The organism is Curtobacterium sp. MCBD17_008 (assembly GCF_003234475.1).
Lineage (GTDB): Bacteria > Actinomycetota > Actinomycetes > Actinomycetales > Microbacteriaceae > Curtobacterium.
The window spans coordinates 1-57671 of record NZ_QKTK01000003.1 but is presented as its reverse complement, the minus strand read 5'-3'; the positions used below and the strand labels follow the sequence as shown (position 1 = coordinate 57671).

At 72.8% G+C, this 57671-nt stretch carries 51 protein-coding genes and 1 riboswitch (1 of these 52 running past the window's edge); of the genes, 30 read left to right on the top strand and 21 right to left on the bottom strand.

Going from position 1 to position 57671, the window contains the following annotated elements:
- Positions 1–91, bottom strand: the 5' portion of a protein-coding gene (locus DEI95_RS03715) for a Bax inhibitor-1/YccA family protein (protein ID WP_110910498.1). The gene continues 824 nt to the left of window position 1, outside the view; only the first 91 of its 915 coding nucleotides appear in the window; it begins with the start codon at positions 89–91; its stop codon lies beyond the left edge, outside the window.
- 275 nt (positions 92–366) lie between these two features.
- Between DEI95_RS03715 and DEI95_RS03710 the strand changes: the two genes are divergently transcribed.
- Together DEI95_RS03710 and DEI95_RS03705 are read left to right on the top strand one after the other, a co-directional pair.
- Positions 367–1389, top strand: coding sequence for a glycerophosphodiester phosphodiesterase family protein (locus DEI95_RS03710; protein ID WP_111059432.1), 1023 nt, complete (start codon positions 367–369; stop codon positions 1387–1389).
- Between the two features lie 35 nt (positions 1390–1424).
- Positions 1425–3884 (top strand): ATP-dependent helicase, encoded by a 2460-nt coding sequence (locus DEI95_RS03705; protein ID WP_111059431.1) that lies wholly within the window; start codon positions 1425–1427, stop codon positions 3882–3884.
- Positions 3885–3892: 8 nt separating this feature from the next.
- On the opposite strand, the gene DEI95_RS03700 is transcribed toward DEI95_RS03705, so the two are convergent.
- Entirely contained in the window at positions 3893–4396 is a 504-nt protein-coding gene (locus tag DEI95_RS03700) for a GNAT family N-acetyltransferase (RefSeq protein WP_111059430.1), read from the bottom strand.
- A 115-nt stretch (positions 4397–4511) separates the two neighbouring features.
- On the opposite strand from DEI95_RS03700, the gene DEI95_RS03695 reads away from it, so the two are divergent.
- The 3 genes from DEI95_RS03695 to DEI95_RS03685 are packed head-to-tail and all read left to right on the top strand — an operon-like array spanning position 4512 to position 9759.
- A complete protein-coding gene (locus DEI95_RS03695) occupies positions 4512–6056 on the top strand; it encodes a pyridoxal-dependent decarboxylase (RefSeq protein WP_111059429.1) in 1545 nt (514 codons plus the stop codon).
- Entirely contained in the window at positions 6053–7408 is a 1356-nt protein-coding gene (locus DEI95_RS03690) for a lysine N(6)-hydroxylase/L-ornithine N(5)-oxygenase family protein (RefSeq protein ID WP_111059428.1), read from the top strand. The genes DEI95_RS03695 and DEI95_RS03690 overlap by 4 nt, the downstream gene beginning before the upstream one ends.
- Positions 7405–9759: a GNAT family N-acetyltransferase gene (locus DEI95_RS03685; protein WP_111059427.1), complete on the top strand. Its 2355-nt coding sequence runs from the start codon at positions 7405–7407 to the stop codon at positions 9757–9759. The genes DEI95_RS03690 and DEI95_RS03685 overlap by 4 nt, the downstream gene beginning before the upstream one ends.
- Before the next feature lie 70 nt (positions 9760–9829).
- Here the strand turns inward: DEI95_RS03685 and DEI95_RS03680 are convergent, their stop codons facing one another.
- The 4 genes from DEI95_RS03680 to DEI95_RS03665 form a co-directional block, all read right to left on the bottom strand.
- Complete coding sequence (locus DEI95_RS03680; protein WP_110889239.1) at positions 9830–10465, bottom strand: pyridoxal 5'-phosphate synthase; 636 nt, start codon at positions 10463–10465, stop codon at positions 9830–9832.
- A 64-nt stretch (positions 10466–10529) separates the two neighbouring features.
- Positions 10530–11396 (bottom strand): oxygenase MpaB family protein, encoded by an 867-nt coding sequence (locus tag DEI95_RS03675; protein WP_181436189.1) that lies wholly within the window; start codon positions 11394–11396, stop codon positions 10530–10532.
- A gap of 1 nt (position 11397) precedes the next feature.
- A complete protein-coding gene (locus DEI95_RS03670) occupies positions 11398–11703 on the bottom strand; it encodes a hypothetical protein (RefSeq protein WP_111059425.1) in 306 nt (101 codons plus the stop codon).
- Positions 11704–12001: 298 nt separating this feature from the next.
- Positions 12002–13633 carry a RecQ family ATP-dependent DNA helicase gene (locus tag DEI95_RS03665; protein WP_111059424.1) on the bottom strand — a complete coding sequence of 544 codons (1632 nt, stop codon included), beginning with the start codon at positions 13631–13633 and terminating at the stop codon, positions 12002–12004.
- Between the two features lie 230 nt (positions 13634–13863).
- On the opposite strand from DEI95_RS03665, the gene sucC reads away from it, so the two are divergent.
- The 5 genes from sucC to purH all read left to right on the top strand — a co-directional run bounded on the left by sucC (position 13864) and on the right by purH (position 20479).
- Positions 13864–15033, top strand: coding sequence for an ADP-forming succinate--CoA ligase subunit beta (gene sucC, locus DEI95_RS03660; RefSeq protein WP_111059423.1), 1170 nt, complete (start codon positions 13864–13866; stop codon positions 15031–15033).
- 14 nt (positions 15034–15047) lie between these two features.
- A complete protein-coding gene (gene sucD / locus DEI95_RS03655; protein ID WP_110824176.1) occupies positions 15048–15935 on the top strand; it encodes a succinate--CoA ligase subunit alpha in 888 nt (295 codons plus the stop codon).
- Positions 15936–16023: 88 nt separating this feature from the next.
- Positions 16024–18135, top strand: a complete 2112-nt coding sequence (locus DEI95_RS03650; RefSeq protein WP_111059422.1) for a DUF6350 family protein — start codon at positions 16024–16026, stop codon at positions 18133–18135.
- Between the two features lie 122 nt (positions 18136–18257).
- Positions 18258–18851 carry a phosphoribosylglycinamide formyltransferase gene (gene purN / locus DEI95_RS03645; RefSeq protein ID WP_110889233.1) on the top strand — a complete coding sequence of 198 codons (594 nt, stop codon included), beginning with the start codon at positions 18258–18260 and terminating at the stop codon, positions 18849–18851.
- A complete protein-coding gene (gene purH / locus DEI95_RS03640) occupies positions 18848–20479 on the top strand; it encodes a bifunctional phosphoribosylaminoimidazolecarboxamide formyltransferase/IMP cyclohydrolase (protein ID WP_110824173.1) in 1632 nt (543 codons plus the stop codon). The genes purN and purH overlap by 4 nt, the downstream gene beginning before the upstream one ends.
- A gap of 99 nt (positions 20480–20578) precedes the next feature.
- Here purH and DEI95_RS16895 read toward each other — a convergent pair whose 3' ends face one another.
- A complete protein-coding gene (locus tag DEI95_RS16895; protein WP_258365820.1) occupies positions 20579–20707 on the bottom strand; it encodes a hypothetical protein in 129 nt (42 codons plus the stop codon).
- A gap of 345 nt (positions 20708–21052) precedes the next feature.
- Here DEI95_RS16895 and DEI95_RS03635 point away from each other — a divergent pair, with 345 nt between their 5' ends.
- The 3 genes from DEI95_RS03635 (at position 21053) to DEI95_RS03625 (ending at position 25378) form a co-directional block, all read left to right on the top strand.
- On the top strand, positions 21053–22879 hold the full coding sequence (locus tag DEI95_RS03635; protein ID WP_110900450.1) for an ABC transporter ATP-binding protein: 1827 nt from the start codon (positions 21053–21055) through the stop codon (positions 22877–22879).
- A 125-nt stretch (positions 22880–23004) separates the two neighbouring features.
- Positions 23005–24813, top strand: a complete 1809-nt coding sequence (locus DEI95_RS03630) for an ABC transporter ATP-binding protein (RefSeq protein ID WP_111059585.1) — start codon at positions 23005–23007, stop codon at positions 24811–24813.
- Between the two features lie 64 nt (positions 24814–24877).
- Positions 24878–25378, top strand: coding sequence for a DUF805 domain-containing protein (locus DEI95_RS03625; protein ID WP_111059421.1), 501 nt, complete (start codon positions 24878–24880; stop codon positions 25376–25378).
- Here the strand turns inward: DEI95_RS03625 and DEI95_RS03620 are convergent.
- Complete coding sequence (locus DEI95_RS03620) at positions 25375–25734, bottom strand: MGMT family protein (protein ID WP_111059420.1); 360 nt, start codon at positions 25732–25734, stop codon at positions 25375–25377. The two genes, DEI95_RS03625 and DEI95_RS03620, sit on opposite strands and share 4 nt — an antisense overlap.
- A gap of 8 nt (positions 25735–25742) precedes the next feature.
- A complete protein-coding gene (locus DEI95_RS03615) occupies positions 25743–26195 on the bottom strand; it encodes a GNAT family N-acetyltransferase (protein WP_110824170.1) in 453 nt (150 codons plus the stop codon).
- 81 nt (positions 26196–26276) lie between these two features.
- Here DEI95_RS03615 and DEI95_RS03610 point away from each other — a divergent pair, with 81 nt between their 5' ends.
- The 9 genes from DEI95_RS03610 (at position 26277) to DEI95_RS03570 (ending at position 38409) form a co-directional block, all read left to right on the top strand.
- The gene (locus DEI95_RS03610) at positions 26277–27551 is read left to right on the top strand and encodes an ROK family transcriptional regulator (protein ID WP_111059419.1); all 1275 of its coding nucleotides are present in this window, start codon (positions 26277–26279) and stop codon (positions 27549–27551) included.
- 29 nt (positions 27552–27580) lie between these two features.
- Positions 27581–28432 (top strand): PhzF family phenazine biosynthesis protein, encoded by an 852-nt coding sequence (locus DEI95_RS03605; RefSeq protein WP_111059418.1) that lies wholly within the window; start codon positions 27581–27583, stop codon positions 28430–28432.
- 273 nt (positions 28433–28705) lie between these two features.
- Entirely contained in the window at positions 28706–30061 is a 1356-nt protein-coding gene (locus DEI95_RS03600) for an extracellular solute-binding protein (protein ID WP_111059417.1), read from the top strand.
- A 102-nt stretch (positions 30062–30163) separates the two neighbouring features.
- On the top strand, positions 30164–31114 hold the full coding sequence (locus DEI95_RS03595) for a carbohydrate ABC transporter permease (RefSeq protein ID WP_111059416.1): 951 nt from the start codon (positions 30164–30166) through the stop codon (positions 31112–31114).
- A 2-nt stretch (positions 31115–31116) separates the two neighbouring features.
- Entirely contained in the window at positions 31117–32016 is a 900-nt protein-coding gene (locus tag DEI95_RS03590; RefSeq protein WP_110900456.1) for a carbohydrate ABC transporter permease, read from the top strand.
- A 46-nt stretch (positions 32017–32062) separates the two neighbouring features.
- Entirely contained in the window at positions 32063–35107 is a 3045-nt protein-coding gene (locus DEI95_RS03585) for a glycoside hydrolase family 38 C-terminal domain-containing protein (protein WP_111059415.1), read from the top strand.
- A 265-nt stretch (positions 35108–35372) separates the two neighbouring features.
- Complete coding sequence (locus DEI95_RS03580) at positions 35373–36674, top strand: ice-binding family protein (protein WP_111059414.1); 1302 nt, start codon at positions 35373–35375, stop codon at positions 36672–36674.
- A 132-nt stretch (positions 36675–36806) separates the two neighbouring features.
- Complete coding sequence (locus tag DEI95_RS03575; RefSeq protein WP_111059413.1) at positions 36807–37553, top strand: histidine phosphatase family protein; 747 nt, start codon at positions 36807–36809, stop codon at positions 37551–37553.
- The gene (locus DEI95_RS03570) at positions 37546–38409 is read left to right on the top strand and encodes an NAD(P)H-hydrate dehydratase (protein ID WP_110891113.1); all 864 of its coding nucleotides are present in this window, start codon (positions 37546–37548) and stop codon (positions 38407–38409) included. The genes DEI95_RS03575 and DEI95_RS03570 overlap by 8 nt, the downstream gene beginning before the upstream one ends.
- 5 nt (positions 38410–38414) lie before the next feature.
- Here DEI95_RS03570 and DEI95_RS03565 read toward each other — a convergent pair whose 3' ends face one another.
- Both DEI95_RS03565 and DEI95_RS03560 read right to left on the bottom strand, forming a co-directional pair.
- Positions 38415–38852 carry a YdeI/OmpD-associated family protein gene (locus DEI95_RS03565; RefSeq protein WP_111059412.1) on the bottom strand — a complete coding sequence of 146 codons (438 nt, stop codon included), beginning with the start codon at positions 38850–38852 and terminating at the stop codon, positions 38415–38417.
- A 119-nt stretch (positions 38853–38971) separates the two neighbouring features.
- On the bottom strand, positions 38972–39451 hold the full coding sequence (locus DEI95_RS03560) for an NUDIX domain-containing protein (RefSeq protein WP_110824159.1): 480 nt from the start codon (positions 39449–39451) through the stop codon (positions 38972–38974).
- A gap of 84 nt (positions 39452–39535) precedes the next feature.
- Between DEI95_RS03560 and nagB the strand changes: the two genes are divergently transcribed.
- Complete coding sequence (gene nagB, locus DEI95_RS03555; RefSeq protein WP_111059411.1) at positions 39536–40321, top strand: glucosamine-6-phosphate deaminase; 786 nt, start codon at positions 39536–39538, stop codon at positions 40319–40321.
- A gap of 11 nt (positions 40322–40332) precedes the next feature.
- Here nagB and DEI95_RS03550 read toward each other — a convergent pair whose 3' ends face one another.
- Positions 40333–41502 carry a MalY/PatB family protein gene (locus DEI95_RS03550; RefSeq protein WP_111059410.1) on the bottom strand — a complete coding sequence of 390 codons (1170 nt, stop codon included), beginning with the start codon at positions 41500–41502 and terminating at the stop codon, positions 40333–40335.
- Positions 41503–41648: 146 nt separating this feature from the next.
- On the opposite strand from DEI95_RS03550, the gene DEI95_RS03545 reads away from it, so the two are divergent.
- Positions 41649–44120 (top strand): GH92 family glycosyl hydrolase, encoded by a 2472-nt coding sequence (locus tag DEI95_RS03545; protein ID WP_220036616.1) that lies wholly within the window; start codon positions 41649–41651, stop codon positions 44118–44120.
- Complete coding sequence (locus DEI95_RS03540) at positions 44117–44986, top strand: alpha/beta hydrolase (protein WP_181436186.1); 870 nt, start codon at positions 44117–44119, stop codon at positions 44984–44986. Before DEI95_RS03545 ends, DEI95_RS03540 begins: the two co-directional genes overlap by 4 nt.
- A gap of 28 nt (positions 44987–45014) precedes the next feature.
- On the opposite strand, the gene DEI95_RS03535 is transcribed toward DEI95_RS03540, so the two are convergent.
- The 5 genes from DEI95_RS03535 to DEI95_RS03515 form a co-directional block, all read right to left on the bottom strand.
- Positions 45015–45677, bottom strand: a complete 663-nt coding sequence (locus tag DEI95_RS03535) for a peroxiredoxin-like family protein (protein ID WP_111059408.1) — start codon at positions 45675–45677, stop codon at positions 45015–45017.
- A 123-nt stretch (positions 45678–45800) separates the two neighbouring features.
- The gene (gene nagA, locus DEI95_RS03530) at positions 45801–46919 is read right to left on the bottom strand and encodes an N-acetylglucosamine-6-phosphate deacetylase (protein WP_111059583.1); all 1119 of its coding nucleotides are present in this window, start codon (positions 46917–46919) and stop codon (positions 45801–45803) included.
- A gap of 41 nt (positions 46920–46960) precedes the next feature.
- Positions 46961–47368 carry a YrdB family protein gene (locus tag DEI95_RS03525; protein ID WP_111059407.1) on the bottom strand — a complete coding sequence of 136 codons (408 nt, stop codon included), beginning with the start codon at positions 47366–47368 and terminating at the stop codon, positions 46961–46963.
- An 8-nt stretch (positions 47369–47376) separates the two neighbouring features.
- Complete coding sequence (purU, locus tag DEI95_RS03520) at positions 47377–48246, bottom strand: formyltetrahydrofolate deformylase (protein WP_110891102.1); 870 nt, start codon at positions 48244–48246, stop codon at positions 47377–47379.
- Positions 48247–48374: 128 nt separating this feature from the next.
- On the bottom strand, positions 48375–48836 hold the full coding sequence (locus DEI95_RS03515; RefSeq protein ID WP_181436185.1) for a MarR family winged helix-turn-helix transcriptional regulator: 462 nt from the start codon (positions 48834–48836) through the stop codon (positions 48375–48377).
- A 77-nt stretch (positions 48837–48913) separates the two neighbouring features.
- Here DEI95_RS03515 and DEI95_RS03510 point away from each other — a divergent pair, with 77 nt between their 5' ends.
- Complete coding sequence (locus DEI95_RS03510) at positions 48914–49789, top strand: NmrA family NAD(P)-binding protein (protein ID WP_111059405.1); 876 nt, start codon at positions 48914–48916, stop codon at positions 49787–49789.
- A gap of 117 nt (positions 49790–49906) precedes the next feature.
- On the opposite strand, the gene DEI95_RS03505 is transcribed toward DEI95_RS03510, so the two are convergent.
- Together DEI95_RS03505 and clpS are read right to left on the bottom strand one after the other, a co-directional pair.
- Positions 49907–50383: a DUF2017 domain-containing protein gene (locus DEI95_RS03505; protein WP_111059404.1), complete on the bottom strand. Its 477-nt coding sequence runs from the start codon at positions 50381–50383 to the stop codon at positions 49907–49909.
- The gene (gene clpS / locus DEI95_RS03500; RefSeq protein WP_110824150.1) at positions 50380–50667 is read right to left on the bottom strand and encodes an ATP-dependent Clp protease adapter ClpS; all 288 of its coding nucleotides are present in this window, start codon (positions 50665–50667) and stop codon (positions 50380–50382) included. The genes DEI95_RS03505 and clpS overlap by 4 nt, the downstream gene beginning before the upstream one ends.
- A gap of 38 nt (positions 50668–50705) precedes the next feature.
- Positions 50706–50791, top strand: a riboswitch (ZMP/ZTP riboswitch).
- A 54-nt stretch (positions 50792–50845) separates the two neighbouring features.
- Here clpS and glyA point away from each other — a divergent pair.
- Positions 50846–52150 carry a serine hydroxymethyltransferase gene (glyA, locus tag DEI95_RS03495; protein ID WP_309146517.1) on the top strand — a complete coding sequence of 435 codons (1305 nt, stop codon included), beginning with the start codon at positions 50846–50848 and terminating at the stop codon, positions 52148–52150.
- Positions 52147–53070 (top strand): tetrahydrofolate dehydrogenase/cyclohydrolase catalytic domain-containing protein, encoded by a 924-nt coding sequence (locus DEI95_RS03490; protein WP_111059403.1) that lies wholly within the window; start codon positions 52147–52149, stop codon positions 53068–53070. Before glyA ends, DEI95_RS03490 begins: the two co-directional genes overlap by 4 nt.
- Positions 53071–53508: 438 nt before the next feature.
- Here the strand turns inward: DEI95_RS03490 and galK are convergent, their stop codons facing one another.
- Together galK and galT are read right to left on the bottom strand one after the other, a co-directional pair.
- The gene (galK, locus tag DEI95_RS03485; protein ID WP_111059402.1) at positions 53509–54648 is read right to left on the bottom strand and encodes a galactokinase; all 1140 of its coding nucleotides are present in this window, start codon (positions 54646–54648) and stop codon (positions 53509–53511) included.
- Positions 54645–55742: a galactose-1-phosphate uridylyltransferase gene (gene galT / locus DEI95_RS03480; RefSeq protein WP_181436184.1), complete on the bottom strand. Its 1098-nt coding sequence runs from the start codon at positions 55740–55742 to the stop codon at positions 54645–54647. The genes galK and galT overlap by 4 nt, the downstream gene beginning before the upstream one ends.
- A 63-nt stretch (positions 55743–55805) precedes the next feature.
- Between galT and DEI95_RS03475 the strand changes: the two genes are divergently transcribed.
- Together DEI95_RS03475 and DEI95_RS03470 are read left to right on the top strand one after the other, a co-directional pair.
- Complete coding sequence (locus DEI95_RS03475; protein WP_110891098.1) at positions 55806–56651, top strand: DeoR/GlpR family DNA-binding transcription regulator; 846 nt, start codon at positions 55806–55808, stop codon at positions 56649–56651.
- Positions 56648–57583 (top strand): aldose 1-epimerase family protein, encoded by a 936-nt coding sequence (locus tag DEI95_RS03470; protein ID WP_110911833.1) that lies wholly within the window; start codon positions 56648–56650, stop codon positions 57581–57583. The genes DEI95_RS03475 and DEI95_RS03470 overlap by 4 nt, the downstream gene beginning before the upstream one ends.
- The last annotated feature ends 88 nt before the right edge of the window (positions 57584–57671 follow it).

Here is a 57671-nt window from a genome sequence, read left to right as displayed (position 1 = left end):
ACCCCTGCTGCGTGTTCGAGCCGGCGCCCCATGCGTTCCGGCCCGCGTCGTTGAAGGCGGGGGACTGGTCGAAACCGGGCTTGAAGGCCATGGTGTCCTCTGATTTCCTCTGGTGTGGAGTCGTGGAGCCGGTACCCGGATGGCATCGGCTCGTGGGCTCGGGAAGGAGTGCGGCGGAGCCGTTCCTTCGTGTCCTCACAGCCTACGGGCCAGGTGTGCTCGATGGCTGTGGATTCGCGGGAAGCGGAACGTCCCCGGGCCCTCCTGGTGACGAGCCTATGGACCGCTGCTGTCGGTCCACCGAACGGTGTCCCCACGCTGGCTGAACGTCGGCGACGTCCTCGCGCAGTCCGTATCGTCGCGTGCATGCAGCCGCTCGTCATCGCCCACCGCGGTGCCTCCGGGTACCGGCCGGAGCACTCCCGCAGCGCCTACGAGCTCGCGGTCGAGCTCGGTGCGGACGCGATCGAGCCGGACCTCGTGCCGACGAAGGACGGCGTCCTGGTGCTCCGGCACGAGAACGAGATGTCCGGCACGACCGACGTCGCCGACCGCCCGGAGTTCCGGGACCGGCGGACGACGAAGACGATCGACGGGCACCGGGTCACGGGCTGGTTCACCGAGGACTTCACGTGGGAGGAACTGCGCACCCTGCGGACCCGTGAGCGCCTGCCGGAGCTGCGCCGGGCCTCCCGGCAGCACGACGGCGAGGACACGGTCCTGCGCCTGGAGGACCTGCTCGCGATCCTGGACGCCGCCCCGCGGCGGGTCGGGCTCGTCGCCGAGGTGAAGCACGCCAGCGCGTTCGCCGCCGCGGGGTTCCCGATGGCCTCGTTGCTGGACGGCGTCCTCGGCTCGGCCGGCTGGCGTGGCGACGACCGGCTGACGGTCGAGTCCTTCGAGAAGCGCGTGCTGCGCGAGGTGGCCGCGCTCGGCACCGGTGCGCGCTTGGTGTACCTCCAGGAGGCCCGGGGCGCGGCCGCGGACGAGGTCGCCACAGCCGGCGCCGCGGCCCCCACGTACGCCACCGAGCGGACCGACGCGGCACTGGCCCGGCTCGCGACGGAGTTCGACGGGATCAGCGTGGACCTGCCGACCCTGATGGCAGGTGTGGACACCCGCGCCGTCGACGACCCGGGACCGGTGCGGAGCGACGTCGTCGAGCGGGCGCACGCCGTCGGGCTCGCGGTGTACACGTGGACGCTCCGACCGGAGAACCGGTTCCTGCCCGCGGCGCTCCGGCGCGGGGGCGACCTGGCGGCGCACGGCGACTGGGAGCGGTGGTTCACCTCGGTCGTCCGGACGGGCGTGGACGGGGTGTTCGCGGACCACGCGGACCTCGCCGTCCGTGCCCGATCGCTCGTCGCGGACGGCGCTGCGCGGGCCTGATGGGTGTCGCAGGTCGCGCCTAGACTGTCCCGGACATGACGATCGTGCTCGACCCCTCCGACTCGACGCCCGGCCGTACGCACGGTCCCGGCGCGGGTGACCGTGCGTACGAGGACCCGTTCACCGCGGGCCTGAACCCCCAGCAGAAGGAAGCCGTCGAGTACCGCGGCGAGTCCCTGCTCATCGTGGCCGGTGCCGGTTCGGGCAAGACGAGCGTGCTCACCCGACGCATCGCGCTCCTGCTGGCCAACCGCGAGGCCTGGCCGTCCCAGATCCTCGCGATCACGTTCACGAACAAGGCCGCGGCCGAGATGCGCGAGCGGGTGCAGGCCCTGGTCGGGCAGGCCGCCGAGGGCATGTGGATCTCGACCTTCCACTCGGCATGCGTGCGGATCCTCCGGCGCGAGGCCGAGCGGTTCGGGTTCCCGCAGTCGTTCACCATCTACGACTCGGCCGACTCCCGGGCGCTGCTCAAGCGGATCATCAAGGACCTCGAAGCGGACACGCTCGGGCTGACCGTCGGGGCGGCGGCGTCGAAGATCTCGAAGCTCAAGAACGAGCTGCAGGACATCGACACCTACGCGCGCAACATCAACACGGACGACCCGCAAGAGGTCATGTTCACCGAGGTGTTCCGGCGGTACACGAGCGAGCTCCGCCGGGCGAACGCGTTCGACTTCGACGACCTCATCGGGCAGACCGTGTTCCTGTTCCGCGCGTTCCCCGAGATCGCCGCGCTCTACCAGCGCCGCTTCCGGTACGTCCTGGTCGACGAGTACCAGGACACGAACCACGCGCAGTACGCGCTCATCCGCGAACTCACCCGTCCCGTGCCCGTGGAGCAGGTCGACAAGCTCGAGGACGCCGGGCAGCACGTCGAGCGGATGCGGGAGACCGACGGGTCGATCGCGCCGGCGTCGCTCACGGTCGTGGGTGACTCCGACCAGTCGATCTACGCCTTCCGCGGCGCGGACATCCGCAACATCGTCGAGTTCGAGCGGGACTTCCCGAACTCGAAGGTGATCCTGCTCGAGCAGAACTACCGATCGACGCAGAACATCCTCGACGCCGCGAACGCGGTCATCGCGAACAACTTCGACCGGCAGGCGAAGAACCTGTTCACGGACGTGGGTGCCGGCGAGAAGATCGTCGGCTTCACCGGGTACACCGGGCACGACGAGGCGCAGTTCGTCGCGGACGAGATCCAGCGTCTGCACGAGGACGGCATGGACTACCGCGACATGGCGGTGTTCTACCGGACGAACTCGCAGACGCGTGCGCTCGAGGAGATCTTCATCCGCGCCGCGATCCCGTACCGGGTGCTCGGCGGCACGAAGTTCTACGAGCGCGCCGAGATCAAGGACGCGATGGCGTACCTGATCACGGTCGCCAACCCGGCGGACCCGCTGTCGCTCCGACGCATCCTCAACGTGCCGAAGCGCGGCATCGGCGCCGTCACCGAGACCGCCCTGCAGCGGTACGCCGACGAGCACGAGGTCTCGATGCGCGAGGCCCTGCGGCACGCGGACGAGCTCGGGTTCGGACCGAAGGTGCGCACCGCGATCACCTCGTTCGCCGGGCTCCTCGACGAGGTCGCCGCCAAGGCCGCGGACCAGCCGGTGGTCGACACCCTCACCCAGCTGCTCGACGGCTCGGGGCTGCTCGAACAGCTCCGGAAGTCGCCGGACGCGCAGGACGCCGCCCGTGCCGACAACATCGACGAACTCGTCGCCGTGACCCGGGAGTTCCAGAAGAACAACCCCGAGGGCACGCTCGCCGACTTCCTCACCGAGGTCTCCCTGGTGGCCGCGGCCGACGAACTCGACGACTCCTCCGGCACGGTGTCGCTCATGACGCTGCACACCGCGAAGGGCCTGGAATACGACGCCGTGTTCCTGACCGGTGTCGAGGAAGACCTGCTCCCGCACCGGATGTCGGCGAACGAGCCCGGTGGTCCGTCCGAGGAGCGACGCCTGTTCTACGTGGGCATCACCCGGGCGAAGAAGGTCCTGTTCCTGTCGCTCGCGATGACCCGGGCGCAGTTCGGCGACGTCAACGTGGCGATGCCCTCACGCTTCCTGCAGGAGATCCCCGAGGGGCTCGTCGAGTGGAAGCAGTCACCGGGCATGGCGAACAGTCGCGGCGGCACACAACCCCGCGCGCTCAACGCCAAGCGCGAAGGCGGCTTCGGCGGCGGCACCGGTGGCGGTGGCTACCGCGGCGGTGGCGGCTGGAGCGGTGGGTCCTACGACCGTGCGGCCGCCGCGGCGAAGACGAAGCCGAAGACGGAGTGGGCGAACCGGGTGTCCGGGCAGGTCCGGGACAACGGCGACATGGAGCTGGCTCCGGGGGACCGGATCTCGCACGTCGACTTCGGGCAGGGGACCGTCTCGGCGGTGACCGGTCAGGGCGCCAAGCGGATCGCGGAGATCGCGTTCGACAGCGCGGGGCGGAAGAAGCTGCTCATCAAGATCGCGCCGATCGAGAAGCTCTAGCCGACGGCTCAGCGCACCATCCGGGCGGCGAGGACCGCGTTGTCGCCCAGCCGTTCGGTCTTCGTCGTGCCGTCGCGTCGGAACCCGTTCCGCCGGTAGAAGGCCTGCGCCCGGGGGTTGTCGTCGGCGACCCACAGGAACGCCGGTGCGTTGCCGAGGACGGCGTCGAGGAGCAGCTGACCGGCGCCCGACCCGTGCGCCGATGCCAGGACGTAGATGCCGGTGAGCTCGACGTCCCGGATGGCGGGGTCGTTGCGAGCCGGACCCGCGGTGGCCCACCCGACGACGGCGCCGCCGTGCTCGGCGACCGCCACGCTCGTGCCGGCTGCGCTCGCGCCCGCGATCGTCCGCCGCCACCGTGTGGTGCGCGCGACGGGGTCGAGTGACGCGAGGAACGCCGCCGGCAGCAGGTGGGCGTACGCCTCGCGCCATGCCTGCACGTGCACGTCGGCGATGCCCGGCGCATCCGTGTCGACGGCTGCTCGGACGGTGAGCTGCTGGACGTGCCCCATGCCCCGACCGTACCGGGAGCCCCGGCCCGGACGCACTCGAGGGTCACTCGCGTCCGCCACGCCCGGTGCCCCGGACGGGTGACAGGGGGAGCAGGTGAGGTCAGCCTCACCTAACATGACCCCGCTCGACACGACTCCGCTCGACACGACTCCGCTCGACCTGATCAGTCCCGAGACGGCGCAGCGCTACCGGCAGGCCGTGGGCGCGACCGTCGACCGACTCGCCGACCGCATCGCCGTCGCCGAGGTCCCGACGACCGACACCCCCGCGGTGGACCTCCACCAGCGCGTCGCCACGGTCGACCTCGACGGAGCGGCACTCGGCACGGAGCGTGCGCTCGCCGAACTCGACGACCTGTTCGTCCGCGAGGCCGTCTGGTTCCACACGCCCGGGTACCTCGCGCACCTCAACTGCCCGGTCGCCCTGCCCGCGGTCGCCGCGGAGGCCGTGCTCGCCGCCGTCAACCCCTCGGTCGACACGTGGGACCAGTCGCGCATCGGGACCGACATCGAGCGGCACGTGGTCGACTGGCTGGCCCGACGGATCGGCTTCCCGGCGGGTGATGGGATCTTCACGTCGGGCGGGTCGCAGTCCAACCTGCAGGCCCTCCTCCTGGCGCGGGAGGCCGCGACGGCCGCGTCGGCGACGGTCGCCGCCCCCGCCGCGTCCGCGACGGCTGCCTCCGTGATGGCCGCCCCCGCCCCCGCGCTCGCCGACCTCGCCGTGTTCGCCACCGCGGAGACGCACTTCAGCGTGCGCAAGTCCGCCCGCCTGCTCGGCCTGCCCGACGCCGCGGTCGTCGACGTCGAGACCGACACGTCCGGCCGGATGCTCCCGTCCGCACTGGCCCTCGCGATCGCCGACGCCCGTGCCGACGGTCGCACCCCGATGGCCGTCGTCGCCACGGCCGGCACCACCGACCGCGGGGTCATCGACCCGCTCGCGCCGATCGCGGACGTGTGCGACCTCGAGGGCGTGTGGCTGCACGTCGACGCCGCCTACGGGTGCGGCCTGCTCGTGTCCCCGACGCGACGGCACCTGCTCGACGGCATCGAGCGTGCCCGCAGCGTCACGACCGACCTGCACAAGTCCTTCTTCCAGCCGGTGTCGTCGAGCGTGCTCGTGGTGCGCGACCCGGCGGACCTGCGCCGGGCCTCCTGGCACGCGGACTACCTCAACCCGGAGGACGCGACCGAACCGAACCAGGTCGACAAGTCACTGCAGACCACCCGCCGGTTCGACGCGCTGAAGCTCTGGGCGACGCTCCGCGCCTCCGGAGCGGAGGCGATCGGGCGGGCCTTCGACGCCGTCGTCGACCTGGCCGCCGACACGCACACGCTCGTGCAGGCCGACCCGGACCTCGTCCTCGTGGCGCCGACGCAGCTGAGCACGGTCCTGTTCCGCTGGCAGCCGGCGGGGGTCACCGACGAGGAGTCGGACGCGATGGTGGCACCGCTCCGCGCGGCGCTCCTGGCCGAGGGACGGGTGCTCATCGCGAAGACCGTGGTCGACGGGCGGCCGTGCAACAAGCTGACCCTGCTCAACCCGGCGACGACGACCGAGCAGATGCGGGCCTCCCTCGACCACGTGGTGGCCACGGCGGAGCGCCTGCGCGCGGCGTCGACCCGGCCGACCGTGACCGGCGGAGCCGCACGATGACCGCCGTCGACGCGACCGCCACCGCCACGACCCGGGTGCACGACGTCGTCGGCATCGGCATCGGCCCGTTCAACCTCGGGCTCGCCTGCCTGACCGACCCGATCGACGACCTCGACGCCGTGTTCCTCGACGCGCGTGACGGCTTCGCCTGGCACCACGGCATGATGCTCGACGACGCGACGATCCAGGTGCCGTTCCTCGCCGACCTCGTCACGATGGCCGACCCGACCTCGTCGTTCTCGTTCCTGGCCTGGCTCAAGGAGACCGGTCGGCTCTACCCCTTCTTCATCCGCGAGGACTTCCACCCCCTCCGCAGCGAGTACGACGCCTACTGCCGCTGGGCCGCCGACCGGCTCGACACCCTCCGCTGGGGACGCCGGGTGGTCGCGGTCGAGCACGACGCCGCGCAGGACCTGTTCACCGTGCACGCCGAGACGGCGGACGGTGCCGAGACGTACCGGGCCCGGCACGTCGTGGTCGGCGTCGGGACCGAGCCGTCGGTGCCCGCCGCGCTCCGCGACCTGGACGGCCCGGTGCTGCACTCGGCTGACTACCTGCCGAACCGGGACGCCCTCCGTGGCGCCGGGTCCGTCGCGGTGATCGGCAGCGGCCAGTCCGCCGCCGAGGTCTACCGCGACCTCCTCGAGGGCATCCGCGACGGCGGGTACCGCCTGGACTGGATCACCCGGTCGCCGCGGTTCTTCCCGATGGAGGACACGAAGCTCACCCTCGAGATGACGAGTCCGGAGTACACCGACCACTTCCACGCGCTGCCCGAGCACGTCCGGGACCGCCTCGGCCGCGAGCAACGCGGGCTGTACAAGGGCATCAGCGCGGACCTGGTCGGCGAGGTCTACGACGCGCTGTACCGGATCAGCGCCAGGGGTCCGGTCCCGACGACGCTGCGCACCGAGACGAGCGTCACCGCCGCCGACTGGGACGCCGACCGGGGCGTGTACCGGCTGACACTCCGGCACGAGCAGCTCGGCGAGACGTACGAGCACGAGGTCGAGCGCCTGGTCCTCGCCACCGGGTACGCGCCGCGGCCGCCGCGGTTCCTCGACCCGGTCGCGCACCTCGTGGCGCGCGACGCCCGGGGTCGGCTCGCCGTCGCCCGCGACCACCACGTGGACACCCTCGGCGGTCGGATCTGGGTGCAGAACGCCGAGGAGCACACGCACGGCCTGACCGCACCGGACCTCGGCATGGGGGCGTGGCGGAACGCGTCGATCATCCGGTCCGTCACGGGGCGCGAGGTCTACGGCCTGGAGGCCCGGATCGCCTTCCAGGAGTTCGGTCTGCCCGCCTCGGTCCGCGCCGAGCGCGCCGAGCGCGCGGAGGTGCGCGCATGAGCGCGGTCCAGCACGACCGGACCGGTCTGGCGGAGGTGCCGCCGGGCCTCCTGTCCGTGGTGCCGGTGGACCCGGAGCGGGACGCGATCCGCGTGCAGTCGTGGCTCGCGGCTCCGCCGTCGTCGTGGTGGGGCATGCAGCACGCCGACGTCGACGGCGTGCGGACGTACCTGACCGCGGTGCAGGCCGACCCGGCGCAGGACGGCTGGCTCGTGCTGCGCGACGGGGTGCCGTGCGCGTACGCCGAGACCTACGACCCGGCGACGGTCCTGCTCGTCGACGTCTGGGACGCACGTCCCGGAGACATCGGCATGCACCTGCTCGTCGCCCCGCCTCCCGTGGCAGGCCGGGTGCACGGACTCACCAGTGCCGTGATGCGCGCCGTGGTCGAGCACTGCCGGGACGCCCTCGGTGCCCGGCGCGTGGTCGTCGAGCCGGACGTGCGGAACACCGCGGTGCAGGCGAAGAACACCGAGGTCGGGTTCCGGGCGCTCCGCGAGGTCGACGTCGACGGCAAGCGCGCGCTGCTCTCGGTGCTCGACACCGCATCGATCGGCGTGCCCGACGACGACGGCCCGGCCGCGCACCTCCGGCCCGAGCACCTGGCGGTCGCGCAACGACACCTGGTGGCGAAGGCCGTGGCGGAGTTCACGCATGAGCGACTCGTCACACCGCGACCGGACGGCGACGGGTGGCTGCTCGACACCGGCGGCTCGCGCTACCGCTTCCGGGCACGGCAGCACCAGCTCGAGCACTGGTCCGTCGACGAGCGCACCCTGACGCGGGAGTCCGCCTCGGCCGACCCCGTGCCGCTGCCGCTCGACGCGCAGGACCTCGTGCTGGAACTGCGCGACGTGCTCGGGATCCCGGACGCCCTGCTCGGCACGTACCTGGAGGAGGTCGCCTCGACGCTCGCGAGCGCGGCCGCCAAGCACCGCCGCGGCGGACCGTCGGCCCGACAGCTCGCCCGCGGCCGACGGGACGGGGACGTCGTCGCTGGGTTCCAGGACGTCGAGGCGGCGATGACCGAGGGGCACCCGGCGTTCGTCGCCGCGAACGGGCGGATCGGGTTCGGCCTGGACGAGTACCGGGCGTACGCACCGGAGTCCGGCGGCCGCTTCCGCATCCGGTGGCTCGCCGCCCGTCGGGCGCACACCTCCCTGACGCTCGCCGAGGACCGGACCGAGGCGGAGCACTGGGCCGCGGAACTCGGGGCCGACACGGTCGCCGAGCACCGCCGGACGCTCACCCGCCGCGGCCTGGACCCCGACGACTTCGTCTGGCTGCCGGTGCACCCCTGGCAGTGGCAGCACCGCATCGCCGTGACGTTCGCGCCCGACCTCGGCCGGCAGGACCTCGTCGACCTCGGGGAGGGTCCGGACCTGTTCCAGCCGCAGCAGTCCATCCGCACCGCCTTCGACCGGAGCCACCCCGAGCGCTCGTACGTGAAGACGGCGCTCGCGGTGCAGAACATGGGGTTCCTGCGGGGCATGTCCCCGGCGTACATGCGCTCGACCCCAGCGGTGAACGACTGGGTCGCGTCGCTCGTGGCGGCCGACACCACCCTGCGGGACGCCGGGTTCCGGGTGCTGCGCGAACACGCGGCGATCGGGTACACCGGCGATGCGTACCACCGGGTGGACGTCGCCTCGCCGCAGCGGAAGATGCTCGCGGCGCTGTGGCGGGAGAGCCCGGTGCCCCGGACGGCTCCCGGGGAGCGGCTCATGACGATGGCGGCACTGCTGCACCGGGACGCCGACGGGCGTGCGGTCGCCGCCGAGCTCGTGCGTGCCTCCGGGCTGGACGCGGCGACGTGGGTGCGGCGCTTCCTCGACGCGTACCTGCGGCCGGTCGTGCACTGCCTGACCGTGCACGACCTGGCGTTCATGCCGCACGGCGAGAACCTGGTGCTCGTCCTGCGCGACGGGGCCGTGACCGGCGCGTTCATGAAGGACATCGGCGAGGAGGTCGTGGTCCTCGGGGAGCACGACGACCGTCCGGTGCCCGAGGACATCCGCCGCATCGTGCACCCGGTCGACGACGACGAGGCGGCGCTCGCCGTGTTCACCGACGTGTTCGACGGGGTGCTGCGCTTCCTGGCAGCGGTGCTCGACGACGACGGGGTCCTGCCCGGGGACGCCTTCTGGCGGCTCGTCGCCGAGTGCGTCGACCGGCACGCGGCGGAGCACCCGGACCGTCGGCGTCCGCTCGACCTGCGGGTGCCGACGTTCGAGCACTCCTGCCTGAACCGGCTGCAGCTGCGCAACACGCTCGCGATGGTCGACCTGGCGGACCAGTCGTCCTCGCTCATCCGGGCGGGGGCGATGCCGAACCCCATCGGGCGGGGCTGATCCGCCCCGTCGCCGCACGCTCGCGACCCATCGGCGGTGCCGGGGCGGGGCGCCTCTCGCGGGCGCGGCGCTACGGCTGGAGGCGGGTCGCCGACCAGGCGCCGTGGGCGTGCGCGTACTGCAGGCGGCGGTGCATCCGGTCGCGGCTGCCGTGCCAGAACTCGACGAGGTCCGGCTCGAGCCGCCACGCGACCCACCCCGCCGGGCGCGGCACGTCGTCGTCGGACTCGTCGAGGAGCACGTTCGCGTCGTCGATCAGGTCCTGCAGCGTCCGGGGCTCGAGCACCGCGGACTGGTCGGCGACGGCCGTGGCGGCGCGCGACTTCGGCGACCGGTCGGCGAAGAGCGCGTCGGACTCCGCGTCGGAGAGCTGCACGGCGCGGCCCTCGAAGCGGAGCTGCTGCATCGTCTCGCGCCAGTACACCTGCAGGGCGGCGTGCGGGTTCTCCGCGAGCTGCCGTCCCTTCGGGCTGAGCGTCGAGGTGCCGAACACCAGGCCGCGGTCGTCGATCCGCTTGACGTCGACCGTCCGGGCACCGACGCGGCCGTCCGCACCGGCGGTGGCCAGCGTCATCGAGAGCGGCTCGGACACCTCGTGCTCGCCGGCCTGGTCGAGCCAGGTGCGGGCGAGGTCGAGCGGGTCCGCGGGCGGCGCGTCGAACTCGGGCAGGAGCAGGGAGTCGTCACCGGACAGGGAGGAGGACATGGCCCCACTCAACCGTGGTCGGCGCGGGGACGTCCAGGCTCGCGGGGGACGGACACCCGATCGCTCAGTGGTGCGCGTGCCGGGCCGCGGTGCGGTGCATCCCGTGCAGCAGGAGGACCCGCGGCAGGCGCAGCAGGGGCCCGGGCACGACGGCGCGGACCGCCCGGATGCCGGCGAGGGTGCGTCGCCAGCGTCGTTCCTCGCGGGGTCCCCACGCGAAGCCGTAGTCGTCGCGCACGGCGTCCGGCAGCATGCCGACGGTGACGATCCGCACGAGGGGCATCGCGGAACGGACCCAGAGCGGTGCCGCCCGGGGGTGCAGGAGGTCCCGGACGACACTGCGGGCGTCGTCCGTCACCCGGAGGGTCCCGAGCGTCTCGGTCCAGTACGCCTCGAACGCGGCGACCGACGTCGGCCAGCGGTCCGCTGGCACCCGGAGCGCGGTGGCGATCGGCGCGTAGGCCCGGAGGACCGCCTCCGCCCGCTCGGCGTCGACCGGGGTGCCGAGCAACCGGTGCGTCCGGATCGCGGAGTCGTACAGCGTCGCGGCCACCCACAGCTGTCGGTCGACCTCGTTCGCTCCCGCGACCGGCCGGTGTGCGTGCTCGACGAACGACCGCGCCACGGCGGCGTCCCGCGCGGTGCCGGTGACCACCGCGTACACGTACATGAGGGTGTGGGCCAGCCGCTGCTGCGGTCGCTCCGCGAAGTCGGAGTGCCGACGGACGCCCGCGGCGACGACCGGGTCGGCGATCTGCAGCAGGATCGCGCGGCCGCCCGCGATGACCGGCGTGCTGTCGGCGATGAAGCGGCGGAGCGCGCGGTCCCGGTGGCCGGGCCGGTCGCGGTCGCGGTCGCGGTCGTGGCCAGGGGACGGACGGGAGCGGCCGCGCACGTCGTGCGCCGGGCCTCCCGTCCGTCGACCGGTCACGTCAGAGGGGCTTCGTGCCCAGGTCGCCGCCGAGGTCCGGACGGTCGTCGCCGTGCTCCCAGAGGTCCGGCGATCCCTCGCGCGGCGCCCCACCGGTCGGGCCGTCGTCGGTGCCGTCGCCGAGCTGCGGCTCGACGGTCTCGCCGGCGACCGCGTCGTTCGTCACGGTCTCGAGCGCATCCTCGGCGTCGTCGGTCTCGTACGCGCCGACGTACTCGCGGTCCACGTCGTCGGCGCGGCCCTCGTCGGCGGAGTCGCTGACGCCGTCGCTGAACTCGTCGCCTGGGGTGATGCCGGGGTCGGACATGTGTCGCTCCTGTCGATCGTGTTGCGTGCTCGTGCGGTGGCCGTCGTGCGCCGACGCGGCCCCACCGGTCCTTGCTACCCGGGTGCCGGTGGGAACGTCCGTGGTGCCCGGGGGACGGCCGGTCATGCCCAGGCGGACAGCGGCCGCCCGGGCCGGGTTCGCCTGCCGTTCACCTGCGGGCCACCACGAGGTCATCCCCGCGGTGTCTACTGCGTGTGCTCGGGGGAGTGGAGCGCGGTCGCCGACGGGTGGTCGAGCGACCGCGCCTTCCCCCGCCGCACCGTCCGCCGCACGTGCCTCAGACGCGCTCGAGCAGGTGCCGCTCGGTCACGTCGGCGAGGGCCAGCGTCCGGTACCCGGCGGACTCGAAGAACACCGTCAACCGGTCGTCCTCGGTGCTCATGACCGTGCCCCGGCCCCACTCGGCGTGCTCGACCGGTGCGTCCGGCGGCCACTCGGCGTCGTGCGAACCGTCCGCCCCGTGCGCGTCGGTGTCGATCGCGGTGCCCGCCGAGCACGTGTCGCAGTTGCCGCACGGCTCGGGGAGTTCGTCGCCGAAGTACCCGAGCAGGAACTGCCGACGGCAGCCGGTCGTCTCGGCGAAGCGGCGCATCATCTCGATGCGCGACTCCTCCACCCGCTCCCGCTCCTTCGCGTGCGCCTTGGCGAGCTCGACCGCGGCGTCCGCGTCGGCGGGGCCATCCGGGACACGGCGGAGTCCGTCGGCGGCGTCGGACAGCGCGCCGGCGTCCACCAGGGCGTTGGCGACGCGGGAGGCGGTGCGGGCGGCGAGTCCGGAACGCTCGACGACCTCCGACCGGGGCAGGACCCCGTCCTCGGGCACCGCGTCGAAGACCGCCCGGAGCGACGCGGGCCGGGGCGATCCGGAGGCGAAGAACCGGCGGAGCCCGAGGTCCTCGGAGCGGTAGTGCAGTGTCGCGAGGCCGACGTCGCCGTCCCGTCCGGCCCGGCCGACCTCCTGGTAGTAGGCGTCGACGGACTCGGGGACGTCGGCGTGCACGACGAAGCGCACGTCCGGCTTGTCGATGCCCATGCCGAAGGCGCTGGTCGCGACGACGACGTCGAGGGCGCCGTCGAGGAACTCGTGGTGCACGTGTTCGCGGTCCCGCACGCGCAGGCCCGCGTGGTACGCCTTGGCGCGGCGACCGCGCTCGACGAGTTCGTCGGCGTAGAGCATGGTCTCGGCACGGGTGGCGACGTACACGATCCCCGCGCCCTCGAGCCCGACCACCTGGGCGACGACCGCGTCACGCTTCTCGTCGGCGTCACTGTGCCGCTGGACCTCGAAGCGCAGGTTCGGGCGGTCGAAGCCCGTCGCGACGACGAGCGGGTCGCGCATCCCGAGCCGCTCGACGATCTCGTTGCGGACGGGAGTCGAACCGGTCGCCGTCATCGCGAGCACCGGAGGACGTCCGAGCCGCTCGATGACCTCGCCGAGCACCAGGTAGTCCGGGCGGAAGTCATGGCCCCAGCTCGAGACGCAGTGCGCCTCGTCCACCGTGACCAGCGCGACCCCGGCCTCCCGCAGCCGGTCGACGACCTCGTCCTTGGCGAGCTGCTCCGGGGCGAGGAAGACGTAGCGGGCCGCCCCGGACGCGACGGCGTCCCACGCGTCCTCGAGCTCGCGGTGCGCCCGGGTCGCGTTGATCGTCACCGCGCGGGGTGCGTCCGGGTGGTCCTCGATCCCCACGACCTGGTCCTCCTGCAGGGCCACGAGGGGCGAGACCACGACGACGGGGCCGTCCAGGGCGAGGGCGGCGACCTGGTAGATCGCGGACTTGCCGGAACCGGTCGGCATGAGGGCGAGGGCGTCACGGCCCTCGAGGACGGCGTCGACCACGGTCTCCTGCGCGTCGCGGAGTTCCCAACCGAAGACCTCGGCGGTACGGGTACGGAGTTCGTTCTGCACCCGATCGACGGTGCACGATCCGGCCTGGTCGGTCGCCCGGAGACGGCGTACCCCGGACGACAGGGGTCGGCGGCGGCGCGGGCAGCGCGTTCTCCACCGGGGCACCGCGCGTCCACCTGCCAGCGCTAGGCTCGGTCGCGGCCGTTGTCTCGACATCGAGCGACCCTCGATGTGGAGGCGCGACCGGACACCGATGCCGATCGCACGAACCGTGCGGGAAGAAGAACAGCGTGGATCTTTTCGAGTACCAGGCCAGGGACCTCTTCGAGTCCTACGGCGTCCCCGTCCTCCAGGGGATCATCGCCGACACCCCCGAGCAGGCGAAGGCGGCTGCCGAGCAGATCGGCGGCGTCGTGGTCGTCAAGGCGCAGGTGAAGGTCGGTGGCCGTGGCAAGGCCGGCGGCGTCAAGGTCGCGAAGACCCCGGACGAGGCGTTCGAGCACGCGCAGGCGATCCTCGGCCTCGACATCAAGGGCCACACCGTGCAGCGCGTCATGGTCGCGCAGGGTGCCGACATCGCCGAGGAGTTCTACTTCTCGGTGCTGCTCGACCGGGCGAACCGCTCCTACCTGTCGCTCACCAGCGTCGAGGGCGGCATGGAGATCGAGCAGCTCGCGGTGGAGAAGCCCGAGGCGCTCGCGCGCGTCGAGGTGAACCCGCTCACGGGCATCAACAAGGAGGCCGCGCTCGACATCGCGCGCCAGGCGAACTTCCCAACCGAGCTCCAGGACCAGGTCGCGGACGTCTTCGTGAAGCTCTACGACGTGTTCGCCGGCGAGGACGCCACCCTCGTCGAGGTGAACCCGCTCGTCCGCACCGGCGACGGGCAGATCCTCGCCCTCGACGGCAAGGTCTCCCTCGACGAGAACGCCGACTTCCGCCACGAGGGGCACGCGCAGCTCGAGGACACCGCGAGCGAGGACCCGCTCGAGGCCAAGGCGAAGCAGCACGGCCTCAACTACGTGAAGCTCGACGGCCAGGTCGGCGTCATCGGCAACGGCGCCGGGCTCGTCATGTCGACGCTCGACGTCGTCGCCTACGCCGGTGAGCGCCACGGTGGTGTGAAGCCCGCCAACTTCCTCGACATCGGCGGCGGCGCCTCGGCCGAGGTGATGGCCAACGGCCTCGACGTCATCCTCGGCGACCCGCAGGTGAAGAGCGTCTTCGTGAACGTCTTCGGCGGCATCACCGCCTGCGACGCCGTCGCGAACGGCATCGTCGCCGCGCTCGGCATCCTCGGCGACGCGGCCACCAAGCCGCTCGTCGTCCGCCTGGACGGCAACAACGTGGACGAGGGCCGACGGATCCTGGCGGAGGCAGCGCACCCGCTCGTCACCGTCGCCGCGACCATGGACGATGCGGCCGAGAAGGCCGCCGAGCTCGCCGCGGCCGCGGCGTAAGGAGCACCAGAGCAATGTCGATCTTCCTCAACAAGGACTCCAAGGTCATCGTCCAGGGCATCACGGGCGGTGAGGGCACGAAGCACACCGCCCTCATGCTCAAGGCCGGGACGCAGGTCGTCGGCGGTGTCAACGCCCGCAAGGCCGGCACGACCGTCACACACGGCGACGTCGAGCTCCCCGTCTTCGGCTCGGTGCGCGAAGCCATCGACACCACCGGTGCCGACGTCTCGATCGTCTTCGTCCCGCCGGCGTTCGCGAAGGACGCCGTGATGGAGGCCGTCGACGCCGAGATCCCCCTCGTCGTCGTCATCACCGAGGGCATCCCGGTGCAGGACGCCGCGGTGTTCTGGGCGCACGCGAAGGCGCTCGGTGGGAAGACCCGGATCATCGGGCCGAACTGCCCCGGCATCATCACCCCGGGGGAGTCGCTCGTCGGCATCACCCCGGCGACGATCACCGGCAAGGGCCCGATCGGCCTCGTCTCGAAGTCCGGCACCCTGACCTACCAGATGATGTACGAGCTGCGCGACCTGGGCTTCTCGACCGCCATCGGCATCGGCGGCGACCCGGTCATCGGGACGACGCACATCGACGCGCTCGCCGCGTTCGAGGCCGACCCGGAGACCGAGGCCATCGTGATGATCGGTGAGATCGGCGGCGACGCCGAGGAGCGCGCCGCTGACTACATCAAGGCCAACGTCACGAAGCCGGTCGTCGGGTACGTCGCGGGCTTCACGGCGCCGGAGGGCAAGACGATGGGCCACGCCGGCGCGATCGTGTCCGGTTCCGCCGGCACCGCCGAGGCGAAGAAGCAGGCGCTCGAGGCGGCCGGCGTCAAGGTCGGCAAGACGCCGTCCGAGACGGCCGCGCTGCTGCGCGAGGTCATCGCCGCGCGCTGACGCGCGCTCCTGTCGGACGGGAGGCTCGGTGCGGGACCCGCGCCGAGCCTCCCGTCCTGCGCGGGGTCGGGCACGTATCCTCGCTGCGATGAACCGCCTCGGAACCGCCCTCCTCGCCGTGATCGAAGCGATCGTGACGGTCGGCGTCGGCGTGGGCGTCGCCCTCGTGCCGCTCACCCTGCTGTGGGCGTTCGAGTACGGACTCCAGGTCGACTGGAGCGTCTTCTGGACCGCGGCGGGCAACGTCTGGCTCATCGGTCACGGCGTGGACGTCACGTTCACGCTCGGCTCCGCGGCGGCGGAGGCCACCGGTCTCCCCGGGGCGTCCGCACCGATCGTCGTCACCCTCGCGGCCCTCGGGTTCGCCGTCGTCACGGCGTGGCTCGGCGGCCGGGCTGGACGCCGGTTCGCCGAGACGGAGCACCGCGTCACCGGGGTCCTGGTCGGCACCGCGGCGGTCGCCGCCCTCGGCCTGCTGGTCGCCCTCACCGCGACCACGAGCGCCACCCACCCGGTGATCTGGCAGGCCGTCGTGCTGCCCGCGCTCTGGTTCGGCGTCCCGGCCGTCGTCACGGCCGAGGTCTGCCGGCGTCGGCGTGGCCAGGCGGCCGATCCGCTGACCCTCCGGGTGGTGGACCTGGTCGGCCGCATCCCGGCGCTCTGGCGCGGCGTCGTCGGCTTCGGTCTGCGCGCCGGCACCGTCGCGACCGCGTGCGTCGTGGCGGTCGCCGGCATCCTGGTCGGGTTCGCGCTCCTCGGCTCCTTCGCCGAGGTCATCACGCTCTACGAACGGTCGCACGCCGGTGTCGTCGGCGGCATCGCCATGACCGTCGGCCAGCTCGCGTTCGTCCCGGACCTGGTCGGGTGGGCCACGGCGTGGCTCGTCGGCCCGGGCTTCGCGATCGGCGCCGGATCGTCGGTGTCGCCCCTCGGGACGGTGCTCGGCCCGCTCCCGGCCGTGCCGCTGCTCGGGGCGCTGCCGACGTCGGGACACACGTTCGGCCTGGTCTGGATCCTGGTGCCCGTCGTGGCGGGCTTCGTCACCGGTGGACTGCTGCGTCCGCGGCTCGTCCGTGCGCTAGGGTCCGCCGACTCGGCCCTGTACCGGGCGCTCGGCGGAGTCGTGACCGGGCTGGTCGCCGGTGTCCTGACCGGTGTCGTCACCGGGCTCACCGCGGGGTCGGCGGGGCCGGGGCGCCTGGCCGTCGTCGGCCCGGACGCCCTGGTGGTCGGTGCCGTCGCCGCACTCGAGGTCGGTGTCCCCGCGATCATCGCGCTCGCGATCGGCAGTGACCTGGTGCGCCTGCCGGAGCGCTCCTGGATCGGTGAGCGCTGGCACGAGGTCGAGGACGACGTCGCCACCGCGGACGCGAGCGCCGACCACGGGTCGCTCATCGCCGCCCTCGACCACGCGGGCGCCGGCCGGACCACCGACGTGCACCGGTTCTCGGTGGACGAGGTGCACGACCCGGTGACGCACGCCAGCACGGACTCGCATGCCAGCACGGACTCGGGTGCAGCTCCCCGCGCGAGCGCCGACCTCGACCGTGGCGGCGAGACGCTGACGTCCGACCGTGTGGCGGGCGACGACCAGCCCGGACGCGGCGACGACCGGCCCGGACGCGGTGCGGACGGGGCGGAGCACGGCCGGGATGACACGGGCCTCCCGGCTGCGCCGGACGCGGCGCCGTCCCAGACCGAGGCCGCGCACGCCGAGGCCACCGACGTCGACCTGCCGGACTGGGCGCGGACGGACGCTGTCGCATCCGAGCGTCTGGACGACCACGCGGGCGCTGCCGCCGGGCCGCGCACGCGAGCCGGCGGCGCCGTCGACAGCGTCCGGGCACGCCTCCGTGCCGCTGCCACCGGTGCCCGCGACCGGGCCGGGGACCTGCGCGAGCGGGCCGGCGACCTGCGAGACCGCGCGGACGCCTTGCGGCACCGCCCCGGCGGTGCCGTCCCACCCACGACCGACGCCGCACCTGCACCGTCGGGCTCCGCGGGCCCCGTCCCGCCGCGGACCGACGAGCAGCCGGCCTTCCCCTGGAGCACGGAGGAGTTCGTGGCCGGGCGGGACGACGTGGACCCGGAGCCCCCCGCGCGTCCGGCGCCCCGTGCGGCGACCTGGGACACGACGGACCAGATCCCCGAGGACGAGCTGCCGTGGTGGCGGAGGCCGAAGGGCGACACCGACGCCTGAGCTACCGGCTCACCCTCTTCTGGGCACGCTGCGCAGGACCGAGGTCGACCGCTGCGACGACTGATCGAGGAGTGCGCCTCTGACCACCCGGTCCGGCGCGCAGCCCCGCTAGGGTTGTTCCCGTGCTCGAACTGGTCGTCCTGATCTCCGGTACCGGGTCGAACCTCCGGGCCCTGCTCGAGGCGACCCGCGATGCCGAGTACCCCGCCCGCGTCGTCGCGATCGGGGCGGACCGTGACGCCGAGGGCCTCCAGCTCGGCGAGGAGTACTCGATCCCGACCTTCACGGTGCCGTTCACGCGCTACGCGACCCGCGCCGAGTGGGGCGAGGCGCTCGCCGAGCAGATCCGCCCGTGGACGCCCGACCTGCTGGTGCTGTCCGGGCTCATGCGCCTGCTGCCGCCCGCGGTCGTGGCGGAGTTCGGACCGTCGGTCATCAACACGCACCCGGCGTACCTGCCCGAGTTCCCGGGCGCGCACGGCGTCCGTGACGCCCTGGCTGCCGGCGTGACCGAGACCGGCGCGAGCGTCATCGCCGTGGACGACGGCGTCGACAGCGGACCGATCCTGGCGCAGGAGCGCGTCCCGGTCCTGCCGCACGACACCGAGTCGACCCTGCACGACCGCATCAAGCCCGTCGAACGCCGGCTGCTCATCCAGACCGTCCTCGACATCGCCAACGGACACATCGACCTGAAGGGCACCACCCCCGCATGAGCGTGCACGCCGCCGACCCCAGCCTGTACCGCGACCGGGACGTCGTGCCCGTGCGTCGCGCCCTCATCTCGGTGAGCGACAAGTCCGGGCTGCTCGAGCTCGCCGGCGCTCTCGCCGACGCGGGTGTCGAGCTCGTGTCCACGGGCTCCACCGCGCAGACCATCCGCGACGCCGGGTACGCCGTCACCGACGTCGCGAGCGTCACGGGCTTCCCGGAGTCGCTCGACGGCCGCGTGAAGACCCTGCACCCAGCCGTGCACGCGGGGCTGCTCGCCGACCTCCGGCTCGAGTCGCACGAGCAGCAGCTCACCGACCTCGGGATCGCGCCGTTCGAGCTCGTCGTCGTGAACCTGTACCCGTTCGTCGAGACGGTCGCCTCGGGCGCCGACACGGCGACCGTGGTCGAGAACGTCGACATCGGCGGTCCGGCCATGGTCCGCGCGTCCGCGAAGAACCACCCGAACGTCGCGATCGTCGTCTCGCCCGCCTCCTACGCCGAGGTCGTCGAGGCCGTGCGTGCGGGCGGCACCGACCTCGCCCTCCGCAAGCGCCTCGCCGCGCAGGCCTTCGGCCACACCGCGGCGTACGACACCGCCGTCGCCGCGTACTTCGCGTCCGACGTCGTCGCCGAGCCGGTCGCGTCCGGCGCCGACGACCGGGAGGCCCCCAGCGCCTTCCCGGAGCAGCTCACGCTGACCGCGGACCGCACCGCGACGCTCCGCTACGGCGAGAACGCCCACCAGTCCGCGGCGCTGTACACGAGCGCCGACGGCACCGGGATCGCGCAGGCGACCCAGTTGCACGGCAAGGAGATGTCGTACAACAACTACGTCGACGCGGACGCAGCGGTCCGTGCCGCGTACGACTTCGCGGAGCCGGCCGTCGCGATCATCAAGCACGCCAACCCGTGCGGCATCGCGGTCGCCGCCCCCGACGCATCCGACCCGATCGCCTCCGCGCACGCCGCCGCGCACGCCTGCGACCCGCTGTCGGCGTTCGGCGGGGTCATCGCGGCGAACCGTCCGGTCACGCTGGGCATGGCCGAGACGATCGCCGACATCTTCACCGAGGTCGTCGTGGCTCCCGCGTTCGACCCCGAGGCACTCGAGGTCCTGTCCCGCAAGAAGAACATCCGCCTGCTCACGCTGCCGGGGGACTTCGCGCTCGCCGAGCGTGAGGTCAAGCAGATCTCGGGCGGCTTCCTCGTGCAGGACGCCGACCGCTTCACCGGGTTCGACCAGTCCGCGTGGACCCTGGTCTCCGGCGAGCCGGCCGACGAGCAGACCCTCGCCGACCTGGCCTTCGCGTGGAAGGCCAGCCGTGCGGTGAAGTCGAACGCGATCCTGCTCGCGAACCAGGGCGCGAGCGTCGGGGTCGGCATGGGGCAGGTGAACCGCGTCGACTCGTGCCACCTCGCCGTGAACCGCGCTGGGGACCGCGCTGCCGGTTCGGTCGCCGCGTCGGACGCGTTCTTCCCGTTCGCCGACGGCTTGCAGGTCCTGCTCGACGCCGGGGTGCGTGCGGTCGCCCAGCCGGGCGGCAGCGTCCGGGACGACGAGGTCATCGCGGCCGCGACGGCAGCCGGCGTCACGATGTACTTCACGGGCGAGCGGCACTTCTTCCACTGAGCGCCGATCCGTCGGCCACGGCGGCGACGGGGCGGAGGAACACGCGTTGCTGGTTGCGCGCTGGGAGTCGCTGCCGATAGTCTGCAGGGCTCTGCGGCCTCAGCCGACGACTGCTCCACGGGTCGGCGGCACCGCGGACACGACGGTGACGAAGACGACGACTGGAGTGACGATGGACACGACGACCGGCACCACGGCAACGGGGGCCCGGACGACACGGACGTCCATCAGCGGGACCGCTCCCGACGCACGACGCGCCCGTCGCGCCGTCGCGTCGTCCCCGTCCGCGGGGGCACCCGTCGTCCCGGCGACGCCGACCGCGTAGAGCCGCCTCCCGCACCCGCCGGGCCGGATCCGGCCCAGCCCGACCGAGCGCCAGGGACACGTGTCCCCGTCGCCTCCGACCGGATGCCGATCCGGCCCACCGACGGACGCCGTCCCGACGGCGACGACCGCGGCACCGTGACCGGGCAACCGGCCGACCAGACCACGCAACGCACCCCGGGCCTCCCGTCCGGACAGGGCCAGCCCCTGGCCGACGGGACCCGGCACGAAGCACGAGGACGCACACGCATGTCCCAGGGACCCGATCGGGAACCGGCGCCGACCCCGGCGCGACCGTCCACCGCCCGCGCGCTCGGACGGCTCTGGCCCTACGTCCAGCCCTACCGATGGCGTCTGCTCGGCGGGATGCTGGCGGCGCTCGGCGCCTCCGTCGTCGCGCTCGCCATCCCGTACGTCCTGCAGGCCCTCGTCGACGGGCCGCTCGCATCCGGGGACGGCGGACTCATCCTGCCCGCCGGAGCCGCGGTGCTCGCGCTCGGTGTCCTCGAGGCGTTCTTCATCGCCTCGCGCCGGAAGCTCGTCATGCGGCCGTCGACCCGCATCGAGGCGAGCATGCGGAACGCGCTCTACGCGAAGCTGCAGGACCTGCCCGTCGCGTTCCACGACCGGTGGGAGTCCGGGCAGCTGCTGTCCCGCTCGGTGTCCGACCTGTCGCTCATCCGGCGCTGGCTGGCGTTCGGCATCGTGCTCCTCGTCGTGAACGTCGTGACGATCGTCATCGGGTTCGCCGTGCTCTTCACGTTCGGCTGGCAGCTCGGCCTCATCTTCCTGGTGGCGTCGATCCCGGTGTGGGTGAACAGCGTCCTGTTCGAGCGGAAGTACTCGATCGTCGCCCGCCGCAGCCAGGACCAGGTCGGCGACCTCGCGACGAGCGTCGAGCAGTCGGTGCACGGCATCCGCGTGCTCAAGGCGTTCGGGCGGGGCCGGTACAAGCTCGACGAGTTCGCCGAGCAGGCCGAGCAGCTGCGCGGCACCGAGATCGAGAAGGCCAAGGCGATCGCGGCGATCTGGCTGTGGCTGCTGCTCGTGCCGGACGTGGCGTTCGCGCTCTGCCTGCTCGCCGGCATCTGGCTCGCCAGCCAGGGGGACCTCAGCGTCGGGCAGCTCTTCGCGTTCTTCGCGACCGCGACCGTGCTGCGCTTCCCGATCGAGTCGATCGGGTTCTTCCTGTCGATGACGTTCGACACCCGCACCGCAGTGGACCGGTACTTCGAGGTCATGGACTCCGAGAACACGATCACGGACCCCGCGGAGCCGAAGACCATCACCGAGCCGCACGGTGCGCTCTCGTTCAACGCGACGCACTTCCGCTACCAGGACTCCCCGCCGCAGTTCCCCGACCTGGTGGACGGCGTCGAGCTGCACCTGCAGCCCGGCGAGACGATGGCGCTCGTCGGACTCACCGGCTCCGGCAAGACCACCCTGCTGTCGCTCGTGCCCCGGTTGTACGACGTCACGGGTGGGTCCGTCACGATCGACGGCGTCGACGTGCGGGACCTCACCCGAGCCGAACTCCGACGGCACGTCGCGGTCGCCTTCGAGGACGCGACCCTGTTCTCGTCGAGCGTGCGCGACAACGTCCTGCTCGGCCGCCCCGACCTGACCGGGGCGGAGGCCGAGCGGATCATGCGCGAGGCCCTCGACATCGCGCAGGCGTCCTTCGTGGACGACCTGCCCGAGGGCGTCGACACCCGGGTCGGAGAAGAAGGGCTGTCGTTGTCCGGCGGGCAGCGGCAGCGACTCGCGCTCGCCCGGGCGATCGCGGCGCGGCCGAGCGTGCTCGTCCTCGACGACCCGCTGTCGGCGCTCGACGTGGACACCGAGGCCCGGGTGGAGGCCGGTCTCCGCCGGGTCCTCGCCGACACGACCTCGCTCATCGTGGCCCACCGTCCGTCGACCGTGACGCTCGCGGACCGGGTGGCGCTCATGGAGGACGGCCGCGTCACCGCCGTCGGCACGCACGCCGAGCTGATGGCCACGAACGAGCACTACCGCGCCGTCATCTCGTCGCTCGACGACGACGACGCAGACGACCGAGAGGAGGCGATGGCATGAGCGACGAGACCGACCAGGACGCGCGCGTGACCGTCGACCAGGAACCCACGGGCGGATCGGTGCCGGTGGCGCAGGTCGGCACCGGCACGCAGGCAGCCGAGGCAGCGGCCCCGGTCACCGCGTCGATCACCGTGCACGGGGTGCGCGGCGAGGAACGCGAGGACTTCACGAAGGCCGAGAGCCGTCGCCTGCGGCGCCGGTCGCTCGCGCTGCTCGGCTCGCTCGCCGCGCCGCTGCGGGCACGGCTCTGGGGCATCGCCGTCGTCGTGGTGCTCGCGACCGCCGGGCAGGTCGCCGGTCCGGCGCTCATCGCCTGGGGCATCGACCACGCCCTGCCCACCGTGCTCGACCGGGACGACTGGGCGCCGGCGTTCCTCGTCGTGGGGTCGTACATCACGATCGCGGTCGTCGGTGCCGTCCTCACCGCCTGGTACACCGTGCTGTCCGCGCGGATCAGCCAGGCGATCCTGTTCGACCTGCGGAAGCGGGTGTTCCTGCACACGCAGCGGCTCTCGCTCGAGTTCCACGAGACGTACACCTCGGGCCGGATCATCTCCCGCCAGACGAGCGACCTCGACTCGATCCGGGAACTGCTCGACTCCGGGTTGAACCAGCTCATCCAGGGCGTGCTGTACATGCTCTTCACCGCGGTGGCGCTCGTGCTCCTCGACCCGACCTCCGGCCTGGTGCTCGCGGTCGCCCTCGTGCCGCTGTGGTTCCTGACCCGGTGGTTCCAGCAGCGCTCGCAGCAGCTCTTCCGGTCCACCCGGACGACGAGTGCCCGCGTGATCGTGCACTTCGTCGAGACGATGACCGGCATCCGCGCGGTGCAGGCGTTCCGCAAGGAGTCCCGCAACGAGGTCGAGTACGGCGAGCAGGTCGAGCAGAACCGGCAGGCGAACGCCCGCGTGTTCAACCTGTTCGGGATCTTCGACCCGGGTCTGGTGCTCATCGGGAACGCGACGCTCGCCGCGGTCGTCATCGTCGGCGGCTTCCGGGTCGTCGGCGGGTCGCTCGAGATCGGCGCGCTGCTCGCGGTCGCGCTGTACGCCAAGCGGTTCTTCGACCCGGCGCAGGAACTCGCCATGTTCTACAACAGCTACCAGTCGGCCTCGGCGGCGATGGAGAAGATCTCCGGCGTCCTCGAGGAGCAGCCGAGCGTCCCGGACCCGGCGAAGCCGGTGAAGCTGCCGGACGCGGCCGGCCGGGTCGACTTCGAGCACGTCGCGTTCGCCTACAAGGAGGACCGCGTCGTGCTGCCGGAGTTCGACCTGCACATCCCGGCGGGGCAGACCATCGCGCTCGTGGGGTCCACCGGTGCCGGCAAGTCGACGCTCGCGAAGCTCATGGCGCGGTTCTACGACCCGACCTCGGGCGCGGTCACCCTGGACGGGGTCGACCTGCGGGACCTCGACCCGAAGGACATGCGCCGGGCGGTCGTCATGGTGACGCAGGAGGCGTACCTGTTCTCCGGCTCGGTGGCGGACAACATCGAGCTCGGTCGACCGGGAGCCTCCCGAGCGGACATCGTGGCGGCGGCGAAGGCGGTCGGCGCCCACGCGTTCATCACGGCACTGCCGGACGGGTACGACACCGACGTGAACAAGCGCGGCGGCCGGGTGTCGGCAGGGCAACGGCAGCTGCTGTCGTTCGCCCGCGCGTTCCTGGCGGACCCGAAGGTGCTCATCCTCGACGAGGCCACGGCGTCGCTCGACATCCCGTCGGAGCGGCTGGTGCAGGAGGGGCTCGAGACCCTGCTCGCCGACCGGACCGCGGTGATCATCGCGCACCGGCTGTCGACCGTCGCAATCGCCCACCGGGTGCTCGTGATGGAGTACGGCCGCATCGTCGAGGACGGCACGCCCGCCGACCTCATCGCCGGGACGGGACGGTTCTCGCAGCTGCACGCGGCCTGGCGGGACTCGCTGGTCTAGTGATGTCCGCGGAGGGGGTGCGTCCCGTCCGGGGCGGGACCGGACGCCGTGGTTTGCTGGGGGGATGAGCAGCAACGACGTCCAGCCGGGAGGCGTCGCCCTGCGCGACCCCTTCGTCGGCGCCCCCTTCGCCGAGGCCGTCCGGCGGTTCTGGCGGAAGTACACGGTGTTCACCGGCCGGGCGTCCCGCTCCGAGTTCTGGTGGTGGTGGCTCACGTCGTTCGCGGTCGGCCTCGTGCTGCAGCTCGTGCCGCAGGCGTTCACCCCGGACGCCCCGCTGCTCGAGAACCCCGTCGGGTCCTACCTGTTCGTGCTCTGGGCCCTCGTGACGCTCGTCGGCGGGCTGGCCCTCGGGGCGCGGCGGCTGCACGACGCGAACCTGTCCGGCTTCTGGCAGTTCCTGCACGTGCTCCCGGGCATCGGGTCGCTCGTGCTCTTCGTGTTCTTCCTGCTGCCGTCGAACCCGAAGGGCACGCGGTTCGACCTGCAGCCCGGCCCGGCGACGCCCGGCCCGGCGACGCCCGGCCCAGCGACGCCCGGCTCGGGGACGTCCGCGCGGCGCTAGTCCGACCGGTCGTCCGCGGTCGGCGACCAGCGCGCACGGCGCATGTCGAGCCTCCAGGCCGCGTCGTCGTCGACCGCACGCGTCGGGCGCAGCGGCGTGCCCTCGGCGCGGTAGTGCTCGAGGGCGCGTGCCTCGTGGCGGACCGGTGGCAGCCCGCCGGCCCGGACGACCCGCCACCAGGGCAGGTCGGCGCCCTCGTGGGCCATCACCTTGCCGACCGCACGGGCGGCACGGGAGCCGAGCACGGCGGCGACGTCGCCGTACGTCATCACACGACCGGGCGGGATGGCACGGACGACCGCCGCGACGGCGGCACCGAAGTCGTCCGCGCCCTCGCGGGACGACGGGGCCGACACGACGGCGCCTAGAGCGTCAGCGCCGCGAAGTGGTCGCCGTACTGGGTCTCGCCGATCACCCGGAAGCCGATCGCCTCGAAGAACGCCGCCGGGCTGCCGGCACCGGGCTCGTAGACCACGGTCAGGCGCTCGAAGCCGCGCTTGCGGGCCTCCTCGGCCAGACCGTGCACGGCGAACCGGCCGACACCGCGGCCCTGCGCGTTCGCGGCGACGTTGACCCGCCAGATGCAGCTGCGCAGTTCTTCCTGCGCGTTGTCGGCGTCGAAGCTGCCGATGATGAGCCCGACGACCTCGTCCCCGTCCAGGACGACCCGCGGCCACGAGGCGCTCGGCTTCACGTCCGACTCGGCCTGCGCGTACGAGGTCGGCTGGACGAACTGCTCCTGCCCCGGCTTCAGCGTCAGCGAGTTGGCCGCTGCGGCGGTCGCTGCGGAGAGTTCTTCGAGGCGGAGGTCCGTCATGTCGGTCAGGCTAACGGTGCGGGCGGGTCGGATGCCAGCGGTGCGACGGAGGCAGCGTGCTCCGGCGGTATCGTCGCTCGGGTGGCGGAGCATCGACGTGGGGCGAACCTGCCGTCGCTGGGCGGCTTCAACCGCACGGTCGTGCTCGACGCCGTCCGCCGCTCACCCGACGGGCTGAGCCGCGTCGAACTCGCGGCCCGCACCGGCCTCAGCCCGCAGACGGTCTCGAACGTCACCCGGTACCTCATCGACGGCGGCATGATCGTCGAGTCCGGCACGGTGGTGTCCGGGCGCGGCAAGCCGCGCACGATCCTCCGTCTGGAGGCCCGCAGCCGCTTCGCCGTCGGGGTGCACGTCGACCCCGCGGTCGTCACGTACGTGCTGCTCGACCTGGCGGGTGCGGTGGTGGCCGAGGCCACCACGTCGACCCCGAGCGCCGAGGACCCGGAGCAGGTGATCCGGACGATGGCGTCCGCGGTCGACGAACTCGTCCGTCGCGCCGACGTCGACCCCGACGCCGTGCTCGGGGTCGGGGTCGCCTCGCCGGGGCCGATCGACGCGGCCGCCGGCATCGTGCTCGACCCGCCGTTCCTGCCGCGGTGGCGGGACGTGGCGCTCCGGGATGCCCTCGGCGACGCGACCGGGTACCCCGTGCTCCTCGAGAAGGACGTCACCGCCGCGGCGGTCGGCGAGTTGTTCCTGGCGCGGGAGGCAGCGGCGCGGGACTTCGCGTTCGTGTACTTCGGCACCGGGTTCGGCGTCGGGCTCGTCATCGACCACGAGCCCGTCCGCGGGTCCGGGGCGAACGCCGGGGACGCCGGACACATCATGGTCGACCAGGGGAGCCTCGCCGGCACGCCCGACGGCGAGGGCGCGCGTGGCGAGGTCGGAGCCACCGTGACGCCCGACCGGCTCGTGCGGATCGCGGCGGAGCGTGGCGTCCCGCTCGGGGCCGTGGACGAGCTCGCGGGCGACGGGGTGGACGCCGGGGTCGACCTCGCGGCCGTCGACCGGGCGTGGGACGCGCTCGGGGACGCGGTCGCGGCCGGGGAGCCGGTCGCGTCGGCGTTCGCGGCCGAGGTCGGCACGGTGATGGGACGGGCGGTGGTCGTCATCGTCAACCTCCTCGACGTGGACCGGGTCGTCTTCGGCGGGCCGTTCTGGTCGCGGATCGCACCCGCTGCCCTCCCGGCGGCGACGGCGGCGATCGCCGGGTCGCCGATCCTCGTCCCGAAGCACCCCGTGACCGTGGTCGAGAGCCAGCGCGGTGCGGACGTGGCCGCGGTCGGGGCGGCCTGCCTGGTGCTCGACGCGGCGCTGTCGCCGCGCGCGAGCACGTTGCTCATCGCGCACTGAGGGTCGCGCACGCTCGGTAGCCTCGGACCGTGCAGCACGTCGAGGTCCTCCGGTACACCGCGTTCGCCGACCCGCGGGCCGGTGCGCACGGCGGCAACCCGGCCGGGGTCGTCCTCGACGCCGCGGCCCTCACCGACGACGAGATGCTCGCGATCGCGCAGCGGGTCGGGTACTCCGAGACCGCCTTCGTCACCGGGTGGGACGGGGACCGGGTCTGGGTGCGCTACTTCTCCCCGGCCGCCGAGGTGCCGTTCTGCGGCCACGCGACGGTCGCGCTCGCGGTGGCGATCGCCGAGCGGCAGGGGCCCGGGCAGCGGGTGTTCGTCACACGGTCGGGCGACGTCGTGCTCGACACGGTCCGGTCCGCGGGCGTCGTACACGTCGCGATGACGAGCGTCGAGCCCGCGACCCGGCCGCTGCCCGACGACCGGCTGCTGCCGCTGCTCGACCTGCTCGGACTCGTGCCGGACGACCTCGACGCGGCGCACCCGCCCCTCGAGGCCTTCGCCGGCAACTGGCACCCCGTGCTCGTCCTCGCCGACGCGGACCTGTTCCACCAGTTCCGGTTCGCCCCTGCGGCGCTCGCCGACCTCATGCGACGGAGCGGGTGGCCGGCGACCGTGACCGTGCTGCACCCGGTGACGCCGGGGGAGTACGAGGCGCGGAACCTGTTCCCGGTCGGCCGCATCACGGAGGACCCGGCGACGGGATCGGCCGCCGCATCCGTCGGGGCGTACCTGCGGGAGACCGGCGTAGCCGTGCCGGGTGACCGGGTCGTGATCCGGCAGGGGCGGCACGTCGGACGGCCGAGCGTGCTGCTCGTCGACGTGCCCGTGAGCGGCGGCGTCACCGTCACCGGCGGGGCGACCCCGATCCGGTAGCCGCCCACCCGGGCCCGGGCCCGGCACGGACCCGGGCCGGTCGCAGTCGAGCCGACGGGCCGCTTCGCGCGCAGCGACACCGTTCGTGCTCGCTGACGCGGAGAACGTCGCGCAGCGCGAACCAAGCCGGACCGGACCGCCCCCGCCGCGCGCAGGTCACGAACCGGACGCGCTTCCCGTCGAACGCTTGACAACGTTCAAATCCATACGATGGACTAAACCGGCAACGCGGGCAACGGAGTCCGCGACCTTCACCCGTGCAAAGGAGCACCGATGAAACGCACCCGCATCATCGCCGGATTCGCCGCCGTGGCCGTCGCCTCGGTCGGACTCGCCGGCTGCTCGAGCTCGGGGTCCGCCTCGAGCGACACGATCAAGATCGCCTACCAGAAGTTCGGCGCCTTCCAGCAGCTCGACGCCCAGATGAAGGTCGTCAAGAAGGAGTACGAAGAGGCGAACCCCGGCAAGGAGGTCGAACTCGTCCCGATCCAGGCGCAGGAGGACGACTACGCCACGAAGCTCGCGCTGATGAACCGGGCACCCGCGACCGCGCCCGACGTCATCTACGAGGACACGTTCCGCATCAAGGCCGACGCCGATGCCGGCTACCTGCAGCCGATCGACCAGTTCACCGAGAAGTGGGACGAGTGGGACCAGTTCTACGACAACGCGAAGCAGGCGGGTGAGGGGGAGGACGGCAAGATCTACGGCGTCCCGATGGGCACCGACACCCGTGCGCTCTGGTACAACAAGGAGATCTTCGAGAAGGCCGGTCTGCCCGTGCCGTGGAAGCCGGAGACCTGGGACGACGTCCTCGCCGCCGCGAAGACCATCAAGGAGCAGCAGCCGGACGTCATCCCGTTCAACATCTACTCCGGCAAGGCGCAGGGCGAGGCCTCGACCATGCAGGGCTTCGAGATGCTGCTCTACGGCGCGGACGGCGACGGCAACAGGCTGTACCGCGACGGCAAGTGGGTCGTCGGCTCGGAGCAGTTCCAGGACTCGCTGCAGTTCATCGAGGACGTCTACCAGGGCGACCTCGGGCCCACGCCGCAGCAGGCCCTCGACACCAACATCGGGACGACGATCACGCAGACGTGGCTGCCGGAGGGCAAGCTCGCGATCGACCTCGACGGTTCGTGGCAGTCCGGCACCTGGCTGGAGTCCGGCACCGCCCCGTGGGCCGAGTGGAACGACGTGATGGGTCAGGCGCCCTTCCCGACGCAGAACGGCCAGGAACCGGGCTACAACTCGATGTCCGGCGGCTGGACGCTCGCGGTCGGTTCGAAGTCGGGGAACCCGCAGGACGCGTTCGACTTCATCACGATGTTCCTCGACAAGGACGGCTCCATCAAGTACGACTCGGAGAACAGCCAGATCGCCGTCCGCAAGGACGTCGCCGAGGACCCGGCGTACACCGGCGCGAACCCGACCTTCGAGTTCTTCTCCGGGCTCGTGGAGCACACGAACTTCCGTCCGGCGACGAGCGAGTACGCACAGGTCTCGAACGCCATCCAGGTCGCGATGGAGTCCGTGATGACCGGTCAGCAGTCGCCCGCCGAGGCAGCGGCGGTCTACGACAAGGCCGTCGAGGGCGTCGTCGGCAAGGACGCCACCGTCGCCGGCTGACCGCCCGGCACCACCTGACGGGAGGCGCGGTGCCCGTCCGCCCCGCGCCTCCCGACAGCCCCCCATCTCCGGAACCCTCTCCGCACCCGGAAGGCATCCACCGTGTCCAGCACCCCCCTCGCGCCGACGCTGTCGGCCCCCGGTTCGCCGAACCGCGCCGACCCACCCTCGCCGCGGAAGCGGCGCTCGATGCGGAACGCGACGCGCGTCGTCCCGCTCCTGCCCGCCGTCGTCCTGCTCGTCGTGTTCCTGCTCGGGCCGGTCATCTCGTCGTTCTACGGCTCCTTCACGAACGCGGCGCTGACCGGCATCGACGCCGCGGACCAGCAGTTCGTCGGCTTCCAGAACTACGTCGAGCTCTTCCAGGACCCGGACTTCCCGAAGTCCGTGGTCCTGACGATCGTGTTCCTCATCGCCTCGGCGGTGGTGGGGCAGAACGTGCTCGGCCTCGGCCTCGCGCTGCTCATGCGCAGCGCGAACCGGGTCGTCCGCGGCGTCGTCGGCACCTTCGTCGTCGCCGCGTGGGTGCTGCCCGAGATCGTCGCCTCGTTCGCGGCGTACGCGTTCTTCCACGACGAGGGGACGCTGAACTCGTTCCTCGCGTCCCTCGGCGTCAGCGGGCCGAACTGGCTCTACACGTACCCGATGATCGCGGTCATCCTCGCGAACGTCTGGCGCGGGACGGCGTTCTCGATGCTCGTCTACTCGGCCGCCGTGCAGGAGGTCCCCGAGGAGATCACCGAGTCCGCCGAGGTCGACGGCGCCACCGGCTGGCAGCGTCTCGTCTACATCACGCTGCCGGTCATCCGCCGCAGCATCTCGACGAACCTCATGCTCACGACGCTGCAGACCCTGTCGGTCTTCACCCTCATCTTCGTGATGACGGGCGGCGGACCAGGCACGAACTCGTCGACCCTGCCGATCCTGGCGTACCAGGAGGCGTTCCAGTTCTCGCAGCTCGGCTTCGGGACGGCGATCGCGACCATCCTGCTCGTGGTCGGCGCGGTCTTCTCGATCATCTACATCAAGGCACTGAAGCCGGAGGTGGACTGACCATGGCCCTCACCGCTGACCGTCCGGTCTCGAACGTCACCCGCTCGGTGACCGCCCCGGGCGCGGTCCACATGACCTCGCCCCGGGGTCGCACCCTCCGGTGGGTGTCGAACATCGTCCTGCTCGTCATCGCGGTGTGCTTCGCGGTGCCGCTGCTCTGGCTCGTGCTCGCGTCGGTGGACACGCAGGCGTCGCTGTCGGTGAAGCTGCCGTCGCAGTTCACGCTCGACAACTTCACCCAGGTGCTCACGCCGGAACTGTCGTTCATCCCGCTCGCGAACAGCCTGCTGCTCTCCGGTGGCACGGCCGTCGTGACGGTCGTCGCCGCGCTCCTCGCCGCGTACCCGCTGTCCCGGTACAAGCTGCGCGTGAACAAGCCGTTCCTGTACAGCATCCTGTTCGGCACCGGTCTGCCCATCACCGCGATGATGGTCCCCGTCTACGCGCTCTTCGTGTCGCTCAACCTCATCGACAACATCTGGGGCTGCGTCTTCTTCCTCGCCGCGACCAGCCTGCCGATGGCGATCTGGATGGCGAAGAACTTCATGGACTCGGTGCCGATCTCGCTGGAGGAAGCGGCCTGGACCGACGGCGCCTCGATGTTCACGACGCTCACCCGCATCGTCGTGCCGCTCATGCGACCCGGCATCGCCGTGGTGTTCATCTTCGTGTTCATCCAGGCGTGGGGGAACTTCTTCGTCCCCTTCGTCCTGCTGCTCTCGCCCGACAAGGTGCCCGCCGCGGTGAGCATCTTCAACTTCTTCGGTCAGAACGGGGCCGTCGCGTACGGGCAGCTCGCCGCGTTCTCGATCGTCTACTCCGTGCCCGTCATCGCCCTCTACGTGCTCGTGTCCCGCGGCCTCGGCGGGGGCAACGCCCTCGCCGGCGGCATCAAGGGCTGACCACCGCACCCCAGCCGCGCTCACCACGCGGAACGAAAGGACCCCCATGCACCAGGACGAACCGCTCGTCGAGGCCCGCATCGCGCGACTCGTGCGGGACCGCGTCGACCCGAACGTCCACCGACGGGCATCGCCGGTGACGATCGAGGCCTGGCAGGTGCCGGACGAACCGGTGCCCTTCGCCGAGGCCGTGCAGCAGACGTACACGCCGTTCACGGTCGGCGAGCCGTGGGGCGCCCGACCGTGGGGCACCACGTGGTTCCGGGTCACCGGCACCGTGCCCGCGGACTTCGGCACCGCTGACGGCACCACCGCCGAGCTCCTCGTCGACCTCGGGTTCAGCAAGCGCCAGCCCGGGTTCCAGGCCGAAGGGCTCGCGTTCCGCCCGGACGGCTCCACCATCAAGGCCATCGAGCCGCGCAACGACACCGTCCCGCTGCAGGTCGGCCCGGGAGAGTCGTTCGAGCTCTACGTGGAGGCCGGCGCGAACCCCGACATCGGCGGCGACGACTTCCAGGGCGCCACCCCGCTCGGCTCGAAGCACACCGCCGGCGACGCCCCGATCTACCGGCTCCGCGCACTCGAGGTCGTCGAACGCGACGACACCGTGTGGGAGCTGCAGCAGGACCTCTGGGTGCTGCGCGGTCTCATGGCCGAGCTCCCGACCGACGGCACCCGCGGCGCCGACGTGCTCCGCGTGCTCGAACGGGCTGCGGACGCACTCGACCCCGATGACGTGGCCGGGACCGCCGCCGACGCCCGCGCCGTGCTGGCGACTGCGCTCGCCGTGCCCGCCAGTGCTGCTGCGCACCGCGCGATCGCCGTCGGGCACGCGCACATCGACTCCGCCTGGCTCTGGCCGGTGCGGGAGACGAAGCGCAAGTGCGCCCGGACGTTCTCGAACGTGCTCGACCTGATGGACCGCGACCCCGACTTCACGTTCGCGTGCTCGTCCGCCCAGCAGTACGCCTGGATGCGGGACGAGTACCCGGAGGTGTTCGGCAGGATCAAGCAGCGCGTCGCCGAGGGGCGGTGGATCCCGGTCGGCGGCATGTGGGTCGAGTCCGACACGAACCTGCCCGGTGGTGAGGCCCTGGCCCGGCAGTTCGTCGCCGGCAAGCGGTTCTTCCTCGAGGAGTTCGGCATCGACACCCCCGAGGCCTGGCTCCCCGACTCGTTCGGGTACACCGGCGCGCTCCCGCAGATCGTGCGCGCCGCGGGGTCGAAGTGGTTCGTCACGCAGAAGCCGTCGTGGAACGAGACGAACGTCATCCCGCACACGTCGTTCCTGTGGGAGGGCATCGACGGCTCCCGGGTCCTCACGCACCTGCCCCCGGCGGACACGTACAACTCCGACGTCTCGCCCGCGGACCTGCACCGGGGGGAGCGGCAGAACAAGGAGCGCGGCGTCGCGAACACCTCGATGCTGCTCTACGGCTTCGGTGACGGCGGTGGTGGCCCGACCCGCGAGATGGTCGCCGCCGCCCGACGCCAGCACGACCTGGACGGCTCGCCCCGCGTCGACCTCGGCACGCCGGCGCAGGTGTTCGAGGAGCTCGAACAGGCGCTGCCCACCCCCGGCGTCTGGTCCGGCGAGATGTACCTCGAGTTCCACCGCGGCACGTACACGTCGCAGGTCCGCACGAAGCAGGGCAACCGCCGCTCCGAGCACCTGCTCCGCGAGGCCGAGCTCTGGGCCTCCACCGCGGCCGTCCGGCTCGGGCAGGCGTACCCGTACGACGAACTCGAGTCGGCCTGGCACACCGTGCTGCTCCAGCAGTTCCACGACATCCTGCCGGGCTCGTCCATCGCCTGGGTCTACGAGAACGCGGAGGCCGAGTACGCCCGCGTCGCAGGTGTCCTCGAGGAGCTGATCGGCACGGCGACCTCCGCACTCGCCACCGGCGGCGCGGCCACCGCGGACCAGCCGGGAGGACCGGCCGCGTCCGCCCCGCAGGTCCGGTTCAACGCGTCCCCGGTGGTCGCCGACGGCGTGACCGCGCTGGGAGCCGCGCCCGTCGACGTGGCGCGGGCCGTGCCTCCCGAGCCGGACGGCGACCGGTTCGTCTTCGACACCGGTGCGGTCGTCGCGACCGTCGACGCGGCCGGGCACGTCGTGTCGTTCGTGGAGCGGGCCTCCGGGCGGGACGCCGTCGCCCCGGGCGCCGCAGCGGCTGAGTACACCGTGTTCCGCGACACCCCGAACCAGTGGGAGGCGTGGGACATCGACCGGGCGTACCAGCGCCACGGGTCCGCGCTCACCGCGACGAGCGTCACGGTCGAGGGTGACGCGCTCGTCGTCGTCCGTCCGTTCGGCAGCTCGACCGTGACCACCCGGTACACGGCGACCGAGGGGCAGCCCGAGCTGGTCGTCGAGACCGAGGTCGACTGGCACGAGCAGCAGAAGCTCCTCAAGCTGGCGTTCCCGCTCGACCTCAAGGCCGACCAGGCGTCGAGCGAGATCCAGTTCGGGCACATCGACCGGCCGACGCACCAGAACACCTCGTGGGACTTCGCACGGTTCGAGACGAGTGCGCACCGGTGGGTGCACGTCGCCGAGCCGGGCTTCGGGGTCGCGATCGCGAACGACTCGACCTACGGGCACGACGTCACGCGGAGCACCCGGGCGGACGGCGGGACCACCACCCAGGTGCGGGAGTCCCTCGTGCGCGGGCCGAAGTTCCCCGACCCCGAGGCCGACCAGGGGCACCACGTGTTCCGCACCGTGCTGCGCGTCGGCGCCTCGGTGCTCGACGCCGCCGACTCCGGGTACCGGCTCAACCTGCCGGTGCGGACGGTGCCCGGCGACACGGCCGTCGAACCGCTCGTCACCGTGTCGTCGCCGCAGGTGTTCGTCGAGGCCGTGAAGCTCGCCGAGGACCGGAGCGGGGACGTCGTCGTGCGGCTGTACGAGGCGCTCGGCGGTCGGGCGACCGACGTCGGCGTGGACTTCGGGTTCGACGTCGCCGGCGTCACCCGGGTGGACCTGCTCGAACGACCGCTCGACGACGGGACGTGGGAGGACGGCGGACCCGTCGTGCTGACGCTCCGGCCGTTCGAGATCGTCAGCCTGCGGGTGCGACGGGCGTAGTCGGGCGGGACGACCGCGGCGTCGGACGGGGCTCTGGGTGCACCCGTCCGACGCCGCTCCTGCGTGGTGCCCCCTGCACTGGGGGTCCGCGGCGGCCGGCGACCGCTCCGAGCGTGTGTGCGACCTGGGAGTCCGGCCGTGAGCGAGGCGGATCGGGCGTCTCCACCCCGTTCCGAGCAGATGTGACGCATACTCCGGAGACCGGAGATCATGCGTCCGTCGTCGACGAACGCACTGTGCCTCTCCCTCTCAGACAGGTGCCTCCATGGCCGCGTCACCGTTCCTCCGCAGCGTCCTGACGGGTGGTGCCGGTCTGGGCCTCGCAGTGTCGCTCGTCCTCACGGCGTCATCCGGCGCCTCCGCGGCCACCGAGATCGACGGGCCCGTCACGCTCGGGACCGCTGCCACCTACGGCGTCCTCGGGGCCAGCGCCGTCACCAACACCGGACCGACCGTCGTCAACGGTGACCTCGGCGTCTCGCCCGGCACCGCGGTCACCGGGTTCGGAGCGGCACCGGACGGCGTCGTCACCGGCACGGTCCGGTCCCGCACCGAGGCCGCGCAGGCGCAGCAGGACGCCCGGACCGCGTACGACGCGGCCGCGGCACTCACGCCGAGCGGCGTCGACGTCACCGACCTCGACAACCGTGCGCCGCTCGTCCCCGGGGTCTACTCCGGGGGTGCACTGGACCTGTCGGACGGCAACACGCTCACCCTCGACGGCGACGCGCAGTCGACCTGGGTGTTCCAGGCAGCGTCCACGCTGGTCGTCGGGACGGACACCCGGATCCTGATCACCGGCGGCGCGAGCTCGTGCAACGTCTTCTGGCAGGTCGGCAGCTCCGCGACCATCCAGAGCGGTGCGCAGTTCCAGGGCACCGTCCTCGCCCAGCAGTCCGTCACCGCGGTCACCGGTGCAACGGTCCAGGGCCGCCTGCTCGCCCTGAACGGCGCGGTGACGCTCGACACGAACACGATCACGCCGTCACAGACCTGCCCGCCGCCCGCCACCCCCACGCCGACCGTCGCGCCGTCGATCACCTCCGGCACGCCCACGGACGCGACGACCGGACAGCCCTACAGCCACACCGTGACCGCCACCGGGACGCCGACGCCGACCTTCACCGCCACGGGCCTGCCGACCGGTCTCACGATCGACAGCACCACCGGCGTCATCTCGGGCACCCCGACCGCGCCGGGGTCCTCGACCGTGACGATCACCGCCTCGAACGGCACCGGCCCGGCTGACACCCAGGTCGTCACCGTCCGGGTCCTGGCGCCCACCCCGACGCCGACCCCGACTCCCACCCCTGCGCCCACCGCTCCGGTCCCGACGCCGACGCCCACCACGCCGACGCCGACCCCCACCACGCCGGCCGGGACGACGCCGACCGGGACGACGCCGACCGCCGGTGACGTGGGTACCGGCACCGGTCGGACGCCCACCGGGACCCTTGCCTTCACCGGCAGCGACCCGACGCTCCCGCTCGGCATCGCCGGCGTGCTGCTGGCCGCGGGCCTCGGACTGACGGTCGTCGCCCGACGTCGTCGCGCAGGCCGCGTCTGACCCCGACCCCTCCCCGACGCACACGGCACCGCTCGTCCCCCGACGGGCGGTGCCGTGTGCGCCCGAGCGTCGAGGCGGGGCCGCGCCTCTGCCCGGGAACCGGTCCAGCGCCTCCCGGCTAGCGTCGCGGCCATGGCCGTCACCGAGATCTGGCTCGTCCGCCACGGAGAGTCCACCGCCAACGTCGCAGCAGCCCGGGCGGAGGCCGCCGGGGCCGACGTCATCGAGGTCGACCACCGGGACGCCGACGTCCCGCTGAGCCCGCTCGGCGAGGAGCAGTCGCGAGCGCTCGGAGCGGAACTCGCCGAACGCGGGGTCGACGACGTCCCGGTGGTGCTCTGGGTCTCCCCGTACCGACGCGCGCAGCAGACGATCGGCATCGCGCTCGAGGCCGGCGGCCTCGCCGAACCCCCGCGCCGCGTCGACGAGCGACTCCGCGACCGGGAGCTCGGCGTGCTCGACCGGCTCACCCGGACCGGCTCGGCGAACCTGCACCCCGACGAGGAGCAGCGCCGGCAGTGGCTCGGCAAGTACTACCACCGACCCGCGGGCGGGGAGTCCTGGGTCGACGTCATGCTCCGGCTGCGCTCGCTGCTCGCCGACGTGGACCGGCTCGACGGTGCCGACCGTCTCGTCATCGCCGCGCACGACGCCGTCGTCATGCTGGTCATCGCCGTCTGCCTCGACCTCGACGAGCCGGAGCTCATGGACTTCGCCGAGTCGCACACCGTCGCGAACGCCTCGTTGACCCGGCTCCGACGCGAGGGCCTCGGGAGCCGCTGGTCCCTCGAGGAGTTCTCCGGCACCGGCCACCTCGACGAGGACCCGGGCGCCACCGTCACCGAACACGAAGGCCGGAAGGACGACGCCCGTGTCTGAACCCACCCCCGTCACCCCGAACCTGCTGCGCGAGTGGACCCTGCCGGAGGTCGGCGGGAGCAAGTACGGCCGCGGGCAGGTGCTCGTCGTCGGCGGCGCGGCCAAGACCCCCGGTGCCGCGATGCTGTCCGCGACCGCGGCGCTCCGCGTCGGTGGTGGCCGACTGACGCTCGCCGTCGCGGAGAGCGTCGCCCCGCACGTCGCCGTCGCCCTGCCCGAGTCCGGCGTGCAACCGCTTCCCCAGGACGACGACGGCCACGTCGCGGTCGGCGCCGTCGACACCCTGACGGACGACCTCGCGAGCGCGGACGCCGTGCTCGTCGGACCGGGCCTGGACGAACCCGACGGCAGCCGTGACCTCGTCGCCGGACTCGCCGCGGCGGTCGGTGACGACACCATCGTGGTGCTCGACGCCTTCGCGCTCGGTGTCGCGGCGGACCTCGTGGACGAGCTCGCGCCCCTGCGCGGACGACTCGTGATGACCCCGAACTCCGGCGAGGCGGAACGGCTCCTCGGCCGTGACTGCTCCGACGACCACACCGACGCGGCGGAGATCGCCGAGCGCTTCGGCGCCGTCGTGTCGCTCGGCGGGGTCGTCGCCGCGCCGGACGGCCGGGCGTGGGCGAAGGGCACCGGTGCCGGCGGACTCGGGACGAGCGGCAGCGGCGACGTGCTCTCCGGCGCGATAACCGGCCTGCTGGCACGCGGGGCCGACGTCGCCCAGGCCACCGTCTGGGCGACCCAGGTGCACGCGGCGGCCGGCGACCGACTGGCCGTGCAGGTCGGGCCGATGGGGTACCTGGCGAGCGAGCTGCTCGGCGAGATCCCGCGGGTCCTGGTCGAGTTCGGCGCCTGACCGGGTCACCCCCGGAGCGACGCCACCGCCCTCTCGATGCGCCGCGCGCGGGTCTCCGGCGCCTTCGCCTGCTCGACCGGGTCGACGAGCGCCCGCTTGCGCGACCCCGACAGGGTGTCGAACGCCGCACGGACCCCCGCCGCGCTGAGCGCCGCGTCGAGGTCGGCGGGCACGTCGACGGTCCGCGGCAGGGAGTCGACCTCGAGGGACACGGTCACGCTGTCCCCGGCCGCGATCCCGGCAGCCGTCCGGTGCTCTGCGGACAGCGGGACGAGGAACTCCCCTCCCATGACGCCGACCGTCGACCGGTACGTGTACCCGCCGTCGATCGTGACGACGACCGCGGGACGCCGGCCCGACCCGAGTTCCTCGACGACCTCGGCCGGGACGGACAGGCCGGTCGCGTTGCCGCGCGCCTGCCGGACGGTCGTCGTGAACTGCATGCGGGCCTCCAGGGCGGCTCGGCGGCGTCAGCCGCGGTCTCCGGCGCGCTCGTCACGCACCACTGCGGATCCCCACGACGGTACCTGCGCCGGTGGCGTTCCGCCACCGGCGCCGACCGTCAGCGCTCGAAGCGGGCAGCGACCTCGTCGGCGAGGGCCGCGTCGACCCGTCGGCGCATGTCCTCCGACATGTCCGGGAGGCTCGTGACCGGTGCCCAGAACGCCTCCGTGTTCTCACCGTCGGCCGGGTACGGGTCGCCGGAGACCCAGCGGCAGGCGAAGACGAGGTCCATGTACTGGGCGCGGTCGCCGTTCGGGTAGGTCATCGGCTCGAGCGTCTGGACCCACGCCAGGCGTTCGGCGACGGCGACGACGTCGGCCTCCTCGAGGACCTCGCGCTCGGCGGCGACGGCGGGTTCCTCGCCCGGGTCGACGATGCCGGTGACCGGGGTGAGGGCGCCGTTGTCGGCGCGGCGGACGACGAGCACCTCGCGGTCGTCGCCCTCGCCGCGGGTGACGACCGCGGTGACGCCGGTGAGCCAGAGCAGGTCGTTCCCGACCTTCTCGCGCAGGGACAGGACGAAGTCGGGAGTGGGCATGCCGTCACGCTACCGGCCCCGGGTCCACCTCCCGCCGCCGCGCTCACCCTGTCCGTGACTGGTCATGACCAGTAGGCTGACGACGTGGAGATCATCATCCTGCCCAGCCCGGCGGAGGTCGGTCGCGTCGCCGCGGCCAAGATCGCGTCGGTCGTCACCACGAAGCCCGCGGCGGTCGTCGGGCTCGCCACCGGGTCGAGCCCGCAGGGCATCTACGCCGACCTGCGCCGCCGGGTCGAGGCCGGCGAGCTGTCGTTCGCGCAGGCGCGCGGGTTCGCCCTGGACGAGTACGTCGGCATCCCGCTCGAGCACCCCGAGTCGTACGCCAGCGTCATCGCCCGCGACGTCGTCGAGCCCCTCGGCTTCGACCCCACCCGGGTGCGCGTGCCGGACGGCCGCGCGGGGGACCTCGCCTTCGCCGCGAAGGAGTACGACGCCGCGATCCGCGCTGCCGGCGGGGTCGACGTGCAGATCCTCGGCATCGGGGCGAACGGGCACATCGGGTTCAACGAGCCGACGTCCTCGTTCGCGTCCCGCACCCGCATCAAGACGCTCGCGCCGTCCACGCGCGAGGCCAACGCACGGTTCTTCGACTCGCTCGACCAGGTGCCGACGCACTGCATGACCCAGGGGCTCGGCACGATCCTCGAGGCCCGCGAGCTCGTCCTCGTCGCCCAGGGCGCGGCGAAGGCGGACGCGGTCGCCGCCGCCGTCGAGGGTCCGCTGTCGTCCTTCGTGCCGGGCTCCGCGCTGCAGCTGCACGAGCACGCCACGGTCGTCGTGGACCAGGAAGCGGCCGCGGGCCTGCAGCTCGCCGACTACTACCGGTACACGTACGCGAACAAGCCGGAGTGGCAGCGGTTCGAGTAGCCCCGCGGAGGTCAGCGGGCGGCGGCCAGGCGCGCGAGCCCCTCGCGCAGGGTCTCCTCCGAGCAGCCGAAGTTGAGCCGGACGTGCCCGATGCCCTGCCGCCCGAAGTCCCGCCCGTTCGACAGCGCCACCTGCGCCCGGTCCACCAGGAGCGGCGCGGGGTCGTCGCCCCACGGCAGGGTCCGCAGGTCGAGCCAGGCCAGGTAGGAAGCCTGCGGCTGCCGGTACCCCGCGCCGGGCAGCGCGGCGCCGAGCTCCTCCGCGAGGACCCGGCGGTTCGCCGCCAGCTCGGCGAGCAGGGACGCCAGCCACGGGCCGCCCTCCGTGAACGCGGCGACGCTCGCGGTGTACCCGAGGATCCCGGTGCGCTCGACGACCTCGCCCGGCAGTCCGTCGAACCACCCGCGGGCACGGTCCGACGCGCCGACCATGAGGGCGCACTTCGTGCCGGCGAGGTTGAACGCCTTGCTCGCGCTCGTCAGGGCGATCCCGAGGGCCGCGGCCTCCGGGCACGAGTCGAGGAACGGCGTGAAGACGGCGTCTGCGTGCACGAGCGGGGCGTGGATCTCGTCGGACACCACCACGGCGTCCCACTCGGCGGCGAGCCGGGCGAGTGCCGCCAGGGACTCCCGGTCGTGCACGAGCCCGAGCGGGTTGTGCGGGTTGCACAGCAGCACGGTCCGGGCGCCGTCCGCGAAGGCCTGCCGCACGCCGTCCAGGTCCATCCGCCAGCCGGCCGTCGTGTCGAACGGGTCGGCCGGGCCCTCGGGGGCGAGGAGCGGCACCTCGGTGACGGACCCGCCGGCTTCGCCGACGTACTCCCAGAAGGGCGCGTACACGGGCGGCATGATGACGACCTGGTCCCCGGGCTCGATCACGCGGCGGAGGACCTCGACCGCCGCGACCGAGACGTCGGTGGTGGTCCGGACGAGGTCGGGGTCCAGCGACCAGCCCCACCGGTCGGCGGCGAAGTCGGAGAAGGCCTCGGGCAGCACCCGGTGGTGCCCGACGTACCCGGTGTCGCCGTCGGTGACCGCCCGGACCAGGGCATCCCGCACGGGTTCGGCGAGGGCGCAGTCCATCTCGGCGACGAACATCGGCAGCACCTCGGGGCCGAACGCGGTGTACTTCTCGCTCGTGCGGGTCCGGCGGGCATCGAACACGGAGACCATGACGCTCATGTCGTCATCCTCGCAGCACCTGGATCCGGCGACCAGGGTGACCGGTCCCGGGCTCGGACGGCTCGAGGCGACCACCACGTGAACAGCCGCCGACCTCCCGGTGACGGTGGTGGCGTCCCCCGTCCGAGGGGGCTAGCGTCACGACCGTGACCCGTTCCCGCGCGCACCGTCGCCCGCTCCTCCGTCCGGTCCCGCTCGCCGCGGTTGCCACGATCGCCGCACTGCTCGGCACCGGGGCGGTGGTCGCCCCGGCCGCAGCCAGCCCGGGGACCGCAGCGTCCGGGGCGGGCGTGACCACGGCCTCCCGGCACGGAGCCGACCCCGCGGCGTCGGTCGACCCGTTCATCGGGACCGACCACGACGGCAACACCTGGCCCGGAGCCACCGCACCGTTCGGCATGCTCCAGTGGAGCCCGACGGGCACGAAGGGCGACCAGACCTCCACCCCGGTCGCGAACGGCTACTCGTACGACGTCAACCGGCTGCGCGGGTTCAGCCTCACGCACCTCAACGGCGCCGGCTGCGCTCCGGGTGCCGCGGGCGACGTGCCGATCATGCCGGTCACGACGCCCGTCACGACCTCGCCCTCCGCGGACTCGACCGATGCCGTCTACGCCGCCGGGTACTCGCACGACCAGGAGCACGCCAGCCCCGGCCGCTACGGCGTCACGCTCGACAACGGCGTCAGCACCGACCTCGCCGTGACCACCCGCGCCGGCATCGGCGAGTTCACGTTCCCGGCCGGGCAGGACGCCAACCTGCTCTTCCGCACGTCGAACTCGATCAACGGCAGCGAGGCCGCCGACACCCGTGTCGACGCCCGCACCCGCACGGTCAGCGGCAGCGTCCTGACCGGCGGCTTCTGCAGCCGCCGCGCGAACGGCGGCGGCGCGACGAACCCCGACCGGCGCAGCTACTACCGCCTGTTCTTCACGGCCACCTTCGACAAGCCGTTCACGAGCACCGGCACCTGGAAGGACGGTGCCGTCCAGCCGGGAGGCACGCGCGCCTCCGGCGGGGAGGGGTACCTCACCGGCGCCGACCGGGCCGGACGCGGCTCCGGCGCGTGGGTCGGGTTCGACGCGCGCCGGGGTGCCACCGTGCACGCGAAGATCGGCATCTCGTACGTCAGCGCCGCCGGCGCCGTCGCGAACCGTGACGCCGAGGTGCGGAAGCACGCCACCGTCGCCAGCGTGGCGGCCGACACCCGCGCCTCCTGGAACCGCGAACTCTCGCGCATCCGGGTCGGCGGCGGCACCGCGGACCGCACCACGCAGCTCTACACGGCCGTGTACCACGCACTCATGCAGCCGAACACGCTGAACGACCGCGACGGACGGTACCTCGGGCCGGACATGCGGGTGCACCGGATCGACCGCGGACACCGCGCCGTCTACGGCACGTACTCCGGATGGGACCAGTACCGGGCGCAGATCCAGCTGCTCGCGCTGCTGCGGCCGGACGTCGCCGGCGACATGGCGCAGTCGATGCTGCGGTTCGCCGAGCAGAACGGCGGCGTGTGGGACCGGTGGCTGCACCTCGGCGCACCGACCCACGTGATGACCGGCGACCCCTCGGCCGCGACCCTCGCCACCTGGTACGCCATGGGCGTCCGCAACTTCGACGTCCGTGCGGCCTACGCCTCGCTCCGCAAGCAGGCGACCGTCGAGAACGCCGACGCCGAGAGCGACATCGGGTGCCCGGGCCAGTGCCTGGCGCAACGGCCCGCGCTCGACGAGTACCTGCAGCGGCACTACGCCGCGAACGACGACTGCTCGTGCTGGGGCGGCGCGGCCGAGACGCTCGAGGACTCCATCTCCGACAGCGCCCTCGGGTACTGGGCGTCGTCGCTCGGGCTGCGCTCCGACGCCCGGATGTTCGCCGCCCGGGGCGAGTACTGGGAGAACACGTTCAACGCGGCCGTCGGGTACCAGGCCGCGCGCCAGGCCGACGGGTCGTGGACGCCCGGGTGGTCGCCGTCGACCGGCACCGGTTTCGCGCAGGGGACGAGCGCGCAGTACACGTGGCTCGTGCCGCAGGACGTCAGCGGGCTGTCGTCCGCCCTCGGTGGGGACGCCGCCGCGGTCGCCCGGCTCGACGCGTTCTTCCACGACGCCTCGGGCAACTGGGCCGTGACCGGTGGCGACGCGACGCGGTTCGACCCGACCAACGAGCCCGACATCCACACGCCGTGGATGTACAACGCACTCGGGCAGCCCTGGAAGACGCAGGAGACCGTGCGCCGCGTCGTCGACGACGCCTACCGCACCGGGCCGAGCGGCCTGCCGGGCAACGACGACCTCGGCACGATGAGCGCCTGGTACGTCTTCGCCTCCATCGCTCTGTTCCCGCAGACGCCCGGCCGGGCCGAGATGCTCATCGGGAGCCCGACGTTCAGCACCGTCGACATCCGGCGGTCGAGCGGGCAGCGGATCGTGATCCGGTCCTCGGGGACGGAGCAGTACGTGCAGGGCGCGCGGCTCGACGGGAAGACCCTCACGAAGTCGTGGGTGCCGGCATCGTTCGTCAACCGGGGCGGCACGCTGTCGCTCCGTGTCGGTGACACCGCCGACACGACGTGGGCGACCGCGGAGCGCGACCGGCCGCGCGACCGGTGAGGCGGCGCCAGCTGACGCACGCCGGGGGGCCTGCGGCCAGCGGCACCACCGGGCAGTCCGACCACGCCGTCCCGATCCGGTGGTACGAGGCGTCCCCCGCCCGGACCGCGGACACCCCGACGCTCCTCTGGCTCCACGGCGGCGGGTTCTTCCGGGGTGGGCTCGACCAGCCCGAGGCGCACGCGGTCGCGCAGGAACTGGCCCGGCTCGGCGTCCCGTTGGCCACGGTGGACCACCGCCTGGCGCCGGTCCCCGGCCTGGCATGGGTCCGGCAGCGGGCGGGGCGTCCCCGGGTGCGGTTCCCGCTGCCCCTCGACGACGTGCTGCAGGCGTACCGGACGATCGCCGCCCGGTCCCCGGACGGCGCGGTCCTCGGCGGCGCGAGTGCCGGAGCGTGCCTGGCGGCCGCCGCGACGCTCCGCGCACTCGACGACGGGTCCTCCCCGCCGGCCGGAGCGGTGTTCGCCTACGGGTTCTTCCACCCGGTCCACCCCCGACACCACGACGCGCGGCGGCGCTCGCGTCGGCACCGGCGGATCACCCACGCGCCGTGGGCGTTGGACGTGATGAACCGCAACTACGTCGGTCGGGGCGGTGGGCTGTCGGACCGCTTCGCCTTCCCCGGCGGCCACGACGTCGGGGGGTTCCCGCGGGCGCTGTTCATCAACGCCGAGCACGACAACATGGCGGCCTCGGGAGACCTCTTCGGGGCGGAGCTCGGTGCCGCCGGTGTCGACGTGGCACACCACGTCCTGCCGGGTACCCGCCATGCCTTCCTGAACCGTCCGGCGCTGACGGAGTTCTCGACGGCCACGGCGATGATCGCGTCATGGATCCGCGACACCGCTGTGCCGGTCGACCGCTGAGGACGGCCGGACCAGCTCCGGCGAGCCGCTACCCGGCGACGCGGTCGACGGCGTCGAGGACCTCCGCCACCTCGGTGCGCGTCGTGTAGTCGACGTGCACGTCGGCGAACCGGACGACCCGGTCGCCGTCGACGACGAACACCGACGGGAACGGGATCTGCGCCGTGTGGTCGACGTTGCTGTCGGCGACGTCGAAGCCGAGCTGCGTGTGCGCCTCCCGCGCGGGCCCGTCCGGCTCGGTGACGATGCCGAGCTGCGCGGCCAGGGCATTCGCCGGGTCCGACAGGACGGGGAACGCCAGCTCGCCGTTCGCGATCGCCTGCTCCGAGCCCTCGGGCGTCTGCGGTGAGATCGCGACGAGCCGGACCCCGCGGGCGGTGAGTTCCGGCAGCAGGTCCTGCTGGTACGTGCGGAGCGTCAGGTTGCAGTACGGGCACCAGGCGCCGCGGTAGAACACCACGACGGCGGGGGAGCCGTCGAGCTCGGCGGCCAGTGACGTGTCGGTGCCGGTCGCCGTCAGCAGCGCGGCGTCGGGGACGGTGTCGCCCACGCCGGCGGCGGTGCTCGGCACACCCGCTGCACGGAGAGCCGCCTGCTCCCGGTCGAACACCGCGCTCAGGTCGGGGCCGATCTGGGCGGTGAAGCCCTCGTTGAACGTGTCGACCTGTTCGGCGATGGACTGCTCGGGCATCGGTGCTCCTCCGGGTGGCGGCGGTGGGTCCGCCGGTGCAGGGAGCCTATGCAGCCGGGTCGAGGCCGGCGCCGCATGCCGTCACGGAGTGTCACAGACGTCCGCGGACCGGAGCGCCGATCGTCAGCGCAGTTCACGCCCGCCGCCCCACACCCGCCGCACCTCGAGCGTCGGCGACAGCGCGACGAGGTCCGCCGCGTACCCCGGCGCGAGTCGGCCGAGCCGGTCCCCGAACCCGACCGCCGCGGCCGGGGTGCTCGTGAGCGCCGCCACGGCCTCGGGCAGCGTCCGCCCGGCGAGGGTCACGGCGTTCCGGAGTGCGACGTCCTGCGTCAGGGTCGACCCCGCGATGGTGTCCGTCCCGGCGACGCGGGCGACCCCGTCCGTCACGGTCACGTCGAGCGACCCGAGGCGGTAGTCGCCGTCGGCCGCTCCCGCCGCACCCATCGCGTCGGTGATGAGCGCGACCCGACCCGGGGCGGCGCGGAACAGCGTCGCGGCGACGAGGGGGTGCACGTGGACCGCGTCCAGGATGAGCTCGAGCGTGACCCGGTCGTCCGACACCGCCGCCCCGATCGGTCCCGGCGCGCGGTGGTGCAGCCCGGGCATCGCGTTGAAGGCGTGCGTCAGGACGGTTGCGCCGGCGTCGAAGGCGGCACGCGCCTGGTCGAGCGTCCCCACGGTGTGTCCGACCGCGACCGTGACGCCCGCGGCGACGAACCGGCGCACGGCGTCGATCGCTCCCGGCAGCTCGGGCGCGATGGTGATCTGCCGGAGGACGCCCTCGCCGGCCTCGAGCAGGGTGTCGACGTCCGCCGGGGTCGGCATGAGGAGGTGGTCCTCGTTGTGGGCGCCCTTGTTGTGCGGGGAGAGGAACGGCCCCTCCAGGTGGACGCCGAGCACGAGCGGATCCGTCGCCATCACGGTACGCACCTGCGCCAGCGACGCGACCAACGCGGGCACGGGGTTCGCGACGAGCGACAGGACCGACCGGGTGGTGCCGTGCGCGCGGTGCACCGCCAGGGCCCGGGTGAAGGACTCGTCCTCGTACGCCTCGGTCGCGCCGCCGTGCCCGTGCAGGTCCGTGAAGCCGGGCGTCAGGACCGCGTCGTCGAGGTCGACGACCTCCTCCGCCGCGGGTGCGGTTCCGGACCCGACCTGGAGGATCGTGTCGCCGCCGACGAGCACCCATCCGTCCTCGACGGACCCGGCCGCGTCGACCAGGCGTGCGGCGCGCACCAGCGTCCTCCGGGCCTCCCCACCGGCCCCGCGGCCCGCGTCGGTCACGCGGTCTCCCGCCGGAACGCGACCACGCCGCTGACCGCAGCGACGACGACGAACACGAGCCCGACGACGGGGTGGCCGAGCGAGATCCAGGTGGCACCGGCGGCGACGACGAGGGCGGTCTCGACGACGGTCTTCCCGACCACGTCGGTCTCGATCGGGGAGCGCGGTGACCGGAAGAAGTACCAGACGACGGCCGCGAAGAGCGGGGCGCCGACGATGAAGAACACCGCCGGGAACGGGTACGGCCACGACAGGTAGCCCCAGTACGCCAGGGACAGCAGGCCGAAGGCGCACACCAGGAACCGGAGGACGGTCCAGACGTCCACCGGGGGACGCGGCGTGGGGGCCGAGGCGGGCACGGGGTCGTCGCCAGGGTCGACCGGACTGCGGGGAGCGTCGCGCATCGGCGGACCTACTTGAAGATGATCGTGCGGGCGCCGTCGAGGAGCACGCGGTCCTCGGCGATCCAGCGGACGGCCTGGGTCAGGGTGCGGGACTCCTCGTCCTGACCGATGGACACCAGCTCGGCGGGCTCCTTGGTGTGGTCGACCCGCACGACGTTCTGCTCGATGATCGGGCCCTCGTCGAGGTCGCTCGTGACGAAGTGCGCCGTCGCACCGATGAGCTTCACCCCGCGGGCGTGCGCCTGCCGGTACGGGTTCGCGCCCTTGAAGCCGGGCAGGAACGAGTGGTGGATGTTCACCGCACGACCGGCGAGGGCCGCGCAGAGCTCGGGGGAGAGGATCTGCATGTACCGGGCGAGGACGACGAGCTCGATGTCGTGCTCCTCGACCGCCTCGAGGATCCGGCGCTCCATCGCGGCCTTCGACCCGGCGTCGGACACCGGTCGGTGCTCGAACGGCACCGAGTAGAACGACGCGAGCTCGGCGAGGTCGGTGTGGTTCGACAGCACGAGCGGCACGTCGATCGGCAGCTGCCCGCCGCGCTGCCGGTACAGCAGGTCGTTGAGGCAGTGGCCGGCCTTCGACACGAGGACGAGCGTGCGCATCGGCCGGCCGACGACGTCGAGCTGCACGCGCATGCCGTAGCGCTCGACGACGGGGGCGAGGGCCTCCTGGAACGTCTGGCGGTCCACCGGTGCCATCACCTGCAGGCGCATGAAGAAGGTGTCCGTGTCCGCGCTGGAGAACTGCTGGGACTCGGTGATGTTGCCCTCGGCGGCGACGACCGCTCCGGAGACGGCGTGCACGATGCCGGGCTGGTCGTCGCAGACCAGCGTCAGGGTCCAGTGCGTGGGGGTCTCGGGCGTCGGGGTCGTCACCGGATCAGGCTACCGGGGGCGTGCGCGCGTCCGCGCGAGGCCGGACGGGAGGCCCGGTGCGGATCCGGCGGGTCGCCTCGGCTCTGACGGGCGCCGCGGCCGGTGCGCGGTGCGCTCCGGTCGCGCGGTCAGGGGAAGGTGTCCGCCGGCCCCGCGGTGTCGCCGAGCAGGGGCCGGAGGGTCGCGACGAGGGCGTTGCTCTGCGCCGGGTCGTCGCCGAACCACCGGTTGCTCGCGTGGACGAGCGGGTACGCGCGGCCGAGCAGGTCGCGCCCGGCACCGGTGAGGTGGATCCGCGACTGGCGGCCGCGCCCGCGTTCCGTCCCGCGGTCGAGGAGCCCGCGGTCGTGCAGCCCGGTCACGAGGGGCGTCATGCTCTGTGGCCGGACGCCGACCGCGCGCGCGAGTTCCGCCTGGCTCAGACCGTCCGCCGCGGCGAGCTGCACGAGGACCCCGAACTCCACCGGGGTGAGGTCGAGGGGCTCCAGCTCCGTCGCCAGTCGTCGGGCGAGTGCGCGTGCCGCCCGGATGACGGTCCACGCGGCGATGGCATCGACGTCGTCTCGCGTCGCTGAGAACTCCCGGGGCACGGACCGATCGTACGGCGTAGCGTGCGGTATCAGGTAGCTGATACTCGTCCGGGCTGCCCCCACACAGAGGAGGAACCATGAGCGACACCATCGCCGTGACCGGTGCGACCGGCGACGTCGGCGGCAAGACCGTCGGGATGCTGCACCCGGCGGGAGCGGACGTCCGCGCCGTCGTCCGCCGCGCTGACCAGGTCCGGGCCTTCCGTGACCGCGGCATCGACGCGCGCCTCGCGGACATGGACGACGGCGAGACCATGACCGCGGCGCTCGACGGCGTCGACCAGCTGTTCCTCGTCACCGCCGCCACCGAGCGCCAGGCGGAACACGGCATCACCGCGGTGCACGCCGCCCGTGCCGCCGGGGTCCGCGCGATCGTGCAGCTGTCCGGCGGCGACGCAGCCGAGCACTCGCCGATGCCGTGGGCGAGCGCCATCTGGCGGATCGACCGCGCGGTCCGGGCCAGCGGCCTCGAGCGGACGATCCTGCACCCGTCCGGCTTCATGACGAACCTGGTGTCCTCGGGGCCGGCGATCCGGCGCGGGGTCTTCCCGCAGACCATGGGACGCGGGGGCATCGGCTGGATCGACACCGTCGACATCGCCCGCGTCGCGACCACGGTCCTCACCGCCGGGGTCCACCGGGGCGAGGAACCGGTGCTGACCGGACCGGAACTGCTCGACGGACGCGGGGTGGCACAGGAGCTCACCGCCGGCCTCGGGCGTCCGGTGCGCTACCTGCACCTGCCGAGCCGGGCGTTCGGCGGCGTGCTGCGGCTGACCGGGATGCCCGCGTGGCAGGCCGAGGGGCTCCGGCAGCAGTTCGGTCGTGTCGCCCGAAGGGGTCTCGACGGGGTCGACGCCGTCACAGACGAGGTCGAGCGCATGACCGGGACGCCGGCGACCCCGCTGTCCGCGTGGGCGCGGGCACACCGGGCGGAGCTGCTCGGGCGCTGAGCCGGCCCGATCCGACCGAGCTCTGTCCGACCTGCCCGCTCCGCCCGGGCGGCGCTCCGGACCGGTGTGCCGCCGGACGGGAGGCACCTGGCGGCGGTGGAACGGGCCTCCTGGCCGTCAGCGGGAGGAGATCGTGACGACCAGGTGCTCCTGCACGTACCCGAGCCAGTCGTAGACGTCCCGCAGGCCGATGCTGCCGTCGTCCCCGTCCAGGCCGTTGTCCGCGGTGTCCCGGTCCACGATGCCCAGGCGGTCCGCGATGGTGAGCCGCAGGTCGGTCAGCGACCGGAGCCAGGCCTGCTCGTCGGCGCGGGTGAGCGCTCCGTCCCGGGTGCCCGTCAGCCACTCGTGCACGACGGCCGCGTTGGCGGACTTGGCGGTGCGCAGGTCGTCCTGCGTGTACCGGCGGAACTCGGCGCTGGCCTCGTCGTCCCCCGGGTAGGCGTCCGGGAACATCCGCGTCGCCACCGGGTCCGTCGCCAGGTCGTGGTCGAAGACCTGGCGCAACTGCTCCACGAGGGACGTCAACACGGCGCGCTCGCCGGCGGCCAGTCCGAGGTGCACGCCGTCGGCGCGACGGACGAAGGGGATCACGCGGCGGGGGCCCGGTCGACGGTCGCCTGCAGGCCGTACCCGTGCATGGCCTCCACGTGTCGCTCCATCTCCTCGCGGTGCCCCGTCGCGACGACCGCCCGACCGTCGGAGTCGACCTGGTGCATGAGGCGCTCGGCCTTCGCCCGCGGGAACCCGAAGTACGACTCGAAGACGTAGGTGACGTACGACATCAGGTTCACCGGGTCGTCCCACACCACGGTCGTCCACGGGACGTCGGCCCGCACCGACGTGCGCTCGTCGAGGTCCGGACTCAGCATGGTCATGGGGACAAGGGTGACACGAACCTGCGGCCTCGGTACGATCGAACGGTCGCGACTGGCGTTGGATGGGTCACCATCGGGGAGCGACACCTGACACGGAGCGCAGCCGTACGCCTGGGCCGCGCCCACCCGTCCACCCCGTCGTACGCGTGTGCGCGGCGGCCAGACAACGAGGAGTCCCGTGTCCATCACCGATCTCACCCCCGCCGCCGCGTCCGCCGACGCAGCCCGGACCACCTTCAACGCCCCGCTCGCCGAGGTCGACCCGGAGATCGCGGCCGTCCTCCAGCAGGAACTCGGCCGTCAGCGCGACACCCTCGAGATGATCGCGTCCGAGAACTTCGTGTCCCGCGCCGTCCTCGAGTCGCAGGGCTCGGTGCTCACGAACAAGTACGCCGAGGGCTACCCGGGCAAGCGCTACTACGGCGGCTGCGAGTTCGTCGACATCGCCGAGCAGCTCGCCATCGACCGTGCGAAGGCCCTCTTCGGTGCCGCGTACGCGAACGTGCAGCCGCACTCCGGCGCCAGCGCGAACGCCGCGGTCCTGCACGCCATCGCCTCCGCCGGCGACACCATCCTGGGCCTCGAGCTCGCCCACGGCGGCCACCTGACCCACGGCATGAAGCTCAACTTCTCCGGCCGCATCTACAACGCCGTGTCCTACGGCGTCGACCCGGAGACGTTCGAGGTCGACTACGACGACATCCGCGCGAAGGCGATCGAGCACCAGCCGAAGGTCCTCATCGCCGGGTGGTCGGCGTACCCCCGTCAGCTCGACTTCGCGAAGTTCCGCGAGATCGCCGACGAGGTCGGCGCGACGCTCTGGGTGGACATGGCGCACTTCGCCGGTCTCGTCGCCGCGGGCCTGCACCCGTCGCCCCTCCCGCACGCCCACGTCGTCTCCTCGACCGTGCACAAGACGCTCGCCGGTCCCCGCTCGGGCATCATCCTGTCCAACGAGGAGTCGCTCTTCAAGAAGCTCAACTCGGCCGTGTTCCCGGGGCAGCAGGGCGGCCCGCTCATGCACGTGATCGCCGCCAAGGCCACCGCGTTCCTGCTCGCCGCGACACCGGAGTTCAAGGACCGCCAGGAGCGCACGCTGCGCGGTGCGAAGGCACTGGCCGACCGGCTGACGCAGGACGACGCCAAGGCCGCGGGCATCGACGTCCTCACCGGCGGCACCGACGTGCACCTGGTGCTCGTCGACCTGCGCGAGTCCGAGGTCGACGGCAAGCAGGCAGAAGACCTGCTGCACGAGGTCGGCATCACCGTGAACCGCAACTCGGTGCCGTTCGACCCGCGTCCGCCGATGGTCACCTCGGGTGTCCGCATCGGCACCTCGGCGCTCGCGACCCGCGGGTTCGGCGACGCCGAGTTCACCGAGGTGGCGGACATCATCGCGCTGACCCTCATGCCGAACCCGGACATCGAAGCGCTCTCGGCCCGGGTGGAGGCCCTGACCGACGCGTTCCCGCTCTACGCGTGAGCGCCGCGCTCCCTCGTGAGCGTTGGGCGGGGGAGGGCAGTGCCGTCCGCATCGACGGCACCGCCCTCGCCGCGCGCACGCTCGACGACCTGAAGGTCCGCATCGACCGCCTGCACGACCACGGCTTCCGTCCCGGGCTCGGCACGATCATGGTCGGCCAGAACCCGGGCTCGGTGTCGTACGTCGCCGGCAAGCACAAGGACTCGGCGCAGATCGGGCTCGACTCGGTCCGCATCGACCTGCCCTCGTCCGCGAGTGCGGCCGACATCCGGGCTGCGATCCTGCAGATGAACGACGACCCGCGGGTCACCGCGTTCATCGTGCAGCTCCCGCTGCCGCAGGGCATCGACCCGATCCCGATGCTCGAGCTGATGAACCCGGCGAAGGACGCCGACGGCCTGCACCCGACGAACCTCGGTGAGCTCGTGCTCGCCGTGCCCGGTGGTGCCGGCACGATCGACGCCCCGCTGCCGTGCACCCCGCGCGGCATCGTCGCGATGCTCGATGCGTACGGTGTCCCGATCCGGGGCGAGCACGTCACGATCATCGGGCAGGGGCTGACGGTCGGCCGTCCGCTCGGGCTGCTGCTCACCCGCCTCGAGGCGACCGCCACCCTCACGCACTCGCTCACCGAGGACGTCGCCGCCGAGTGCCGCCGCGCGGACATCATCGTCGCCGCGGCCGGGGTCGCCGGGCTCGTGCAGCCGGACTGGGTCAAGCCCGGTGCTGCGGTCATCGACGTCGGCATCAGTCGCATCGTCGACCCGGCGACCGGGAAGGCGAAGCTCCGCGGCGACGTCGATCCCGCGGTCGCGTCGGTCGCCGGTTTCCTGTCGCCGACGCCGGGCGGGGTCGGACCGATGACCCGCGCGATGCTCATGAAGAACGTCGTCGAGGCCGCGGAGCGCCACCTGAAGTAGGTGCGCGGACGCGGTAGGTCCGCCGTCGTCAGTCGGCGCAGATCGGCCCCGCACAACGAGAACCGGCTCGCGCCACGGACGTCCGTGGCGCGAGCCGGTTCTCGTTGTGCGGATGCAGGTGACGCCGCGGTCTGCAGGAGCGTGGCGGCCGGGAGGCCCGGTGCCGGCCCGGCGGGCACGGTCAGCCCGGTGCCGGCCTCGTCCGGCACCGCTGGCCGGGCCCGGCCCGGCGTGCCGGGCCCGACCGGTGCCGGCCGGTGCCGGCCCGGTTCGGCCCGGCTGGCCCGGCCCGGCCTGGCACGGCCCTTCGCGGTCAGCGACAGCCCGCGCGGCCGCCGGGCCGCGCACTGTCGCTCAGCGCGAAGCGTGCGCTGCGCGCCGCTCCGGGCGCGCGGCGCGCCGCGCGCCGCGCGCCGCGCGCGCAGCGCGGCCGCGCCGCTACGCGTCGCGCCGTGCGCCCTGCGCCGCGTGCACCGTGAACACGGTCGGCTCGCGGTACCCGGCGTCGGCGAAGGCGGCGGTGACGGCTGTAGCGATGCGCTCACGGCCCTCCCGGTCGACGAGCGCGATGGCCGAACCGCCGAAGCCGCCACCGGTCATCCGGGCACCGACGGCACCGTTCGCCATCGCGGTGTCGACGGCCAGATCGAGCTCGGGCACGGAGATCTCGAAGTCGTCGCGCATCGACTCGTGTGACGCGACCAACAGTGACCCGATCGCGCGGGGCCCGTCCGCGCGGAGCGTCTCCACGGTGTCGAGGACGCGCTGGTCCTCGGTGACGATGTGGCGGACACGGCGGAAGGTCTCGTCGTCCAGGAGCTCCTGCGCGCGCTGGAGGTCCTCGACGGACACGTCACGGAGCGCGGGGACACCGAGCACCTCGGCGCCGCGCTCGCACGAGTCCCGACGGGCCTTGTAGCCACCGGTCGCGTGGGCGTGCTCGACGCGGGTGTCGATGACGAGCACCTCGAGGCCGTTCGCCTCGAGCGCCAGGTCGACGACCTCGGTGTCGAGCGTGCGGCAGTCGAGGAACACGACGGCGTCCTGTTCGCCGAGGAGCGACGCCGACTGGTCCATGATCCCGGTGGGGGCACCGACGGCGTGGTTCTCGGAGTACTGCCCGACCTTCGCGAGGACCTTGCGGTCGAGGCCGAGCTCCCACAGGTCGGTGAACGCCAGCGCGACGCCGCACTCGATCGCGGCGCTCGACGACAGGCCGGCGCCCACGGGCACGTCCGAGTCGATGAACACGTCGAAGCCGGTCCTGTCGGACAGGTCGGCCCCGGCCTGCTCGCGGAGCGCCCAGGCGATGCCGAACACGTAGGCCGACCACCCCTGCATGCGCGACGGGTCGAGTTCGTCGAGCGAGAGCTCGTGCACCGCGTCCGGCTCGAACGCCGACGCGACCCGGATCAGCCGGTCCTCCCGCTGGGCGATCGACGCCACCGTGCGGCGGTCGATCGCGAAGGGCAGCACGTACCCGTCGTTGTAGTCGGTGTGCTCGCCGATGAGGTTGACGCGACCGGGAGCGGAGTACCGCACCGCCGGCTCGTACCCGTAGACCTGCTGGAACGTCATGCGCGTTCGATCCCTCCTCGGATGAACTCGGCCGCCTTCTCGGGCACGAGGTCCCCGATCCAGGCGCCCATGGCGGCCTCGCTGCCGGCCAGGAACTTGAGCTTGTCCGCCGCGCGACGCGGGGACGTGATCTGCAGCATGAGCCGCACGGTGTCGCGCGCGGTGTGCACCGGCGCCTGGTGCCACGCGGCGATGTACGGCGTGGGGGTGTCGTACAGCGCGTCGAGCCCGCGGGTGAGCCGCAGGTGCATGTGTGCGAGCTCGTCCTTCTCGGCCTCGGTCAGGCCGGCGAAGTCGGGCACGTGGCGGTGCGGCAGCATGTGGACCTCGATCGGCCAGCGTGCGGCGAACGGCACGAAGGCGGTGAAGTACTCGCCCTGCAGGACGACGCGCTCCGAGGCCCGCTCGTTCGCGAGGTGCTGCTCGAACAGGTCCGGGCCGAAGCGCTCGATCGACGCGAGCAGTCGTTGCGTGCGCGGCGTGACGTACGGGTACGCGTAGATCTGCCCGTGCGGATGGTGCAGCGTGACGCCAATGGCCTCGCCCCGGTTCTCGAACGGGAACACCTGCTGGATGCCGGGCATGGCGGAGAGGGCCGCGGTGCGGTCGGCCCAGGCCTCGACGACCGTCCGGGCCCGCGACTCGGAGATCGACGCGAACGAGCCGCTCGTCTCCGGGGAGAAGCACACGACCTCGCAGCGGCCGACGCTCCGGAGCTGACGGTTGAGCCCGACGTCGGACAGGGACTCGAGGGACTCCGGAGCGTCGTCCGCCTCGAGCAGCGGGCCGAACGACGGGGACCGGTTCTCGAACACCGCGACGTCGTACCGGCTCGGGATCTCGGACGGGTTCGCGGCGGTCTGTGGTGCGAGCGGGTCCTGGTCGGCCGGCGGCAGGAACACCCGGTTCTGCCGACTCGCCGCGATGGAGACCCACTCACCGGTCAGGACGTCCTGCCGCATCCGCGCGGTCTCCGGTCGGGGATCGAGGACGCGCTGGTCGATGCTCCGCTCGGCGGGGAGCGTCGAGTCCGCGTCGTCGAAGTAGAAGAGGTCGCGGCCGTCCGCGAGCGTCGTCGCACGTTTCGTGATCACCGCATCACTGTACTCCGGTACGAAGACTTGCGAAAGCAAGTGGAACCAGACGAAACTCGTCCCGTGACGACCGACGAGCCTCCCGTGCTGCCGGCACTGCTGCGCCAGGAGCGCATCGTCGCGATCCTCGACGGCGCCCGCGGCATGGTCCGGACTGCTGACCTGGCCGCTGCGGTCGGGACGAGCGAGGTGACGGTCCGGCAGGACCTCGCCACCCTCGACCGGGAGGCCCGGATCCGCCGGGTGCACGGCGGTGCGGTCCGCCTCGGGGCCGGCTCACGCGAGCGTCCGCTCGAGGTGACGGCCGTCGAGAACAGCACCGCGAAGGCCGCCATCGGCCGGGCCGCAGCGGACCTCGTGCGCTCCGGGCAGTGCATCGTCCTCGACGTCGGGACGACCCCGGCGGCCGTCGCCGAGGCGCTCGTCGCTCGCGAGGACCTCGTCGACCTGACCGTCGTGACGAACTCGCTCACCACCGCCCTCGCGCTCGAACGGGCGGTGCCGCGCTTCACCGTTGTCGTCACCGGTGGCACGCTCCGGCCCATGCAGCACTCGCTCGTCGCGCCCTTCAACGCCACCGTGCTGCCGATGCTGTCCGCCGACCTGGTGTTCCTCAGCGGGACCGGGCTGGACGTCGAGCACGGGCTGACGAACGTGAACCTGCCCGAGACCGAGGCGAAGCGGGTCCTCGCCGCGGCGGGCAGGCGTACCGTCGTGGTCGCGGACGGGTCGAAGTTCGGCCGGGCCGACATCGGCGTGGTCAGCACGCTGGAGGACGTCGACGTCGTCGTCACCGCGGGAGCCAGCGCGGACGCGGTCGACCCGATCCGGGCGGCCGGGGTCCACGTGGTGGTCGCGGACGGACCAGCGGGCACGACCCGCACATCGGAGAGGAAGCAGCACCCATGAGCACAGCGGCACCCACCGGCGGTCAGTACCACCTGCGGCACGCGGGACCCGACGGCGTCGTCGAGGCCGTCGTCACCGAGGTCGCCGCCGGCATCCGCGAGTTGCGGGTCGCCGGGTTCGACCTCACCGAGCCCTTCCCCGCGAGCGAGGCCCCGGCCGGGGCGAACGGCATCGTCCTCGTGCCGTGGCCGAACCGCGTGGCCGGTGGCGTGTGGCAGCTCGACGGGGCGGCGCAGCAGCTCGACATCTCGGAGCCGAAGTACGGCAACGCGTCGCACGGGCTGCTCCGCTTCGCGCCGTACCGCGTCGTCGAGCAGACCGAGTCGTCGATCGAGCAGCAGGCGACGATCCACCCGCAGCACGGCTGGCCGTTCACCCTCGAGACGCGTGTGCACCACGAGCTGGTGGAGGACGGCATCCGCATCACCCACACGATCACGAACCGCTCCGGTCGCCCGGCGCCGTTCGCGGTCGGGTCGCACCCGTACCTCCGGGCCGGCGACACCCCGGCGGAGGACCTGGTGATCCGCCTCGACGCCGCGACCGCCTTCACGGTCGACGAGCGGAAGATCCCGAACGGCACCCGCCCGGTCGAGGGGACGGACGTCGACCTGCGCCAGGGGCTCCGTGCCGGTGACGCGGACCTGGACACTGCGTACACGGACGTGCAGCCGGACGCGGACGGCATCCGTCGGACGTCACTGCACGGGCCCGAGGGCGACGGCGTCGAGCTGTGGCAGGACGCGTCGTTCCCCTACGTGCAGGTCTTCACGTCCCGCGAGTTCCCCCGCGGTGACGGGAAGGGGCTCGCCGTGGCGGTCGAGCCGATGACCGCACCCGCGGACGCGCTCAACTCGGGGGAGGGGCTGCGGTGGCTCGAGGCCGACGAGACGTGGACCGGCTCGTGGGGGATCCGACGCGTCTGGTCCTGACCGGGGTGACGCGGTCGGCCTGGCCGGCGGGGTGTGCCGGGCGGGCTGGATCGGCCGGGCGGGCTGGATCGGCCTGGCCGATCCAGCC

Excerpts from the sequence above, each read along its gene's own strand:
- DEI95_RS03705 (WP_111059431.1), top strand. The coding sequence starts at position 1,425 with ATGACGATCGTGCTCGACCCCTCCGACTCGACGCCCGGCCGTACGCAC.
- DEI95_RS03470 (WP_110911833.1), top strand. The coding sequence starts at position 56,648 with ATGAGCACAGCGGCACCCACCGGCGGTCAGTACCACCTGCGGCACGCG.
- DEI95_RS03575 (WP_111059413.1), top strand. The coding sequence starts at position 36,807 with ATGGCCGTCACCGAGATCTGGCTCGTCCGCCACGGAGAGTCCACCGCC.
- DEI95_RS03625 (WP_111059421.1), top strand. The coding sequence starts at position 24,878 with ATGAGCAGCAACGACGTCCAGCCGGGAGGCGTCGCCCTGCGCGACCCC.
- DEI95_RS03635 (WP_110900450.1), top strand. The coding sequence starts at position 21,053 with ATGTCCCAGGGACCCGATCGGGAACCGGCGCCGACCCCGGCGCGACCG.
- DEI95_RS16895 (WP_258365820.1), bottom strand. The coding sequence starts at position 20,707 with ATGGACGTCCGTGTCGTCCGGGCCCCCGTTGCCGTGGTGCCGGTCGTC.
- DEI95_RS03670 (WP_111059425.1), bottom strand. The coding sequence starts at position 11,703 with ATGTCCGACCCCGGCATCACCCCAGGCGACGAGTTCAGCGACGGCGTC.
- galK (WP_111059402.1), bottom strand. The coding sequence starts at position 54,648 with ATGACGTTCCAGCAGGTCTACGGGTACGAGCCGGCGGTGCGGTACTCC.
- DEI95_RS03690 (WP_111059428.1), top strand. The coding sequence starts at position 6,053 with ATGACCGCCGTCGACGCGACCGCCACCGCCACGACCCGGGTGCACGAC.
- DEI95_RS03590 (WP_110900456.1), top strand. The coding sequence starts at position 31,117 with ATGGCCCTCACCGCTGACCGTCCGGTCTCGAACGTCACCCGCTCGGTG.
- DEI95_RS03560 (WP_110824159.1), bottom strand. The coding sequence starts at position 39,451 with ATGCCCACTCCCGACTTCGTCCTGTCCCTGCGCGAGAAGGTCGGGAAC.
- DEI95_RS03650 (WP_111059422.1), top strand. The coding sequence starts at position 16,024 with ATGAACCGCCTCGGAACCGCCCTCCTCGCCGTGATCGAAGCGATCGTG.
- sucD (WP_110824176.1), top strand. The coding sequence starts at position 15,048 with ATGTCGATCTTCCTCAACAAGGACTCCAAGGTCATCGTCCAGGGCATC.
- DEI95_RS03685 (WP_111059427.1), top strand. The coding sequence starts at position 7,405 with ATGAGCGCGGTCCAGCACGACCGGACCGGTCTGGCGGAGGTGCCGCCG.
- DEI95_RS03525 (WP_111059407.1), bottom strand. The coding sequence starts at position 47,368 with ATGCGCGACGCTCCCCGCAGTCCGGTCGACCCTGGCGACGACCCCGTG.
- DEI95_RS03695 (WP_111059429.1), top strand. The coding sequence starts at position 4,512 with ATGACCCCGCTCGACACGACTCCGCTCGACACGACTCCGCTCGACCTG.
- DEI95_RS03510 (WP_111059405.1), top strand. The coding sequence starts at position 48,914 with ATGAGCGACACCATCGCCGTGACCGGTGCGACCGGCGACGTCGGCGGC.
- DEI95_RS03550 (WP_111059410.1), bottom strand. The coding sequence starts at position 41,502 with ATGAGCGTCATGGTCTCCGTGTTCGATGCCCGCCGGACCCGCACGAGC.
- DEI95_RS03565 (WP_111059412.1), bottom strand. The coding sequence starts at position 38,852 with ATGCAGTTCACGACGACCGTCCGGCAGGCGCGCGGCAACGCGACCGGC.
- DEI95_RS03585 (WP_111059415.1), top strand. The coding sequence starts at position 32,063 with ATGCACCAGGACGAACCGCTCGTCGAGGCCCGCATCGCGCGACTCGTG.
- DEI95_RS03700 (WP_111059430.1), bottom strand. The coding sequence starts at position 4,396 with ATGGGGCACGTCCAGCAGCTCACCGTCCGAGCAGCCGTCGACACGGAT.
- purH (WP_110824173.1), top strand. The coding sequence starts at position 18,848 with ATGAGCGTGCACGCCGCCGACCCCAGCCTGTACCGCGACCGGGACGTC.
- DEI95_RS03710 (WP_111059432.1), top strand. The coding sequence starts at position 367 with ATGCAGCCGCTCGTCATCGCCCACCGCGGTGCCTCCGGGTACCGGCCG.
- clpS (WP_110824150.1), bottom strand. The coding sequence starts at position 50,667 with ATGACCATGCTGAGTCCGGACCTCGACGAGCGCACGTCGGTGCGGGCC.
- DEI95_RS03600 (WP_111059417.1), top strand. The coding sequence starts at position 28,706 with ATGAAACGCACCCGCATCATCGCCGGATTCGCCGCCGTGGCCGTCGCC.
- DEI95_RS03535 (WP_111059408.1), bottom strand. The coding sequence starts at position 45,677 with ATGCCCGAGCAGTCCATCGCCGAACAGGTCGACACGTTCAACGAGGGC.
- DEI95_RS03580 (WP_111059414.1), top strand. The coding sequence starts at position 35,373 with ATGGCCGCGTCACCGTTCCTCCGCAGCGTCCTGACGGGTGGTGCCGGT.
- DEI95_RS03680 (WP_110889239.1), bottom strand. The coding sequence starts at position 10,465 with ATGTCCTCCTCCCTGTCCGGTGACGACTCCCTGCTCCTGCCCGAGTTC.
- DEI95_RS03615 (WP_110824170.1), bottom strand. The coding sequence starts at position 26,195 with ATGACGGACCTCCGCCTCGAAGAACTCTCCGCAGCGACCGCCGCAGCG.